The 56,333-nt window shown below is 69.1% G+C and carries 56 protein-coding genes (2 of these 56 cut by a window edge); 29 read left to right on the top strand and 27 right to left on the bottom strand.

The window, feature by feature from the left end:
• On the top strand, positions 1-74 hold the 3' portion of the coding sequence (locus ABFX45_RS14515; protein WP_346130286.1) for an FAD-dependent oxidoreductase. 1,405 nt of this gene lie to the left of the window's left edge; only the last 74 of its 1,479 coding nucleotides appear in the window; its start codon lies beyond the left edge, outside the window; the stop codon is at positions 72-74.
• A gap of 12 nt (positions 75-86) precedes the next feature.
• On the opposite strand, the gene paaZ is transcribed toward ABFX45_RS14515, so the two are convergent.
• Both paaZ and ABFX45_RS14505 read right to left on the bottom strand, forming a co-directional pair.
• Positions 87-2,108, bottom strand: a complete 2,022-nt coding sequence (paaZ, locus tag ABFX45_RS14510) for a phenylacetic acid degradation bifunctional protein PaaZ (RefSeq protein ID WP_346130284.1) — start codon at positions 2,106-2,108, stop codon at positions 87-89.
• Positions 2,109-2,169: 61 nt separating this feature from the next.
• Positions 2,170-3,066 carry a LysR family transcriptional regulator gene (locus tag ABFX45_RS14505; protein ID WP_346130282.1) on the bottom strand — a complete coding sequence of 299 codons (897 nt, stop codon included), beginning with the start codon at positions 3,064-3,066 and terminating at the stop codon, positions 2,170-2,172.
• 71 nt (positions 3,067-3,137) lie between these two features.
• Here ABFX45_RS14505 and ABFX45_RS14500 point away from each other — a divergent pair, with 71 nt between their 5' ends.
• Both ABFX45_RS14500 and ABFX45_RS14495 read left to right on the top strand, forming a co-directional pair.
• On the top strand, positions 3,138-3,809 hold the full coding sequence (locus tag ABFX45_RS14500; protein WP_346130280.1) for a nitroreductase family protein: 672 nt from the start codon (positions 3,138-3,140) through the stop codon (positions 3,807-3,809).
• A gap of 346 nt (positions 3,810-4,155) precedes the next feature.
• Positions 4,156-5,019 (top strand): AraC family transcriptional regulator, encoded by an 864-nt coding sequence (locus ABFX45_RS14495; RefSeq protein WP_346130278.1) that lies wholly within the window; start codon positions 4,156-4,158, stop codon positions 5,017-5,019.
• Here the strand turns inward: ABFX45_RS14495 and ABFX45_RS14490 are convergent.
• Genes ABFX45_RS14490 through ABFX45_RS14480 form a run of 3 tightly spaced genes read right to left on the bottom strand, consistent with a single transcriptional unit; the run spans position 4,997 to position 8,680 of the window.
• Complete coding sequence (locus tag ABFX45_RS14490; RefSeq protein WP_109635806.1) at positions 4,997-6,178, bottom strand: hypothetical protein; 1,182 nt, start codon at positions 6,176-6,178, stop codon at positions 4,997-4,999. The two genes, ABFX45_RS14495 and ABFX45_RS14490, sit on opposite strands and share 23 nt — an antisense overlap.
• A 3-nt stretch (positions 6,179-6,181) precedes the next feature.
• Entirely contained in the window at positions 6,182-6,997 is an 816-nt protein-coding gene (locus tag ABFX45_RS14485; protein ID WP_346130275.1) for an SDR family NAD(P)-dependent oxidoreductase, read from the bottom strand.
• A 30-nt stretch (positions 6,998-7,027) separates the two neighbouring features.
• Positions 7,028-8,680, bottom strand: coding sequence for an AMP-binding protein (locus ABFX45_RS14480; RefSeq protein ID WP_346130273.1), 1,653 nt, complete (start codon positions 8,678-8,680; stop codon positions 7,028-7,030).
• A gap of 93 nt (positions 8,681-8,773) precedes the next feature.
• On the opposite strand from ABFX45_RS14480, the gene ABFX45_RS14475 reads away from it, so the two are divergent.
• On the top strand, positions 8,774-9,535 hold the full coding sequence (locus ABFX45_RS14475) for a helix-turn-helix transcriptional regulator (protein ID WP_346130271.1): 762 nt from the start codon (positions 8,774-8,776) through the stop codon (positions 9,533-9,535).
• Positions 9,536-9,958 carry a nitroreductase family deazaflavin-dependent oxidoreductase gene (locus tag ABFX45_RS14470; RefSeq protein ID WP_346130269.1) on the top strand — a complete coding sequence of 141 codons (423 nt, stop codon included), beginning with the start codon at positions 9,536-9,538 and terminating at the stop codon, positions 9,956-9,958. It begins immediately after the preceding gene.
• On the opposite strand, the gene ABFX45_RS14465 is transcribed toward ABFX45_RS14470, so the two are convergent.
• Together ABFX45_RS14465 and ABFX45_RS14460 are read right to left on the bottom strand one after the other, a co-directional pair.
• On the bottom strand, positions 9,914-10,477 hold the full coding sequence (locus tag ABFX45_RS14465; RefSeq protein WP_346130267.1) for a hypothetical protein: 564 nt from the start codon (positions 10,475-10,477) through the stop codon (positions 9,914-9,916). The two genes, ABFX45_RS14470 and ABFX45_RS14465, sit on opposite strands and share 45 nt — an antisense overlap.
• Positions 10,474-11,037 (bottom strand): TetR/AcrR family transcriptional regulator, encoded by a 564-nt coding sequence (locus ABFX45_RS14460; protein WP_346130265.1) that lies wholly within the window; start codon positions 11,035-11,037, stop codon positions 10,474-10,476. Before ABFX45_RS14460 ends, ABFX45_RS14465 begins: the two co-directional genes overlap by 4 nt.
• Before the next feature lie 143 nt (positions 11,038-11,180).
• Here ABFX45_RS14460 and ABFX45_RS14455 point away from each other — a divergent pair, with 143 nt between their 5' ends.
• Positions 11,181-12,623: a trypsin-like serine protease gene (locus ABFX45_RS14455; RefSeq protein WP_233439436.1), complete on the top strand. Its 1,443-nt coding sequence runs from the start codon at positions 11,181-11,183 to the stop codon at positions 12,621-12,623.
• Positions 12,624-12,628: 5 nt separating this feature from the next.
• Here the strand turns inward: ABFX45_RS14455 and ABFX45_RS14450 are convergent, their stop codons facing one another.
• The gene (locus tag ABFX45_RS14450; RefSeq protein ID WP_346130262.1) at positions 12,629-13,819 is read right to left on the bottom strand and encodes an MFS transporter; all 1,191 of its coding nucleotides are present in this window, start codon (positions 13,817-13,819) and stop codon (positions 12,629-12,631) included.
• A 174-nt stretch (positions 13,820-13,993) separates the two neighbouring features.
• Here ABFX45_RS14450 and ABFX45_RS14445 point away from each other — a divergent pair, with 174 nt between their 5' ends.
• Positions 13,994-14,911 (top strand): hypothetical protein, encoded by a 918-nt coding sequence (locus ABFX45_RS14445; protein WP_146231504.1) that lies wholly within the window; start codon positions 13,994-13,996, stop codon positions 14,909-14,911.
• 141 nt (positions 14,912-15,052) lie between these two features.
• Positions 15,053-16,273: a family 16 glycosylhydrolase gene (locus tag ABFX45_RS14440; protein ID WP_428834148.1), complete on the top strand. Its 1,221-nt coding sequence runs from the start codon at positions 15,053-15,055 to the stop codon at positions 16,271-16,273.
• A gap of 95 nt (positions 16,274-16,368) precedes the next feature.
• Here ABFX45_RS14440 and ABFX45_RS14435 read toward each other — a convergent pair whose 3' ends face one another.
• Positions 16,369-17,226: an ornithine cyclodeaminase family protein gene (locus ABFX45_RS14435; RefSeq protein ID WP_109635782.1), complete on the bottom strand. Its 858-nt coding sequence runs from the start codon at positions 17,224-17,226 to the stop codon at positions 16,369-16,371.
• A 33-nt stretch (positions 17,227-17,259) separates the two neighbouring features.
• On the opposite strand from ABFX45_RS14435, the gene ABFX45_RS14430 reads away from it, so the two are divergent.
• Positions 17,260-17,898, top strand: coding sequence for a hypothetical protein (locus ABFX45_RS14430; protein ID WP_112226031.1), 639 nt, complete (start codon positions 17,260-17,262; stop codon positions 17,896-17,898).
• Here ABFX45_RS14430 and ABFX45_RS14425 read toward each other — a convergent pair whose 3' ends face one another.
• Together ABFX45_RS14425 and ABFX45_RS14420 are read right to left on the bottom strand one after the other, a co-directional pair.
• Complete coding sequence (locus tag ABFX45_RS14425; RefSeq protein WP_109635778.1) at positions 17,899-18,057, bottom strand: DUF397 domain-containing protein; 159 nt, start codon at positions 18,055-18,057, stop codon at positions 17,899-17,901.
• 10 nt (positions 18,058-18,067) lie between these two features.
• On the bottom strand, positions 18,068-18,898 hold the full coding sequence (locus ABFX45_RS14420; protein WP_346130259.1) for a helix-turn-helix domain-containing protein: 831 nt from the start codon (positions 18,896-18,898) through the stop codon (positions 18,068-18,070).
• Between the two features lie 118 nt (positions 18,899-19,016).
• Between ABFX45_RS14420 and ABFX45_RS14415 the strand changes: the two genes are divergently transcribed.
• Complete coding sequence (locus tag ABFX45_RS14415; protein WP_109635772.1) at positions 19,017-19,214, top strand: HC3 family zinc finger protein; 198 nt, start codon at positions 19,017-19,019, stop codon at positions 19,212-19,214.
• On the top strand, positions 19,196-19,444 hold the full coding sequence (locus ABFX45_RS14410) for a hypothetical protein (RefSeq protein WP_109635770.1): 249 nt from the start codon (positions 19,196-19,198) through the stop codon (positions 19,442-19,444). The genes ABFX45_RS14415 and ABFX45_RS14410 overlap by 19 nt, the downstream gene beginning before the upstream one ends.
• 279 nt (positions 19,445-19,723) lie before the next feature.
• On the opposite strand, the gene ABFX45_RS14405 is transcribed toward ABFX45_RS14410, so the two are convergent.
• A complete protein-coding gene (locus tag ABFX45_RS14405) occupies positions 19,724-20,572 on the bottom strand; it encodes a DODA-type extradiol aromatic ring-opening family dioxygenase (RefSeq protein WP_346130256.1) in 849 nt (282 codons plus the stop codon).
• A gap of 23 nt (positions 20,573-20,595) precedes the next feature.
• Between ABFX45_RS14405 and ABFX45_RS14400 the strand changes: the two genes are divergently transcribed.
• Together ABFX45_RS14400 and ABFX45_RS14395 are read left to right on the top strand one after the other, a co-directional pair.
• Entirely contained in the window at positions 20,596-23,703 is a 3,108-nt protein-coding gene (locus tag ABFX45_RS14400; protein ID WP_346130254.1) for a phosphodiester glycosidase family protein, read from the top strand.
• Positions 23,704-23,741: 38 nt separating this feature from the next.
• A complete protein-coding gene (locus ABFX45_RS14395) occupies positions 23,742-25,403 on the top strand; it encodes a DEAD/DEAH box helicase (protein WP_109635762.1) in 1,662 nt (553 codons plus the stop codon).
• Here the strand turns inward: ABFX45_RS14395 and ABFX45_RS14390 are convergent.
• The 5 genes from ABFX45_RS14390 to ABFX45_RS14370 form a co-directional block, all read right to left on the bottom strand.
• On the bottom strand, positions 25,372-26,226 hold the full coding sequence (locus ABFX45_RS14390; RefSeq protein WP_346130251.1) for a methyltransferase domain-containing protein: 855 nt from the start codon (positions 26,224-26,226) through the stop codon (positions 25,372-25,374). The genes ABFX45_RS14395 and ABFX45_RS14390 overlap by 32 nt on opposite strands.
• 146 nt (positions 26,227-26,372) lie before the next feature.
• Complete coding sequence (locus ABFX45_RS14385) at positions 26,373-29,774, bottom strand: S8 family serine peptidase (RefSeq protein WP_346130249.1); 3,402 nt, start codon at positions 29,772-29,774, stop codon at positions 26,373-26,375.
• A gap of 67 nt (positions 29,775-29,841) precedes the next feature.
• Entirely contained in the window at positions 29,842-30,240 is a 399-nt protein-coding gene (locus ABFX45_RS14380; RefSeq protein WP_346130247.1) for a VOC family protein, read from the bottom strand.
• A gap of 2 nt (positions 30,241-30,242) precedes the next feature.
• Positions 30,243-31,037, bottom strand: a complete 795-nt coding sequence (locus ABFX45_RS14375; RefSeq protein ID WP_109635751.1) for a helix-turn-helix domain-containing protein — start codon at positions 31,035-31,037, stop codon at positions 30,243-30,245.
• 114 nt (positions 31,038-31,151) lie between these two features.
• Positions 31,152-32,126: an ROK family transcriptional regulator gene (locus ABFX45_RS14370; protein WP_346130245.1), complete on the bottom strand. Its 975-nt coding sequence runs from the start codon at positions 32,124-32,126 to the stop codon at positions 31,152-31,154.
• A 36-nt stretch (positions 32,127-32,162) separates the two neighbouring features.
• Here ABFX45_RS14370 and ABFX45_RS14365 point away from each other — a divergent pair, with 36 nt between their 5' ends.
• The 9 genes from ABFX45_RS14365 to ABFX45_RS14325 all read left to right on the top strand — a co-directional run bounded on the left by ABFX45_RS14365 (position 32,163) and on the right by ABFX45_RS14325 (position 42,670).
• Positions 32,163-33,170, top strand: a complete 1,008-nt coding sequence (locus tag ABFX45_RS14365; RefSeq protein WP_346130243.1) for a Gfo/Idh/MocA family protein — start codon at positions 32,163-32,165, stop codon at positions 33,168-33,170.
• A complete protein-coding gene (locus ABFX45_RS14360) occupies positions 33,167-33,637 on the top strand; it encodes a heme-degrading domain-containing protein (protein WP_112226041.1) in 471 nt (156 codons plus the stop codon). Before ABFX45_RS14365 ends, ABFX45_RS14360 begins: the two co-directional genes overlap by 4 nt.
• A gap of 403 nt (positions 33,638-34,040) precedes the next feature.
• Positions 34,041-35,447, top strand: coding sequence for a family 2B encapsulin nanocompartment shell protein (locus ABFX45_RS14355; RefSeq protein ID WP_346130241.1), 1,407 nt, complete (start codon positions 34,041-34,043; stop codon positions 35,445-35,447).
• 3 nt (positions 35,448-35,450) lie between these two features.
• Positions 35,451-36,530 carry a terpene synthase family protein gene (locus tag ABFX45_RS14350; RefSeq protein WP_112226043.1) on the top strand — a complete coding sequence of 360 codons (1,080 nt, stop codon included), beginning with the start codon at positions 35,451-35,453 and terminating at the stop codon, positions 36,528-36,530.
• Positions 36,523-37,530, top strand: coding sequence for a terpene synthase family protein (locus tag ABFX45_RS14345; RefSeq protein WP_346130238.1), 1,008 nt, complete (start codon positions 36,523-36,525; stop codon positions 37,528-37,530). The genes ABFX45_RS14350 and ABFX45_RS14345 overlap by 8 nt, the downstream gene beginning before the upstream one ends.
• 36 nt (positions 37,531-37,566) lie before the next feature.
• On the top strand, positions 37,567-38,967 hold the full coding sequence (locus ABFX45_RS14340; protein ID WP_346130236.1) for a family 2B encapsulin nanocompartment shell protein: 1,401 nt from the start codon (positions 37,567-37,569) through the stop codon (positions 38,965-38,967).
• A gap of 26 nt (positions 38,968-38,993) precedes the next feature.
• Positions 38,994-40,028 (top strand): family 2 encapsulin nanocompartment cargo protein polyprenyl transferase, encoded by a 1,035-nt coding sequence (locus ABFX45_RS14335; RefSeq protein WP_346130234.1) that lies wholly within the window; start codon positions 38,994-38,996, stop codon positions 40,026-40,028.
• A 10-nt stretch (positions 40,029-40,038) separates the two neighbouring features.
• Positions 40,039-40,980 (top strand): 4-hydroxy-3-methylbut-2-enyl diphosphate reductase, encoded by a 942-nt coding sequence (locus ABFX45_RS14330; protein WP_346130233.1) that lies wholly within the window; start codon positions 40,039-40,041, stop codon positions 40,978-40,980.
• The gene (locus ABFX45_RS14325) at positions 40,970-42,670 is read left to right on the top strand and encodes a 1-deoxy-D-xylulose-5-phosphate synthase (RefSeq protein WP_109635731.1); all 1,701 of its coding nucleotides are present in this window, start codon (positions 40,970-40,972) and stop codon (positions 42,668-42,670) included. Before ABFX45_RS14330 ends, ABFX45_RS14325 begins: the two co-directional genes overlap by 11 nt.
• Here the strand turns inward: ABFX45_RS14325 and ABFX45_RS14320 are convergent.
• Together ABFX45_RS14320 and ABFX45_RS14315 are read right to left on the bottom strand one after the other, a co-directional pair.
• A complete protein-coding gene (locus tag ABFX45_RS14320; RefSeq protein WP_170154884.1) occupies positions 42,633-43,730 on the bottom strand; it encodes an acyltransferase family protein in 1,098 nt (365 codons plus the stop codon). The two genes, ABFX45_RS14325 and ABFX45_RS14320, sit on opposite strands and share 38 nt — an antisense overlap.
• A 60-nt stretch (positions 43,731-43,790) precedes the next feature.
• On the bottom strand, positions 43,791-44,912 hold the full coding sequence (locus tag ABFX45_RS14315; RefSeq protein WP_233439434.1) for a citrate synthase: 1,122 nt from the start codon (positions 44,910-44,912) through the stop codon (positions 43,791-43,793).
• 42 nt (positions 44,913-44,954) lie between these two features.
• Between ABFX45_RS14315 and ABFX45_RS14310 the strand changes: the two genes are divergently transcribed.
• Positions 44,955-46,079, top strand: a complete 1,125-nt coding sequence (locus ABFX45_RS14310; protein ID WP_109635723.1) for a citrate/2-methylcitrate synthase — start codon at positions 44,955-44,957, stop codon at positions 46,077-46,079.
• Here the strand turns inward: ABFX45_RS14310 and ABFX45_RS14305 are convergent.
• Positions 46,072-46,221, bottom strand: coding sequence for a hypothetical protein (locus tag ABFX45_RS14305; RefSeq protein WP_170154883.1), 150 nt, complete (start codon positions 46,219-46,221; stop codon positions 46,072-46,074). The genes ABFX45_RS14310 and ABFX45_RS14305 overlap by 8 nt on opposite strands.
• 71 nt (positions 46,222-46,292) lie before the next feature.
• Between ABFX45_RS14305 and ABFX45_RS14300 the strand changes: the two genes are divergently transcribed.
• Entirely contained in the window at positions 46,293-47,237 is a 945-nt protein-coding gene (locus tag ABFX45_RS14300) for a GlxA family transcriptional regulator (RefSeq protein WP_346130229.1), read from the top strand.
• Here the strand turns inward: ABFX45_RS14300 and ABFX45_RS14295 are convergent.
• A complete protein-coding gene (locus tag ABFX45_RS14295) occupies positions 47,142-47,675 on the bottom strand; it encodes a MarR family winged helix-turn-helix transcriptional regulator (RefSeq protein ID WP_109635718.1) in 534 nt (177 codons plus the stop codon). The two genes, ABFX45_RS14300 and ABFX45_RS14295, sit on opposite strands and share 96 nt — an antisense overlap.
• 94 nt (positions 47,676-47,769) lie before the next feature.
• On the opposite strand from ABFX45_RS14295, the gene ABFX45_RS14290 reads away from it, so the two are divergent.
• A complete protein-coding gene (locus ABFX45_RS14290) occupies positions 47,770-48,327 on the top strand; it encodes a YceI family protein (RefSeq protein ID WP_109635716.1) in 558 nt (185 codons plus the stop codon).
• Here ABFX45_RS14290 and ABFX45_RS14285 read toward each other — a convergent pair.
• A complete protein-coding gene (locus ABFX45_RS14285) occupies positions 48,314-49,117 on the bottom strand; it encodes a universal stress protein (RefSeq protein ID WP_109635713.1) in 804 nt (267 codons plus the stop codon). The genes ABFX45_RS14290 and ABFX45_RS14285 overlap by 14 nt on opposite strands.
• 83 nt (positions 49,118-49,200) lie before the next feature.
• On the opposite strand from ABFX45_RS14285, the gene ABFX45_RS14280 reads away from it, so the two are divergent.
• Complete coding sequence (locus ABFX45_RS14280) at positions 49,201-49,851, top strand: response regulator transcription factor (protein ID WP_109636458.1); 651 nt, start codon at positions 49,201-49,203, stop codon at positions 49,849-49,851.
• Positions 49,852-49,896: 45 nt separating this feature from the next.
• Here ABFX45_RS14280 and ABFX45_RS14275 read toward each other — a convergent pair whose 3' ends face one another.
• Positions 49,897-51,468 (bottom strand): GAF domain-containing sensor histidine kinase, encoded by a 1,572-nt coding sequence (locus tag ABFX45_RS14275; RefSeq protein ID WP_346130630.1) that lies wholly within the window; start codon positions 51,466-51,468, stop codon positions 49,897-49,899.
• A 158-nt stretch (positions 51,469-51,626) separates the two neighbouring features.
• On the opposite strand from ABFX45_RS14275, the gene ABFX45_RS14270 reads away from it, so the two are divergent.
• Positions 51,627-52,277: a hypothetical protein gene (locus tag ABFX45_RS14270; protein WP_109635711.1), complete on the top strand. Its 651-nt coding sequence runs from the start codon at positions 51,627-51,629 to the stop codon at positions 52,275-52,277.
• Between the two features lie 67 nt (positions 52,278-52,344).
• On the opposite strand, the gene ABFX45_RS14265 is transcribed toward ABFX45_RS14270, so the two are convergent.
• The 3 genes from ABFX45_RS14265 to ABFX45_RS14255 form a co-directional block, all read right to left on the bottom strand.
• Entirely contained in the window at positions 52,345-53,019 is a 675-nt protein-coding gene (locus ABFX45_RS14265; protein ID WP_346130223.1) for a 3-keto-alpha-glucoside-1,2-lyase-like domain-containing protein, read from the bottom strand.
• Positions 53,020-53,143: 124 nt separating this feature from the next.
• Positions 53,144-54,301 (bottom strand): hypothetical protein, encoded by a 1,158-nt coding sequence (locus ABFX45_RS14260; protein WP_112226055.1) that lies wholly within the window; start codon positions 54,299-54,301, stop codon positions 53,144-53,146.
• An 82-nt stretch (positions 54,302-54,383) separates the two neighbouring features.
• The gene (locus tag ABFX45_RS14255) at positions 54,384-55,007 is read right to left on the bottom strand and encodes a CGNR zinc finger domain-containing protein (protein ID WP_346130220.1); all 624 of its coding nucleotides are present in this window, start codon (positions 55,005-55,007) and stop codon (positions 54,384-54,386) included.
• A 21-nt stretch (positions 55,008-55,028) separates the two neighbouring features.
• Here ABFX45_RS14255 and ABFX45_RS14250 point away from each other — a divergent pair, with 21 nt between their 5' ends.
• Both ABFX45_RS14250 and ABFX45_RS14245 read left to right on the top strand, forming a co-directional pair.
• A complete protein-coding gene (locus ABFX45_RS14250) occupies positions 55,029-55,463 on the top strand; it encodes a nuclear transport factor 2 family protein (protein WP_346130218.1) in 435 nt (144 codons plus the stop codon).
• 4 nt (positions 55,464-55,467) lie between these two features.
• Positions 55,468-56,148, top strand: a complete 681-nt coding sequence (locus ABFX45_RS14245; RefSeq protein WP_346130216.1) for an MOSC domain-containing protein — start codon at positions 55,468-55,470, stop codon at positions 56,146-56,148.
• 30 nt (positions 56,149-56,178) lie between these two features.
• On the opposite strand, the gene ABFX45_RS14240 is transcribed toward ABFX45_RS14245, so the two are convergent.
• Positions 56,179-56,333 carry the end of a VOC family protein gene (locus ABFX45_RS14240; RefSeq protein ID WP_346130214.1) on the bottom strand. Its footprint extends 226 nt past the window's final position, so only the last 155 of its 381 coding nucleotides appear in the window; its start codon lies off the right edge, out of view; it ends in the stop codon at positions 56,179-56,181.

Genomic DNA, 56,333 nt, shown 5'->3' with positions numbered 1-56,333 from the left:
CGCGGTTCGACATCGACGGCGAGGTGCTGGAGGGACCGGCGACCCGGCCCCTCCCGAAGCGTGAACCGCGTTAGTGCGGCACGGCACTAGCTCTTGGCGACGAGCGTGAGCACGTCGTAGCGGGCGACCGACTCGCCCTTCTGGTTCGCCACGTCGGCGTCCCAGCGCACCTCGCCGTACTCCTGGTCCTCGCGCGGGGTGATCTGCTTGACCGTCAACGTCACCGTCAGCGTGTCACCGGGGAACGTCGGCGTGAGGAACCGCAGGTTCTCCAGCCCGTAGTTGGCGAGCACCGGACCGGGCTCCGGCGAGACGAACAAGCCAGCCGCGAACGAGACCACGAGGTAGCCGTGCGCGACCCGTCCGCCGAAGAACGGGTTCGCGGCAGCGGCTTCCTCGTCCATGTGCGCGTAGAAGGTGTCGCCGGTGAACTCGGCGAAGTGCTCGATGTCCTCCATCGTCACCTCACGCGGCCCGGCCACGACCGTGTCGCCCAGCCGCAGCTCTGCCAGCGTCTTGCGGAACGGGTGCACGGAGTGCTCGTGGCGCGGCGCCCCGGTCACCCAGCGGTTCGTGACAGCGGCCAGCGTCCGCGGGCTCCCCTGCACAGCGGTGCGCTGCATGTGGTGCAGCACGCCACGCATGCCGCCCATCTCCTCGCCACCACCGGCACGCCCGGGCCCGCCGTGCACCAGCATCGGCAACGGCGACCCGTGCCCGGTCGACTCACCCGCGTCGTCCCGGTCCAGCACCAGCAACCGCCCGTGCCAAGGCGCCACACCGATCACGACGTCACGCACGAAGTCGCTGTCCGCCGACACGATCGACCCGACCAGCGAGCCGGAACCGCGCGCCGCCAGCTCGACAGCGTCGTCCACCGACGAGTACGGCATCAGCGTCGACACCGGCCCGAACGCCTCGACCTCGTGCGGCTGCACCGCGTCGGCCGCGGCCTTCAGCAGCATCGGCGACATGAACGCGCCACGCTCGGCGTCAGCGTCCACAAGCGACAAAGGCCCGTCGCCGTAGACCACCGAAGCGTTCTCCTGCAACGCCTTCAGCGACCGCCGAACCTCCTCGCGCTGCTCCAGCCCGGCCAGTGCGCCCATCTTCACCGACTTGTCGGCGGGGTTGCCGATCACGACCTCGGCCAGCCGGGCAGCCGTCGCCTCAGCCACCTCGTCCATCAGCGAGGCAGGCACCAGCGCCCGCCGGATCGCCGTGCACTTCTGGCCGGCCTTCGTCGTCATCTCCGTCACCAGCTGGCCCACGAACAGGTCGAACTCCGGCGTACCGGCGACCGCGTCCGGCCCCAGGATCGAGCAGTTCAGCGAGTCGGCCTCGGCGTTGAAGCGCACGGACGACCGGATCACGGCCTGGTGCGTGCGCAGGTGCTGGGCGGTCGACGCGGACCCGGTGAAACCGACCAGGTCCTGCGGGGTCAGGTGGTCGAGCAGGTCGCCGGCGGACCCGCAGACGAGCTGCAGCGAGCCCTCGGGCAGCAGACCGGAGGCGAGCATCAGCTCGACCAGCTTCTCGGTCACGTACGCGGTCTGGGACGCGGGCTTGATCAGCGACGGCACCCCGGCGATGAAGGCGGGCGCGAACTTCTCCAGCGGGCCCCACATGGGGAAGTTGAAGGCGTTGATCTGCACGGCCACACCGCGCAGAGGTGTGCAGATGTGCTGGCCGACGAACGTGCCACCACGCCCCAGCGGCTCCACGGCGCCGTCCACGAACACGCGGTCGTTCGGCAGCTCGCGCTTGGCCTTGGACGCGTACCCGAGCAGCACGCCGAAGCCGCCGTCGATGTCGATCCAGGAGTCGGACTTGGTCGCACCCGTGCGCGCGGACAGCGCGTACAGCTCGGCCTTGTGCTCCTTCAGGTACAGACCGAGAGCCTTCAGCAGCTGCGCGCGCTGGTGGAACGTGAGCTCGCGCAACGCGGGCCCGCCGACCTCGCGGCCGTACCGCAGGGCAGCGCCCATGTCGATGCCCGCGGACGAGATCCTGGCGATCTCCTCCCCCGTCACGGCGTCGTGCAACGGGGCGCCCTCGGCGTCCGGCGTGTGCCACCGACCCGACACGTAACTGCGCAGCAAGCTCATCGAGCCAACCCTTCTCCGCGAGGGCCGATGGATCCTCATCGACCCGTCTACCGGCAACGTATCAGGGGGTGAACAGGGCCGTGCAGTGCTCGGCGAACGCTTGCGCCCTGCGGGTCAGCGGCCCTCCGCCGGCCCAGCCCAGCACGACCGGGGTGGTGGGCACGGCGTCGCGCAGCGGCAGGGCGACCACCTCGAGGCCTTCGTAGGAAGCCGAGAGCGCGGGCTGCTGGACGGTCATCGAGTAGCCGATGCCGCGGGCCACGAGCGACCGGGCGAGCTCGAAGCTGCGGGCGCGGTGCGTCACCACCAGGTCGACACCTGCGGCGGCGAACACGGCGCGGAAGTAGCGCTCGCTCGGAGGCACGTCGAGCAGGACGAACGGGTCGTCCGCGAGTTCGCGCAACGCGACCGCGCGGCGCCGGCGCAACCGGTGGCCGGACGGCAGCAGCACCTTCGGCGGCTGGTCGTACAACGTGCTGGTGTCGATTCCCGGCTGCAGGTCCTGGTCGTACAGAAAGGCGATCTCGCAGCGTCCCGCCAGTAGGTCCTCCTGCACCTCCGGCAGGCTGCCCTCGACGAACCGGACGGAGACCTCCGGGTGCGCGCGTTCGAACGTGGCGATCGCCGCGGGCAGGTGGAACGGCGCGATCGGCGTGTAGCAGCCGACCGTCAGCACGCCGCTGACCTGCTGGCTGAGTCCCCGCGCCTCGGCTCCGAGGTCGCTCATGGCGCCGATCACCCGGCGGGCGTCCGCGAGCACCCGCGTGCCCGCCGCCGTCAACGCGGCGCCCCGGCGTGGCGACCTGACGACCAGCCGGAGGTCCAGCGCTCGTTCGAGTTCGCTGAGTGCCAGCGAGATGGCCGACTGGGAGACGTGACAGCGTGCGGCGGCGGTGGTCAGCGAGCCGGTCTCGGCCACCGCGATCAGGTACTCGAGCTGCCGCAGCGTCACGTTCATCAGTTGAGCTTATAGCTGGCACAAGAAACTTGAGCTGGTCAGAAGAGTGGGCAGGGCGCATCGTACGAACTGTGAACCGACCGCACCGCCACCCGTTCATCCCGTACGCACCGCCACGGCTGCCGATCGAAGAGGGACTCGACCGCGGCATGGCCTTCTACCGGCTGCTCGACGGTCGCCGGTCCGTGCGGTGGTTCTCGCCAGAACCGGTTCCCGCCGAAGCGATCGAACTGGCGGTCAGTGCCGCCAACACGGCCCCGAGTGGCGCGCACCAGCAGCCCTGGCGGTTCGTCGCCACCCGGAACGATGACCTCAAGAGGCGTGTCCGTGAGGCGGCGGAAGAAGAGGAACGCCGCTTCTACCACGAGCGCGACCTGCCGGAGTGGCACGCGGCGCTGGCACCGCTGGAGACCGACGCGACCAAGGAGTTCCTGCAAACAGCGCCGTGGCTCGTGGTGGCGTTCGCGCAGAAGCAGCAGAACGGCAAGAAGACGTACTACACCAACGAAAGCGTCGGCATCGCGTGCGGCTTCTTCATCGCGGCGCTGCACACGATGGGCCTGGCGACGCTGACGCACACACCGAACCCGATGACGTTCCTCAGCGACCTGCTGGGACGTCCCGGCGAACGGCCGTACATCCTGTTCCCCGTCGGCTACCCCGCCGACGACTGCGAGGTTCCCGACCTGCGCCGCAAGCCGCTGTCCGCGGCGCTCACCGTCGTCGGCGGGCCGCGCCACTAGAGAGATCGACATGAAGCTGGGCGCCGCCGTTCCGGTCCTCGACGAGTGGCGGTTCCTGCCCGCTGTCACCGGCCAGCTGCTCAAGGTCGTCGACCTCTCCGTCGACCAGACCGGCCTGTGCGAGAGCCGGGTTGACGACCAACCCGGTCAGGCGGCTCCGACCAGCGACAGGACGGCGAGCAAACGCGACCGTCTCACGTGCTTTCCTCTCTCGCCAGGTCTGGAGGAACGACACGCTCGTCCGCCCCGGAAAAGCTGGAAATGGGCGGCACGCAGCCGATGTCGAACCACTATCCGGAGACCGCGGACTTGCCTGATCGTCCCGCAACCGGGAACCATCGGCAGGGTGGAGGAACTGCGCGCGTTGCTCACCAAGCACGCCCGGCCCGACCTGACCACGTCGATCGAGGACGTCCTGGTCTCCAGGACGACCACGAGCGGTCCGCCCGCGCCCGCGATGACCGGCACGATCCTCGCGTTCGTGGCTCAGGGCCGCAAACGCATCGCGCTGGGCGACCGCGTTTACGACTACCGGGCCGGCCAGTACCTGGTGGCCTCGATCGACATGCCGATCACCGGCAACTACGTCGGCATCAGCCCACAGGAGCCCGCGCTCGGAATCGGTCTGGTCCTGCGCCCGGAGAACGTCGCCGAGCTGTTGCTGCGACAGGACCTGCCGAAGACCCCGGGCACGCCGGAGGGCCTGGCCGTCAGCGACGCCACCCCGGAGCTGATCGACGCCGTGACGAGGCTCGCGAGACTGCTCGACCACCCGAGGGACGCCAGAGCGCTCGCCCCGCTGATCAAGCAGGAGATCCTCTGGCGCGTCATGACCGGCGAGCAGGGCGCCGTCGTCCGCCAGCTCGGGACCAGGGACAGCAGCCTCAGCCACATCGCCAAAGCGGTCAGATGGATCCGCGAGAACTACGCCGAGTCGTTCAAGGTCGGGAACGTCGCGCGGATCGCCGGCATGAGCGAGTCGGCGTTCTACCGCAACTTCCAGGCCGTCACGGCGATGAGCCCGATCCAGTTCCAGAAGCAGATCCGGTTGCAGGAGGCACGGCTGCTGCTCACGACCACCAGGGACGTCACGGGCGTGAGCCACCGCGTCGGCTACGACAGCCCGTCGCAGTTCAGCCGGGAGTACCGCCGTCAGTTCGGCGCGCCGCCCAGCCGTGACGCCGCCCTCAGGCTTGAACCCGCTCTCTGACGGCCAGGTAGACCGCGCGCACCTCCAGCGTCCGCTCGACCTTCTCGAGCACGGGCGCGAAGAACTGGCGCCGGTGCTCGGCGTCGCTCATCGAGATCACCGAGAAGTACATGCTGCCGAACGCCGCGAACAACGTGGCGTTGCGCAGCATCGCCGACGGCACACCGGGGATCATCGACGGCTCCGGCGGCGCCCCGATCCACTGCGTGGCGATGTCGGGCGTGACGACGATCAGTCCCAGCAGGACGAAGAACGCGAACAGCGCGAGCCCGACCACCGCCGCCTGCACCAGCTGCCGGATCGCGAGCATCACCAGGAGGTTGCGCAGCTGCCGTCCGTTCAACCGCTTGGGCTGCAACGGTTCGGCGATCTCGACGCCGGCCAGCGGCGTGCCCTTGCACGCCACCGTGAGGATCTCCGGCCGCAGGTCCTGCTCCACCCGGCCGATCTCGTCGCGCAGGCGCGCGGCCGCGGCCAGCACGGTGATCGCGGCGAACAGCAGCACGATCAGGCTGACCCGCGGCCACTTCAACCGGTTCATCGCCTGCCACAGCTCACCGGTGAAGAACAGGAAGAGCGTCACGAACAGCATGGGCGGCAACGCGCGGCCGAGCAGATGCACGCTGTTGCGCAGGTCGGCGATCACGTGCCGGATGGCGGCCTTCAGCAGTGCGCCCAAGCCGTAGGTGGTGGCCAGCATCGTGGCCAGGAAGGCCAGTCCGAAGAAGGTGACGAACCACAGCGGCACGACCCACCACTCGTAGTCCGGCCCCTCCGCTCCCGGCGTGGTGATCTTGTCGTTGACCACGTACTGCAGCAGGGGCACGATCACCGGCATCGCCGCGTATGCGATCAGCAACACCACGGTCGTGCGCGGGGAGAAGCTCGGCAGCCGCCGCACGAACAGCGACAGCAGGATCCACGCGGCCACCATCACCGCGACGATCACCCCGAGCAGCACCCACTTCGGCAGTCCGGCGGACTGCTGGAGCACGAGCCACGCGAGGCTGCCGACCGCGACGAACGTCAGTGCCGGCAGCATCCGGGGCAGCACGTGCGACCGGAAGCCGTACCCCTCGATCATGGTCGGCGCACCCTGACGGACGAACCACTGTTCGGTCCGCCGCACCAACATCTCCGAAGCCACGGCGTGGATCATGCCTCAACGGTCGAAGAGCCGCGCCATCACGCTGAAGTAACGGGTCGGGGCGATGCGGGCGAGCGCGTCGAACACGTACGCGTCCGGCCCGACCAGGATCCGCGCCTTACCGCGTTCGACACCGCGGTGGATGATCTCGGCCGCCTTGTCGGGGGTGGTCAGCGCGATCTTGTCGAAGTCCGCCGCCATCTGGTCGAGCGACCGGCCGCGGCCGTCGGGATCGGTGTGGATGCGGGCGTTGCGGATGATGTTGGTCTTGATGCCGCCGGGGTGGACGGTGACCGCCGAGACGCCGGTGCCGCGCAGTTCCTGCCGCAACGAGTCGGTGAACCCGCGGACGGCGAACTTCGCCGCGCAGTAGGCGCTGTTCTTCGGCATGCCGACGAGCCCGTACACGCTGGAGGTGTTCACGATGACGCCGTAGTTCTGCTCGACGAGCTGAGGCAGGAACGCGCGCGTCCCGTTCACCACGCCCCAGTAGTTGATGTCGAACAGCCACGAGTCGTCCTCGGGCACGGAGTTCAGCACGGTCGTCGACGTGGCGACACCCGCGTTGTTGAACACCGCCGCGAGCGGCAGGTCCAGCCAGGCCCGCACCTCCCCGGCGAACGCCCGCACGTCGTCCGCGTCCCGCACGTCGAGCACGCGGCTGAGCACCGGGCCCTGCAACGAGGCGGCGGTCTTCTCCAGGCCCGCCTCGTCGACGTCGGCGATGACCACCGGGGAACCGTGCCGGGACAGCCGCTGCGCGAGGCTGCGGCCGATGCCGGAGGCGGCACCGGTGATCACCGCCGGGCGACCCGCGATCTTTCGCACCATGCGACCAGTAGATCACCATGGGCAAGCCGCCTACTGGCGCAGTTCGGGGAACTCCTCGTCCCGCCACTCACCGCCCTCGACCCCGGCTTCCTCGCGCGTGCGCAGGTCGACGCGGCGGATCTTGCCGGACACCGTCTTGGGCAGCTCGGCGAACTCCAGCCGCCGGATCCGCTGGAACGGCGCCAGGTTCTCGCGCGCGTGCCGCAGGATCTGCAGCGCGGTCTCCCGGTTCGGCTCCCAGCCCGCACTCAGCGCCACGTACGCCTTGGGCACGGCGAGCCGCAGCGGATCCGGCGCCGGGACGACCGCGGCCTCGGTGACCGCCGGGTGCTCGATCAGCACGCTTTCCAGCTCGAACGGCGAGATCTTGTAGTCCGACGCCTTGAACACGTCGTCCGTCCGTCCGATGTAGAACAGGTAGCCGTCCTCGTCGCGGCTCGCGATGTCACCCGTGTGGTAGTAACCGCCGGCCATCGCCTCGGCGTTGCGCTCCTCGTCGCCGTGATAGCCGACCATCAGCGACATCGGCCGTTGCGCGAGGTCGATGCAGATCTCGCCTTCCTCAGCCGGTTCACCGCTGATCGGATCGACGAGCACGACCGGAACGCCCTGCAGCGGCCGTCCCATCGAGCCGGGTTTCACCGGCGCGCCGGGAACGTTGCCCACCGACAGCGTGGTCTCGGTCTGGCCGAAGCCGTCCCGCAGCGTGAGGCCCCACTGCTGCCGGACCTGGTCGATCACCTCGGGGTTGAGCGGCTCACCGGCCGCGACGACCTCCCGCAACGAGCCAGGTCCGCCGCTCAGGTCGGCCTTGATCAGCATTCGCCACACGGTCGGCGGCGCGCAGAACGTGGTGACGCCCTTGTCCCTGATCTGGCCGAGCAACGCGGCCGCGTCGAAGCGGCCGTAGTTGTGGACGAAGATCGTCGCTTCGGCGATCCACGGGGCGAAGAAGCAGCTCCAGGCGTGCTTGGCCCAGCCGGGCGAGCTGATGTTGAGGTGCACGTCGCCCGGTTCGACGCCGATCCAGCGCATGGTCGTGAGGTGCCCGACCGGGTACGAGGTCTGGGTGTGCTCGACGAGCTTGGGGCGGCTGGTCGTGCCGGACGTGAAGTACAGCAGCAGGCGGTCGTCCGCCCTCGTCTGCGGGTGCGGCAACGGGTTGTCCGGCGCCTCAGCGGTTTCCGCGTAGTCCAGCCAGCCCGCCGCGGCGCCGCCGACCGCGATCAGGACGGGACCGTCCTCGAACTTGTCCGCGTCCTCCACACGCGCGATGACGTGCCGGACGTTGCCGCGCTTCAACCGGTCCGCGAGGTCGGCGGGCCCCAGCGCCGTGGTCGTCGGCATGATCACCGCGCCGAGCTTCATCACCGCGAGCATCGACTCCCACAGCTCGACCTGGTTGCCGAGCATGATCATCACGCTGGCGCCCTTGCCGACGCCGTGCCACGCGAGCCAGCGCGCGACCCGGTTCGACCGGCGTCGCAGCTCGTCGTAGGAGTAGGCGCGCTCGGACCCGTCCTCTTCGACGATGTGCAACGCCGTCGTCGTGTTGCCCTCGGCGATGACGTCGAACCAGTCGTGCGCCCAGTTGAAGCTGCTGCCGAAGCTCGGCCAGCTGAAGGACGCCGGGTCGGTGAGCATCAGGTCGCGGGCCGCGCGGTAGGTGTCATGACTGGACATTCCCAGAGCGTGCGGAGACGCGAGGCCGGCGGTATACCCCCGTACGGGGGTGCACCCCTTTTCGAGGGTGCCCGTGTCGGCGAAACTGCCAGCGTGCTGCCAGACCGCTTCCAGGCGCTGCTGCCGCAACGCCTGGACATGCTCCGCCGTGCCACCGGGTTGCCCGTCGTGTTCGGCGGGGCCGTCACGCCCGGTCGTGAGCTGTTGCTCAGCAGCTTCTACGGCACGCGCGGCACGGCGTTGCACGGGTTGCGCGTCGGCACCGGCCGGGGGCTGGGCGGCACGGCGATCGCGATGGGCACCGCAGTGCGCGTCAACGACTACGCCTCGACCCGCGCGATCACCCACGAGTTCGACCAGATGGTGGTCGTCGAGGAAGGCCTGACCTCGGTGTTCGCCTACCCGGTCGCGGTCCGCGGCACGGTGCACGGCGTGCTCTACGGCGCCGTGCGCGGGCAGGCGACCGTCGGTGACCGGGCGATCAGGATCGCCGGCGCCATGGCGCAAGGCATCGCAGGGGACCTGGACATGCCATCTCTTCACACCCAAGCCGCCCTGCGCGAGCTCGCCGAGGTCGCCAAGCTCGTCGGGGATCCCGTTCTGCGCGAACGGTTGCGCAAGGTCCACCAGGATCTCGGCGGTGCGGCCCCCGTTGCCGTCCCGACGGGACTGACCCCGCGCGAACTCGATACGCTTCGGCTGGCCGCGGTCGGAGCGTCCAACCGGGACATCGCCGCCGAGCTCGGGTTGAGCACCGAAACCGTCAAGGCCTACCTCCGCGGTGCCATGCGCAAGCTGGGGGTGCACAACAGAACCGCCGCTGTCCACGCGGCGAGGTCGACGGGAGCGCTCTGAATGTCGTGGTTCGAGAAAGCCGTGATCGGCACGGACCGCCTGCTGTACAAGCTGACCGGCGGCAAGGTCATGACCGTCTCGTTCAGCAAGCAGAGCGGGCTGACGTTGATCACCGTCGGAGCGAGGTCCGGTGAGCGGCGCGAGAACCAGGTCCAGTACGTGGCCGACGGCGGCAGCATGCTGGTGGTCGGCTCGAACTGGGGCAAACCGAACCACCCGGCGTGGACCGCGAACCTGCTGAAGAACCCGGACATCCAGGTGAACGTGCGCGGCGATGTCCGTGACGTGCGGGCGACGCTGCTCGGAGGGGACGAGCGCGAGGCCGCCTGGAGCAAGCTCGTGGCGGCCTGGCCCTCGTTCCAGGACTACGTCGAGCGGTCAGGAGGCCGCGAGCTGAGGGTCTTTCGCCTCACGCCGCGCTGAGTCCCACGCGAGCCACACACAGCCGACGATCATGAGCACGCCGTGCGCGATCCGGGCCGAGGGCGGCGTGAAGAACTGCGGCAGGAACAACGCGAACCCCGCCGCGAACAGGATCGAGGGCAGCGTGCGGAGCTTGAGCGCGACCATGACCGCCGCGACGCCCATGGTCACGAGCCCGATCGCGAAAGTCGTTGCGGCGACCGGGTTGTAGCGCACGGCCTCGGCCAGTTCGAGGAGGTTCGGCTGCGCGGCGATCTCGTGCAGGCCGAAGGTCTCCGCGCCGTAGTACGGCAACGTGAGCCCGGCGCCCACCCAGAACGTGATCGCGGCGGTGCGGTGGATCTCCAGCAGCGCGATCGGCACGAGAATGAACCCGATCATGGCGAACAGGTGCGAGGCGAGCCACGCACCGGATCCCATCGCGGTGGCGGCGCCCGCGGCTGTCGTCTCGTCCTCCCACGGTCTGAACACCGGGTACAGCAGGAAGAGCAGGCCGGCGGCGGTGAGCGTCATCTTCATCGTGTCCCCCTGAGATCGTTGAGATACATCCGGATGAGCTGGTCGTAGGTGTCGTCGAGGCCTTCTGGCAGTCCGAACCCGCCGGTGGACTCGATCGACGCGAAGCCGTGCACGATCACCCGCAGCCGCCGCGTCGCGTGGATGGCGGCCGAGCCCTCGATGCCGTACCCGCGCAACGTCGCGAGCTGGATCTCCATGAGCTTCATCCCGGCCGCTCGCTGCAGTTCGTCGCGCAACGGGTCCATCGGCATGGCCGCATACCGCTTCGGGTGTTCGTTGACGTAGGCGCGATACGCGTGCATCAGCGCTGCCACGGCCTCGTCGCCCGCAAGACCGAGCACGGCTCTGGTGAACCGTTCGGCCATGTCCTCCAGCAGCCGCACGCCGACGTGACCACGCAGGTCCGCGAGGCTCGCGACGTGCTTGTACAGCGAGGGCGTGGCGACACCGGTGCGGGCGGCGACGGCGGCGAGCGTCAGTCCTTCGACACCCTGCTCGTCGACCAGTTCCAGTGCCGCGTCCACGACCTTCGAGGTGGTGAGACGGGGGCGAACGGCCATAGCCCAAAAGCTAATGTCATTAGCCAGAGGTGTCAAGGCAAGCGCGGTGATCGAAATTTTTGTGAAGATCTTGCGCATACCGCCACGTTCGGCCGCAGGAAAGGTTGAATGGTCAAGTCACTCCCGCAAGCAAGGAGAACCCATTGCGGTTAGCCAGAAACCTGGGGGTGGTTGCCGCAGGCCTGATGGTCGCGGCGACCATCACAGCGGTACCGGCCACGGCCGGACCGTCGTTCCACACCGAGATCGACCCGAGCTCCGTGAAGGAGTCGATCGAGTACCTGGTGAAGACCTACGGCGTCAGCGAGCAGGAAGCGCTGCGCCGGCTCGAGCTCCAGAACGACGCGGCCAAGCTCGAAGAGATGCTGAAGCGCGACGCCTCTGGTGAGTACGCCGGCATGTGGCTGGACCAGGAAGGCGGTGGCAAGCTCGTCGTGGCGATGACGAAGCCTTCCGCCGCCCAGCGGCACGTCGTCACCATGCCCGACCGCGCCAACGTCAAGATCCGCACGGTGAAGAACTCGCTGTCCGCGCTGCGATCGGCTCACGACCGCATCAGCAAGCAGGTCGGCGCCGGTCCGGACGCGGTCCACCTGCCCGCGATCAGCGAGACCGAGAACCGCGTGGTGGTCTGGGAACGCGCGTGGCTCAAGGAGAAGAAGGCCGGGGTCGCCACCGAGGCACAGGCGACGGAGCGCGCCTTCGACGCCGAGCCGGGCATGGTCTCGACCCGCACCCTGCCGAAGCCGACCCCGTACGCGGTCGACTGGGGCTTCTGCCACCCGTTGTACTGCACGAACTACGGCCCCATGCGGGGTGGTCTGCGGCTCGACATGAGGCGCGACAACGGCACCGTCGGCGGCTGCACCAGCGGCTTCAACCTGCGGACGACCGGCGGCGCGTTCCCGGGCGTGCCGTGGGTGCTGACCGCGGGACACTGCATGGCCACCAAGACGAACAACGTGCCGACGCAGCACAACGGTGAGCCTGTGGTGAACCAGCACGGCATCGAGAAGAACGCGTACCCGTACGACTACGCCGCCGTGCGGTACGTCGACGCGGCCGCCGCCAACAAGTGGCTGGAGAGCCAGACCAACCGCAACGTGGTGCTCAAGTACTGCCGCAACGGCGGTACGGACAGCAACGCGGACACCCCGTGCGGTCCGCAGGCGACCTCGCAGAACCAGGAGATCACCAAGGTCACCCCGCTGGCCGAGATCAAGGCGGGCATGATCGTGTGCGCCTCCGGCTCGGGTTCGAGCGCGGTGAACTACCCGGACTCCGTGGACAGCGGTGCCGGTGCGGGTTACCTGGTCGGCACGAGGTGCGGCCGGGTCCTCTCGACCGACGTCGGCATCAACACCGACGTCTGCGCCAGGGCCGGTGACAGCGGTGGCCCGCTGTTCAGCCAGGTCGACAAGGCAGCGCTGGGTATCCTCAACGGCAGCCAGCAGGCGCGCAGCGGCGCCTGCCAGATGGGTGAGCTGAACAACTACTCACCGATCTCGACGATCCTCGAGGACCTCAGCGCCCGCCAGGCGAGCGGTGGTTCGGTCTTCAACGTGATCACCACGCCGCAGGGCTGACGCCCTCAGGTTCCGGAAGGCCCGATCCGGGTCTTCCGGAACCGCAGCGCCACGACGTGGCGTGCCAGCGCCGCCATCGCCATCAGGGCGACGAGACCGCACACGCCCCGCCAGCCGAACCCGGTGTACGCCCGCACGCCCAGCCACGAGCCGGCCGCTCCGCCGAGATACGCACACGTCATGTAGGCGGTGTTGAGACGGCCGCGATGGGTGTCACTAAGCGCGTACATGCGGATCGAGTTCGCCACCATCCCGCACTGCATCGCGACGTCGAGGACGAGCGTGCCGAGCACCAGCGCGACCAGGCCGCCGATCCCACCCGCCACCCCGAACGCCAGCACCACGGCCGACCCGATGACCGCGAGCATGCACACGAGGTTCACCGGATCCGGTCCGCGCCGGTCCACGACTCGCCCCGCGATCGGCGTCGCGATCATCGTGGCCGCGTTGACCAGTGCCAGCAGCCCGACCGCCTGCGCGCCGTAGCCGTACACCGGCCCGGTGACCAGCAGCGCGACACTCCCCCACACCGTGCTGAACGCACCGAAGATCATGGCCTGGTACCAGCACGAACGCCGCAGCTCGGGCTCACTTCGCAGCAGCCGCAGCGGTTCCAGCAACAGGTCCGGATAGGACTGTCGCGTGTGAGGTTCGGTGCGAGGCAACGCCCGCCACAGCGCCACCGCCATCACGAACGCGAGCCCCGACGCCACCAGGTACGGCGCCCGCCAGTCCAGCCACTCGCCGAGCACCCCGCTGAACGTGCGGGCGAGCAGCATCCCGCCGACCGAGCCGGCGAGCATGGTCCCGCTCGCCGCACCGCGCCGGTCGGGAGCGACCATCCCGGCGACCATCGGCCCGATGATCGGTGCGATCACCGTGGCCGCGCCGACCGCGACCCCGGCGGCGAACAGCGGCCCGAACGAGGGCGCGAACCCCGCCGTCGCGAGGCCCAGCCCGGTGACGGTGAACAACGTGGCGATCAGCGGCCGGTACGGGATCCGGTCACCCAGCGGCACCAGCAGGAAGATCCCGCCCGCGTACCCGATCTGGGCCGCGGTGACCACCAGAGCCGCCTGGCCCGGGGCAATCCGCAGTCCCTGGGCCACCAGCGGGGTGACCGCCTGCGGGAAGTAGACGTTGCCGACCGCGACACCGCAGGCGACGGTCAGCAACCAGAGCATCCCCCGAGTCATGGGCGTGACGCTTGCGGCCGCCACCACCTGGCGCAATCGAATTTCCCTACCGATTGCAGGCCGTTCGACTCATTGGCTGCAGGTCAGCTGACAAGTACCGTGACCGCGTGCGGCGTCGGGGCGACCGGCGGAGTGCCGGTCGAAGCCGGGATCTTCACCACCCGGAGGCAAGGCATGCGAGTAGCCAGACGCTGGGCGACGGCCGCCACCGTCGCCGTCGGCACAGCGCTGTTGGTTCCCACGACCGCGAGCGCGCACGCACCATCAGGCGCGATCTTCACGACGCTGCCGGACGGCAGCGAGGTCAACTTCAACCACTTCCCCACCAAGCAGGACGTGTACCTGGACGGCGGCCCCGGTCCCGGCGCGCCGCAGACGGCGGCCGGGCTCGACGACGGCACGTACGTGTTCCAGGTGACCGACCCCAGCGGCAAGGTGCTGCTGTCCACCGATCCGGCGCGCTGCCGCCAGTTCACCGTTGCGGACGGTGTCATCAGCGGCGTCGTCGACACCGACTGCGAGCACGTGACCGGGTCCGATGTGGACCACGACGCCACCACCGTCCAGCTCTTCCCGTACCTCGACACGCCCAACAACGGTGGCGTGTACAAGGTCTGGGTCACCACGGTCGAGGACTTCCTCGCCGGCTGCGCGCAGTTCGGCGTCGCGAACGGGCTGAACGTCGTCGACTGCGGCAACGCCGGCGGCAACCGGCACGGGTTCGTGCCCGCGCACAGCAAGACCGACAACTTCAAGGTCGGCGACCGGGTGATCGTCGAGATCGACACCCGCTTCTACCGCTGGGACGGCGCGGGCCCGCTGGACGGCTATGCCGTGACGTGGACGGACACCAACGGCGCGTCGAACAAGAAGTGGTCCTACTACGCACCTGAGCTGTACGTGATGCACGAGGCGCACGTGGAGGCCGTCGAGGCCGGTGTCCACCAGATCTCGGTGGCGAACCAGCCCGGCTGCACCGTGCTGCGCGTCGACGTGCAGAACCAGCGCCTGAACGGACCGGGCACGGTCAGCGTGCGCGTGTCCAACATCGGACACGAAAAGACGATCTTCGTCGACGTCCGCTGCGGTTGATCCCGATCAGGTGGGAGCGCTCGATGGGAGCGCTCTCACCTGATGAATAACTGAAAAGGTTTACACGTTGACCGAGAGTCACGGTGTGACAACACTTCCGAACCACTGGGCGCACAACTAAATCCAGGAAAGGTCGGTTCGATGCAGCGACGCATCGGGACGGCCCTCGCTGCTGCCTTGATGGTTGCCGCGGGGATCACCGTCGCCACCACCACCCAAGCTCCCCCTGCCAATGCGGCGGTGATCTGGGCCGACGAGTTCAACGCCCCCGCCGGCACCGGTGTCGACGGTGGCAAGTGGCAGATGGAAGTGGGCAACAACAACGGCAACAACCGTGAGTCTCAGTGGTACCAGGCGGGCACCTCGAACGCGGTGCACGACGGTGCCGGCAATCTCGTGATCACCGCCAAGCGCGAGAACCCCGGCAACTACCAGTGCTGGTACGGAAGGTGTGAGTACACCTCCGCCCGCATCAACACCGCCGGCAAGTTCACCCAGACCTACGGCCGGTTCGAAGCGCGCATGAAGATGCCGCGCGGCAAGGGCATCTGGCCGGCCTTCTGGATGCTGGGTGCGGACATCAACACGGGCAACCCGTGGCCGGGTTCCGGCGAGATCGACATCATGGAGTTCCTGGGACACCAGCAGAACACCGTGTACGGCACGATCCACGGCCCTGGCTACTCCGGTTCCGGCGGCCTGCTGCACCAGTACAACGGCCCGAACTTCTCCGACGGCTTCCACAACTTCACCGTCGACTGGCGTCCGGGTGAGATCGTGTGGTCCGTCGACGGTCAGGTCTACGGCCGCAAGACGCCCGCCGACCTCGGTGGCCGGACGTGGGTGTTCAACAAGCCGTTCTTCATCATCATCAACCTCGCGGTCGGTGGTGAGTGGCCGGGTTACCCGGACGGCAGCACGACGTTCCCGCAGCAGCTCGTGGTCGACTGGGTCCGCGTCTCCACCGACAGCCCGCCACCCAGCGGTGGCACGGAGATCCGCGGCATCGGCGGCAAGTGCGTCGACGTGCCCTGGGCGAACACCGCCAACGGCACGCCCATCCAGATCACCGGCTGCAACGGCAACGCGGCGCAGAAGTGGAGCCGCCCGGGCGACGGCACCATCCGCGCGCTGGGCAAGTGCCTCGACGTCAACGGCGGCGGTGTCGCGAACGGCACCGTGGTCCAACTGTGGGACTGCAACGGAACCCCTGCCCAGCAGTGGGCCGTGAGCGGTGCACAGGACATCGTGAACCCGCAAGCCAACAAGTGCCTGGACACCGTCGGAGGCTCCTCGGCCGACGGCACCAGACTCCACATCTGGGACTGCCTCGGCGTCGCCAGCCAGAAGTGGCAGGTATGAGGTTTCTCCCGGCCGGGTTGCGCATGGCCTGAGCGGGAGAACAACGGCGCTGGACGTGAACCCCTGCGGCGGAAGGGTTCATGTCCAGCGCTTCTTCACGCCAGGAGCCTGGCGACGGCCCAGTCCTGCACCGCGACACCGACCGACTTGAACACGGTCCGGCCCTCGCGCAACGGCGGATTCCCCAGCGCCGCACCGAGTTCGACGAGCGACTCCAGCCGGAGCACGCCCGAGTTGACCGCCTGGATGATCTCCCCCGCCTCGCTCAGCGCGGCCTCTACCTGGTCCACGACCACGACTCCGGCGGTCGCCAGCAGGTCCTCCGGCAGCTCCCGCATCACCGGCCGGTACGAGCCGATCGCGTTGACGTGCACCCGTTCCTTGAGCGCGTCACACGTGAACAGCGGCGCCGTCGACGCCGTCGCACAGCACACGACGTCCGCCCCCGACACGGCTTCCTCGGCGTCGGGCGCGAGATCCATGACCGTGTCCGGCAGCTCGTCCTTCAGGCTCTCCAGCAACGCCTCCGCCTTCTTGGCGTCCCGGTTGAACACGACGAGCTTCTTGAGCGGCCGCACCGCGTGCACAGCCCGCACCTGGTCCGCCGCCTGCGCCCCGGCCCCGAGCAACGCGAGGTGCGAGGCGTCCTCGTCGGCCAGCAGATCCGTCGCCACCCCGACCACCGCACCGGTCCTGAGGGTGGTCAGCGGCACCGCGTCCGTGACGAACTGCCCGTCCGGGTGCGAGTAGACGACCGTGCCGGTGATCACCGGGTCGCGCTCGGCCTCGATGCTGATCACCTTGACGGCCGTGGACGCCGTCGGCCGGTGGTGCGCCGCCATCACGAGCGACCGGCTGCCGCTGAACGCCTGCCGCGGCGGCAGCTCGAACTCCCCGGCGGTCAGCCCGATGAACGCTGCGCGGACGGCTTCGATCGCCGCGGGCATGGTCATGGTTCGGATGGTAACGACCCGGAGAATGGCGTCATGACCGAGACCTGGGACCCGTTCGGCACACTGCGCGACGCACTCTGGATCGGCGGGGCGCAATGGGCGGGAAAGTCCACCGTGGCACGCATTCTGGCCAGGCGGCACGGCATCACCGCGTACCACTACGACTACCACGACGCCCGCGCGCACAACGACCGCCGCATCGCCAGCGGTCAGTCGCTACCGGGTTCGCCGGACGACCTGTGGGTGCACGCGTCTCCTCAGGACATGGCGGCGAGCACGCTGGCAGGGTTCCCGGCCCGGTTCGAGTGGGCGCTCGACGACCTGCGCGCGCTCGTGTCCGGCCGGCCGATCCTCGCCGAGGGCTGGGGCCTGCGCCCCGAACTGGTGGCGCCACTCATCGACTCGCCGCGCCGGATGGTCGTGATGGTGCCGACTCCGGAGTTCCGCGAACACCAGGTCCGCGTGCTGCCCCGAGCCGGAGCGATCGGCGCCGAGGTCAGCGACCCCGCGAGGGGCCAGCGGAACCGCCTCGAACGCGACCGTCTCGTCGCCGAGGACGCGGTGCGCAACGCCCACGCACTCGGGATCCGCGTGATCGAGATCGACGGCAACCGTGACGCCGAAGCAGTCGCCGACCTCGTCACCGACCACTTCTCCCCCTACCTGGGGTAGTCAGCCACGCTTCACCGTGCTCAGGAACGAGTTCCACGCGGCGGCGCCCACCTCGATGTGAACGGCGGGCGCCTTGCTGTCCCGGACACCGATGCCGATGGCCACCTCCACACAAGAGCTTGCGTTCGCGCTGTGGGTGCTCTTGCGCCAGCCGGCCATAGGAATCTCCTCATGTCAGCAGCTGCTTGATCAGCTCCTTCGATTGTTCCTCATCCAGGGCGATCTCATCGAGTGCCTCCACCACGCGCTCGTACGACTTCACGGCGTACGGCGTCTCGATGATGAGGCTCGAGTTCTCGCTCTCCAGGAAGACGACCGGCTCGTACTTGTCGAACGTCAACATGTCGAACGCCCCTGCGAGCCCGGCATGAGCACCGGTGGAGAGCGGGACGATCCGGATCTCGATGTACGACCGCGCGGCCATCTTCAGCAGATGTTCCAGCTGCGCCTCCATCGCCTCGTGACCGCCGATCGGTGACAACAGCACCGATTCATGGATGTAGAAGACGCACTTCAGGCCCTTGCGCAGCACCATCTGCCGCTCAGTGCGGGCGTGCACGCGCTCCTCGATCTCGTCCTCGGGCACGTTCGCACCCGCCGCAATGACGGCCCGCGCGTACTCCGGCAGCTGGATCAGGCCGTGCACCAGCGAAACCTGCCAGCTGATCAGCTTCTTCGCGGTGCGCTCGTGCTCGATCAACGTGCGCGGCCGGATCGGCGTGCACGCCCCGTGCTCCTGCCACCAGCCCTTGAGGTTGGCCTCGTTGAAGAGCGACAGCAGGTGGTCGCGTTCCTCAGGCGGTGTCCGGCAGGTGCCCAGCAACAGCGCGAGCTCCAGCTCGGTGGCGCCGCCCTTGCCGTTCACCAGGTCGGAGAGCTTGGCCTCGTTCCAGCCGACCAGCTCGGCGACCGCACGCGAAGTCATGCCCGTGGCGGCAATGGCCGCGCGCAGCCCGTCACCGAACTCCCGGCCCCTTGCAGTGGAGAATCTTTTCGGCATGGCGAGGACGTTAGACCCATTCCCAGGCGGTTCAGAACGTTTGATCGCAACATAACCCAAAAGGGCGTTAGCTTGGAGGACCTCCAAGTTCCACAATAATTCCGTGAAGTTTCGTTGGATGCCCCACGAGGGGCGGCGCCACGCCATCCCCGACGAGCCGGCCAGGGGGCGGCTCGTCGAGACACTATGCGGCAATCCCTTTGTACCGCAAGAGTTCAGCCTGTGGCGCGACAAGATCTGCTGGCCGACCTGCTGGGACTGCGACGGCGTCTGGCGCGAGAACGAGGGGATCCTGCCATGGCCGCGGAAATCCTGACCGAAGACCTTCTGCGGATATCCCTTCAACGGCTCTCGCGTGAGGTGGTGAAGAGTTATCCACAGTTCGGGGAGATGCTCGCACAAAATATGTTGCGCACGTGCGGCCTGATTCCCGACGTCGAGCGCGCGGAGCACTATCGGGAACTCGGCACGCTGCTCATCGACCTCGGCAGGCTGTACCTCGCCGAGGCCGATGTGCTGTCGACGGTCGAGATGCCGCCGACTTGAGGGGCGGTCAGTCGAGCTGGTTGCGCGCCAGTGCCTCACGGAAGCCGTCGACGATCGTGCAGAAGGGAAGACCCGCTGGACACCCTGGCCCCTTCTCCGCGTGGAGCAACTTCTCCTCACCAGGAGCCGTCCCGCCAGGTTCAGCCCCAGCACGCCGGCACCGTACGTCGTGCCCGCACCGCACTGCCGAGAGAGAACCCTTCTTGCGCCTCATTCGTTCGTCCGGCAGTGCGGGAGCGCCCGGAACATCCGGTTCTCCTGGGCCGAAACGTCCAAGGCCTATCGCGCGGACATCACGACCGCGCGGCCGTTCGTGTCGAACTCGTGCGCCAAGGTCGTCAGGGCCTCACCACCGGCGGCCCACGCCGCTGTCCAGGTGAGGCACTCCGCCGCACCGTTGCCACCGCGCTCGACCAGGTCAGTGCCGATCTCGTCGAGCCAGTCCCACGACGTCCCGCCGACACCGGCCAGGAAGGCCTCGTCCCACGTGCGCACCAGCTCGCGGATCGTGCCTTCGGAGCGAGCCCGCTCGTTGACCGACTTGATCCACGCCTGGCGCTCCTCCTCCGTGAGCACCACGCCGGTCTCGGGCTCGCGGAAACCCGGGAGGTCGTGCGCCAGACCGCCCGACCCCACGTACAGCACGCGCTTGTCCGCGAAGAACTCGCCGACGCGGCGTCCCAGCGACGCCGCGCGGCGGAAGGACGCGTGCGGTGGCGACGCGCAGTTGATGAAGACCGGCAGCACGGGCCGGGCGTCGATGGCGCCCAGCAGGTCGCGGGTCGTGTGGCCGAACGCGTGGTCCAGGGCGGCCTCGTACGCGGTCGCGATGTCGAAGTCGTGGGCCACGAGGTTCGCCACCAGGGCGCGGCCCAGGTCGGACGGCACGTCGTAGGTGCCGACGGGGCCCGCGACGTCGCCCTGGGCGGTGGCCGCCAGCACCACCGCGAAGGTGGGGACGACCGCGCGGAAGGCCCGGCGGTGGTCCGTGCCGAAGAAGACGACGAGTTCCGGGTCGAAGGCCGCGACGGCCTCGCGGGCGGTTCCGATCGCCCCGCGGACCGGGCCGTGCGGCGCGCTGGGCAGGGTGATCAGGTGCGAGGCGCAGACCGTTAGGCGATTCTTCACCGGGCCAGTCTAGGATCCGGGGCGTGACGAGACGTGCACTCGCGGTGATCATCACCGCGGCGCTCCTTGCGCCCGTTTCCCCTGCTCACGCCGACATCACCAGACGCATCGAGACCGAGCGGACGGAGAGACCCGTCGCTCCCGGCGTCGCACTCAGCTCCTTCGACTGGTACGAGCCCGGCGGCTGGATCCGCGGTGACGCGCTCGCCGTCGACCTCACCAAGGCCGAAGTCGGGTACGTCGACCCCGGCAGCGTCACCCAGGCCGCTCCCCTCTCCCAGCAGGCGTCGAGAGCCGTCGCGGCGATCAACGGCGACTTCTTCGACATCAACAACTCCAACGCACCCCAAGGTGTTGGCATCAAGGACGGCCAGCTCAGGAAGTCCGGGCAGGGCCGCGCGGTGGGCATCGACGCGGCCGGCATCGGCAGCGTGATGGAGACCTTCTTCGAGGGCACGCTCAACGGCACGCACAAGCTGACGCAGCTCAACAACGCGAAGATCGACGTGGACGGGATCGGCGTCTTCAACCCGTTGTGGGGCACCTACAGCAGGGCGCGCGCTGTGCAAGGTGCCACCAACACGGCAGAAGTGATCGTCCGCGACGACGTCGTCGAGACCATCGGCGAACCCGGCGACAAACCAGTCCAGGGTTACGCGCTGGTGGGCAGGGACAAGGGCGCGGACGTCCTCAGGCAGCTCAAGCCCGGCGACCGGGTCCACGTCGCCTACCAGAGCCGCACCAGCAACGGCAGCGTGCCGACGACAGCCATCGGCGGTCGGCACCTGCTCGTCGAGAACGGCAGGAACGTCGCACCCGACGACCCGCTGCACCCGCGCACCGCGGTCGGGTTCTCCGCCGACGGCAAGAAGATGGTGATGCTCACCGTCGACGGGCGGCAGAGCCCGTACCTGCCCGGCCTGAACCTCAGGGACCTCGCCGACGCCATGATCGAGCTCGGTGCGCACAACGCCCTCAACCTCGACGGCGGCGGCTCGTCGACCATGCTCGCCCGCGAACCCGGCACCACCGAGCTCAAGGTGGTCAACACGCCCTCGGACGGCGGTGAGCGCCCGATCCCCAACGGTCTCGCCCTCTACGCGCCGCAAGGCTCCGGCAGGCTCGTCGGGTTCAACGTCGACACGCACGACAAACGCGTCTTCCCCGGCATGACCCGCCGCATGACCGTGCACGGCTACGACGAGACGTTCGGGCCGGCCACCAACAACGAGCACGTGACGCGCGCGACCGGCGGCTGGGCCATCGGCGACACCTTCCACGCGGCACCGCAGCCGGGACCCGCGTCGTTCACGGCCTTCCGCGGCAGCACGGCCAAGACCGAGAAACTGACCGTCCTGGGCAAGCTCTCCAGGATCGCCCCGGCAAGCTCGCGGATCAGCCTCGGCATGAACGAGCAGAAGCCGTTGCAGATCAACGGTTTCGACGCCAGGAGCTTCAGCGCGAAGATCGAACGGGCCGACCTGGACCTCAGCTACGACCGCCAGATCGTGGAGGTCACGGCAGACCTGCAGATCAGAGCGCTCAGACCCGGTGCGACCACGATCAAGGCCAGAGCACAGGGCGAGGAAACCCAGGTAGCGGTCACGGTCGGCGTGCAGGACGAGCCGATCGCCACCTTTGAGAACGATGCTCCACAGTGGACCTTCGGATCGGCCCGCGCGACCGGTTCCGTGTCCGCCGAACCGAACGGCCACACCGGAACGGGCCTGAAGCTGAGCTACGACTTCACCCGGTCGACCGGCACCCGCACCGCCTACGCCGTCCCGCCGAAGCCGTTGCAGGTCAACGGACAGCCCCTCTCCCTCGCCGCCTGGGTGCACGGCAGCGGCAAGGGCGAGTGGACCGCGTTCACCGTGAAGGACGCGAGCGGCCAGTCGAGATCGCTCTACGGCCCGTACATCACCTGGAACGGCTGGAAACAGCTCGAGGTCGCGGTCCCGCCCGAGCTGAAGTTCCCCGTCGAGGTCACCAGGTTCACCGCGATCGAGACGAAGGCCGACCGCTCGTACCAGGGCGAAGTGATCGTCGACGACATCACCGCACGGGTCCCGCCACCGGTGGCACTCCCGCCCGCACCAGAGCTGCGCGATGACGTGATCGGCCAGGCGAGCGGATGGAAGTTCGCGGTCATGTCCGACGCCCAGTTCGTGGCGAGGAACCCGGACAGCGACCTGGTCAGGTCCGCCCGGCGCACGCTCAGGGAGATCAAGGCTTCCGGCGCCGAGTTCGTAGTGATCAACGGCGACCTGGTCGACGAGGCCTCCCCGGAGGACCTCAAGCTGGCACGACGGGTGCTGACCGAGGAGCTCGGCGACTTCCCCTGGTACTACGTGCCGGGCAACCACGAGATCATGGGGCCGGGCACGATCGACAACTTCCGCCGCGAGTTCGGTGCCACCCACCGCACCTTCGACCACAAGGGCACCCGTTTCGTGCTGCTCGACTCGTCGACGGAAACGCTGCGAGGCGGCGGCTTCGAGCAGATGGAGATGCTCAGGAACGCACTCCGGACAGCCGAGGGCCAGGCCGTCGTGATGATGCACCACCCGCCGCGCGACCCCTCGCCCGCGCGCACGAGCCAGCTCGCCGACCGGATGGAGGCCGCCTACTTCGAGCGGCTGCTGTCCGAACGGGACAAGCCCACGGCGTTCATCGGCGGGCACGTCGGCGGCTTCTTCGCGTCCACAGTGGACGGCGTGCCGCACGTGGTCAACGGCAACTCCGGCAAGGCACCGGCCGAGCAGGGTGGGTTCACCGGCTGGACCCTGGTCGGCGTCACCAAGAACAACATCAAGGCGGAGATCCGGCCGCACGTGGACTCGCTGCACGTCCAAGCTCCGGCGAACCTGAGGTTCGGCAGTCCGGAAAAGGTTGCGGCGACGTTGAAACAAGGTGCGCGGACGCTGCCGGTGAAGTACCCGATGAGCGCGGTGTGGGCGGGATCACCCGGCCTGCACGTGGGCGATTCGTCCGGTGTCCGGCCGTGGCACGTGGCGTGGCTCGACCCGGTTGCAGGCCTGCTGACCGCGATCAGGCCTGGTCAAATCACGATCTCGGTCGCGGTGAACGGAGTGACGCGCAGCACCGGAGTACGCGTCAGCCCGGTCTGAGTGAGTGCGATGTCGGGCGGTGAGGGAAGATACTGCCCATGACCACCGCCGACAACGGTTTCGCCGACCTGGGGCTGCGGCCCGACATCCTCACCGCACTCACCACGCTGGGCTACGAGGAGCCGACGCCGATCCAGAGCGAAGCGATCCCGCCGCTGCTCGCGGGCAACGACCTGCTCGGGCAGGCCGCCACGGGCACGGGCAAGACGGCGGCGTTCGCGCTCCCGCTGCTCGAACGCATCGCCGACCGGATCGGCAAGGGCGAGAAGCCTCTCGCCCTCGTGCTCGCGCCGACCCGTGAACTGGCGGTGCAGGTGTGCGAGGCCGTGCACCGCTACGGCCGGCACATGGGCGCGCGCGTGCTGCCGATCTACGGCGGCCAGCCCATCGGCCGCCAGCTGCGCGAGCTGTCCCGCGGCGTCGACGTGGTGGTCGCGACCCCGGGCCGCGCGATCGACCACCTGCAGCGCGGCACGCTGCAGCTCGGCGACCTGCAGATCGTCGTCCTCGACGAGGCCGACGAGATGCTCGACATGGGCTTCGCGGAGGACATCGACGCGATCCTCGCCGAGGCTCCCGCCGACCGGCAGACCGTGCTGTTCTCGGCCACGATGCCGCCGCGCATCGACCGCATGGCCAAGAGCCACCTGCGCGAGCCGGTGCTGATCCAGATCGAGCGCGAGAAGACCGAGCCGGGCGAGGCCCCGCGCGTCCGGCAGACCGCGTACCTGGTGCGTCGTGACCACAAGCCCGCCGCGCTCGGCCGCGTGCTGGACGTCGAGGCGCCCACCGCCGCCGTCGTCTTCTGCCGCACCCGCGACGAGGTCGACCAGCTCACCGAGACGCTGAACGGCCGCGGCTACCGCGCCGAGTCCCTGCACGGCGGCATCAGCCAGGAGCAGCGCGACCGCGTGATGGCCCGTCTGCGCGGCGGCACCGCCGACCTGCTGGTCGCCACCGACGTCGCCGCCCGCGGCCTCGACATCGAGCAGCTCACGCACGTCGTCAACTACAACGTGCCGTCCGCCCCCGAGGCGTACACGCACCGCATCGGCCGCGTGGGCCGCGCCGGCCGCGAGGGCGTCGCGATCACCCTGGTCGAGCCGCGCGAGAACTCGATGCTCAAGACGATCGAGCGCGTCACCAAGACCAAGATCCCGATGGAGAAGGTCCCGACGGTCGCCGACCTGAGGGCACGGCAGCTGGAGCTGACCCGCTCGTCGCTCCAGGAGTCGCTGATGGAGGACGACCTCTCCCGGTTCCGCGTCGTCGTCGAGACCCTGGCCGACGAGTTCGACGTCATGGACATCGCGCTCGCCGCCGTGAAGCTCGCCCACGAGGCCTCGGGTGCCGCCGCCGACGAGGAGGAGATCCCCGAGGTCCGCCCGCGCGAGGACCGTCCCCGCCGCGACGGTGCCCCCGCCGGCCCGCGCCGTGAGCGCCGTGGCCCGTCCGAGGGCATGACGAGGCTGTTCCTGGGCGCGGGCCGCTCGTCCGGCATCCGCCCTCAGGACATCGTCGGCGCCATCACCGGCGAGACGAAGCTGAAGGGCCGCGAGATCGGCGCGATCGAGATCGCGGACCGCTTCTCGCTGGTCGAGGTGCCGGGCGCGGCCGCGAACGACGTGATCGAGTCGCTGCGGGACGCGACCATCAAAGGCAAGCGCGTCACGGTCCGCCGGGAGCGTCAGCCCCGCTAGTGCGGTGAGTTCGGATCCGGGCCCCGGCTGCACAGCCGGGGCCCGCTTTCGTCCCCACCTGGCTTCGAACCGTCGGGCGCCAGGGCTTGCGCGCCTCGATCAGGAACCGCGTCGAGGTGCAGGCGAACTCCCCGTGCTCCTGGATGTGCTCGTGCATGTCCAAAAGCCGGTCCCGATACTTCTCCACCGTGAACCCCGGCACGGTCCACAGCACCTTGCGCAGGAAGTGGACGACCGCGCCGACGTCGAAGAACGCCACGCGCAGCGCCACGGACTCCAGCTGCAGCACCTCCAGCCCTGCCGCCTCTGCCTCGGCACGCGCCCGCTCGGTGGCGCGAGCGTCGCCGACCGGCTGCGGCCCCATCATGAACTCGGTGAGCCCGCGGTTCGTGCCCTCGCCGATCTGCTGCGAGAAGCAGGTCCCGCCGGGCTTGAGCACCCGCGCGATCTCCGCCCACGGCGTCACGACCGGGTGCCGGCTGATGACCAGTTCGAACATCTCGTCGTGGAACGGCAGCGGGCCCTCGTCCGGCGCCTGGACGACGAACGCCTCCGGCAGGTTCCGGGCCGCCACGCGGGCGTTGGGCGGCCACGACTCGGTGGCGGCCAGCAGCGGCGGCTTCACGGGTGCGGAGGCGGTGACCTCGCCGCCGCCGGTCTGCAGGTCCAGCGCCGACGACACGGCCGCCAGCCTCGACGCGATCTGCGACGCGTAGCCCCACGGCGGGCGTTCCTCCGTGGCGCGGCCGTCGAACCAGGAGAAGTCCCAGCCCTCCAGCGGTACCGCGTCCCCCTCTGCCACCAGGTCTTCGAAGGTCCCCATGGCTCGACATGCCACCACAAGCGCTGAGAACGGGCCACCGAAAATGGCGGCACCTGCCTCGGGCCGCGAGACGCCGCGTCCTTCTTCGTCTCGCGCACAGCAAGGCAGGTGCCGCAGGGAGTTACAACGACCGGATGGCCGCCGGGTTACGCCCGCAGGCGGTAAGCCCGCACGACCGTTTGGTCGACCGTGTTGCCGTCGGTGTCCTCAGCCACCACGCGTAGCGACACGTAACCCCCAGGAGCCCCACCAGGGGGCACGATGGACTTCACCGGGACCCAGTTGACACCGTCGTCAAACGACGCGTAGGCGCGAAGTTCACGAATGGTGGCCTTGCCGGCCCCGGATTGACGCGACGCGGTGAACTTCACCGGCATCGGCGCACCGGCCTTCCAGCTGTTGCGCAGGTCGACGGGCAGCGTGTGGTCGACCTCCAGCAACGGCAGCCTGCCGCTCGCAGCACCGGAGAACTCCCAGGTCGTCCGCACGTTCTTCGACAACGCCGGCGTGTCGCGAGCCGCGTTTAGCGTCAGCTGGTAGCGACCGTCCTTCGCCGCGGCGGGAAGTGAGCCTTGCCGGTAGTCGACGATGCCCACCACCTCGTTGTTGTGCCGCAGTTCCACCGAGCCGTAGCCGCTGTTCCGCCAGTTCTCCACCCACGTGGAGCCACCGAACGGGGAGATCCGCACGCTGATCATGTCGCCGGCCCTGTCGACGCCGCCGCCCAGCGACCAGGTCACGGCCGACGGACGGCCGAAGCGGGGTGAGGCGACCGCGCGGTGGTTGGACCGCTCGTACTTCTCGCCCGGTGCGTAGGTGACCGCCTTGAGGTCCGCCCAGGACGTGGCGCCTTCGAAGCCCTCGTGGAACCAGCCGACGCCGTTGCCCGCCGAGTAGTACTCGGTGCGCTGCACCGGACCCATGAGGTCCTCGTCCAGGGCGCCGATGCTCAGCTTGGGCTCACCGTTCACCACCGGGTAGTTCCGTTGGCCGACATAGCCGTCCGGACCCGACGTGTGGTAGCGCGCCTTGACCTCGGCGAGCTCGGAGTGGCGGATCTGCCGCGTTCCGGCCGGCAACGCACCCTTGTCCTGCAGGTACAGGGTGTAGGACACCGGCGACCCCGCGATGGCGCGCAACGTCAGCCGCGACGGCGTGACCGTCACGTGGTGTTCCGCCACCGCGATCACCGGGATCACCGACCGCTCGTTGGCCGGGAACGGCACAGGGCCTGCCCACAACACGGCGACCGCGCCCGCCTGCTGCATCTCACGAGCGACGTCGAGCGGGCTCTCCTCACCGGACGTGCGCACCAGCGCCAGCTTGCCTCGCACGTCGGTGCCACGTTCAGCCACGTCGAGCGCGTGATCGCCCGGCTTCAGGTACGTGCTGCTTTCCCAGTACAGCACCGGGAACCCGCCCACGACCGAGATCAGCGGCTGCCCGCCCTTGAGGCTCGACTCGTAGGTCAGCTCCGGCAGCGCCGCGCCGAACGACAGGCCGTACAACGGCACCCGGCCGTCGATGATGCTGGCGACACCGTTGATCCGGCCCGGCTTCCACGGCACGCGCAGGTCGGCGTGGCGGTACCACACCTCGGACTTGTCATCGGGCAGCTGGACGCTGATCTGCTTGCCCTGCCTGGCGTCCAGCGTCACCGTCGTGTCCGCGGTCACCGACACGCGACCGGCCACCTCGGTCGCCGACACCGGGGTGAACCAGGCGTAGTTCGCCGTCTTCTCGTCGATCCGGCCGAGCACCGCGTAGTCCCCCACGCCGATGCGCGCCGTGCCGACACCGTCGGTGATCTCCATGATCGATGCTTCCTGCGTGGCCATGTTGACCAGCACCACGAACTCGTCGGGGACCGGCTTGCCGTCGCGGCCGGTCATCGACAGCGTCAACGTGCGGCGCTCCTCCTGCACGTACGCACCGACCGAAGTGGTCAGCGAGACGCCGCCGCCGGAAGCCTTGATGTGCCCGAAGAACGTGCCGTTGCCCTTGCGCGGGTCCAGCACCACGTCGACCACCGCCGTGCCACCGGCGGGAACCGTCACCGCGGCCGGAACCGTGAAGTCGGCGCCGAGATCGTGCTGCAGCGCCAGGGACACAGATTCCGAACCCGAGTTCGAGTAGGTGATCGTCTTCGTGAACGTCTTGGTGTGCGGCCACTCCAGCAACCCGAACGACAGGCTGCCGACGTCCGCGCGCACCTGCTGCGACACCGCGCGGCCCACGTCCAGCAGGCCGCTGCCGGCCTTCGCGGGCGTGTCCGCGACGGGCTTCACCGTCGCCATCAGGTGCGCCTTGAGCTCGGCTGCGGTCCAGGAGGGGTTGCGCTGAGCCAGGATCGCCGCGGCGCCGGCGACGTGCGGCGCCGCCATCGACGTGCCGGTCAGTTTCGCGTGCAGGTCGTCGACGTAGTACTCCCACAGCGTTCCCGCCGCCCGCGCGGCCACGATGTCCGTACCCGGTGCCGCGATATCCGGCTTGACCGCGAAGTCCTTGTGCCGAGGCCCCTGCGACGACCACTCGTTCACCGTGCCGGACTTGGTCAGGTTCGCCACAGCCAGCACCGCGTCGGCGGCCGCCGGTCCGCCGACCTTGACGCGGTCACCCGAGTTGCCCGCCGCCGCCACGAACAGGACACCGGTCTCGGCCGTGAGCTCGTTCGCCTTGACCGACATCGGGTCGGTGCCGTCGGACGCCATCTGGCTGCCGAGGCTCATGTTGACGACCTTGGCCCCGGCCTCGCGCGCGGCCCAGTCCATGCCGGCCAGGATGGCGCTTTCCTCGCACCAGTCGGCCTCGCAGACCCGGCCGACCGCGAGCTTCGCGCCCTTCGCCACACCGGAGTACTTGTCACTGCGCCCGGCGATCGTCGCGGCGACGTGCGTGCCGTGGCCGATGTCGTCCTGGATGCCGGCGGGCGTGAAGTCCTTCGAGACCGCCACGACGCCCGCGAGCTCGGGGTGGTTCTGGTCGTAGCCGGTGTCGAGCACGGCGACGGTCACGCCGGTGCCGTCGAACCCGGACTGCCAGGCTGCGGGCGCGCCGACCATCGGCACGCTCTGGTCCAGCGAGATCTTCGCCTTGCCGTTCAGCCAGAGCTTTCCGGCACTGCGCGCGGTGGCCCGCTGCTTCCACCGTTGCTCGGCTTCCTTCTTCGGCACCGCCGCTGCCGCGCGCAACCGGTTGTCCAGCACCGGGATCCGGTCGATCTTGTCGTCGGTGTAGCCGAACGAGTGCAGCGCCGTGACGTCGAAGAAGCGCTTGTCCACGCGATCCTGCCCAACCGCGTCGACGGCGTCCGCCGGCACCACGTACTGGTGGCCGTCCCGCACGTACTGGGCGAACCGCATGCCGGGCCGCCCCTCGACCCCGAGCAGTTCTCCCCGCTCGTTCACGACCACCTTGTCACCGCTGATCAGCGTGATGGTGCTGGTCGTCCCCAGTTGAGCTCTGGGCGGTTCCGCCTGTGCCGTCGCCACCGGGCTGAGCAGCCCGGCGGCGAGGACGGCGATCATCAAACAGCGCGCTCGGCGCACCTGTCCTCCCCTGGATGTGAACCTCTCACCCCAGGAGACTCAAGACGTTCGGAAAAGGTTGCTCGGATCACGCACCGCGGTACGTGCCGAAGCTCCAGCGGTTGCCCTCGGGATCGGCGACGGTGAAGCCGCGCGACCCGTAGTCCTCGTCGCGCAGCCCGCGGATCTCCGTCGCCCCGCGCGCCATGCACCGCGCGTGGATCTCGTCGGGCCGGTCGGTCACCACGTAGACGGACCCGGCGCCGGCCGCGGTCGCCTCGACCTCACCGGCCGAACGCACGGTGGAGCCGAGCATCACTCCGCCGCCCTCCGGCCAGACCATCTCGCAGTGCACGACCTCGCCCTCGGCTTCACCGGGCACGACGAGGTGCTCGGAGAACCCGAACGCCTCCACGAGGAAGCGGATCGCGGCGGGGGCGTCCTGATAGGACAACGTGGGCCAACAGGTAGGTGAAAGTGTGGTCATGGCTACCACTCTGCGACGCCGGACGCCTCACCGCCTTGTACGAATGGAAGCTCTGCCGCCATCCACTCGGTCGGGGTGGCTCCGCACAACGCCCGCCAGTCCCGGTTGAAGTGCGCCTGGTCGGTGTAGCCGCAGGCAGCGGCCACCTCGGTCAGCGTCGGTCGCCGCTGCCCGCGCAGCATCCGGTTCGCCCGCTCGAACCGCATGACGCGGCCCATGACCTTGGGTGTCAGCCCGTACTCCGCAGCGAACCGCGCACTCAGGTGCTGCCTGCTCCACCCGACCTCGGCGGCGATCTCCCCGACCGTCGCCCCCGCCGCGAGCCGCTGCCACGCCCACGCGACCTCGACCTGCTGCTTCACGGGCCGCAGCAACCGTCCCAGCACGAGGTCGAGCTGAGCGAACCGGTCCCGCCACGTCGTCGCGGTCTGCAGCCGTTCGCGCAGCTCACCGGCCGGCGCGTCCAGCGTGTCCAGCCCCACGGTGGTCGCCGCCAGCTCGCCGGCGGGCAGTCCGAAGAACGCCCGCGCGCCCAACGGCGTGAGGTCGCACTGGACGCCGTGCTGGAAGCCGTCGTGGGTGATGATCACGGCCTCGTCGTGCAGGCCGCCGCACAGCGTGGCGAACCTGCCCTGGTCGAGGTCGACCGTGCCGTCCACGGTGACGACGAGGGTCAGCGAACGCGACGGCAGGCCGCGGTGGATGCCGGGTTCCGACCGCAGCCGATACCCGGAGTACCGCGTCACGAACGGCCGCAGCCTCGGGTGCGGCGCACCGACGACGTGCTCGACGTCCACGTCCTCGATGCTAGTGCCGTTGCAGTCAGTTCTGCCCCCGTGTTCGGCGGTCAGACGGCCGCATCGTGGTGCCGCTGAGCGTCGAACACGCGGCGAAGGCTGGCTGTCGCGGCACTAGAACAACTCGCCGAGCACTAGCAGCCCAGCGCCCACCGGCACCAGATCGGCGCCGTACGACGTGACGCTCACGTCCAGCCCGGGCATCGCGCGCAGGTACAGCTCAGGGGACTCCAGCACCTTCCGTCCACTCAGGACGATCTGGTCCAGGTCCAGCAGCTGCACCAGGTTCTGCACGGCGGCCGCGAGCACCCGAGCCGCCTGCTCACCGCTCGCAACGGCGTGCACGGCCTCAACGCACCCGCGCCGCCCGCACACGCACAGCGGCCCGTCCAGCTGGATCGTGGTGTGCCCGAGCTCGCCCGCGCCCGACCGCGCGCCCCGGTGCACCTCTCCGCCGAGCAGCAGCCCGACACCCAGACCGGTGCCGACGAGCACGAGAGCGGCGTCCTCCATCGGTCTCCGCCAGGCCTCGGCCAGCACCGCGGCGTTGGTGTCCTTGTCCACGACGACCGGCAGCCCGAGTCGTTCCTCCGCCAGCTCCCGCAACGGAACACCGGACCAGCCGGGCAGACCGTTCGGGGCCACGACCCCGTCGCGGGAGTTCAGCGGACCGGCGATCCCGATGCCGAGCCCGAGCACCTTCTCATCGGCCGAGATCAGCGACGCCAACACCTCCAGCACGTCGGAAGGCGTGAACATCGGCGCCAGCGGCACGACGGACGCCGACACGACCTCACCGGTCAGGTCGAGCCGCACCACCCGCAGCTCGTCCCGGTCGACGTACGCCCCGTACGCGAACGCCCCGCCGGCGGCCAGCTGGAGCGACATCCGCGGCTTGCCACGGCCGCCGTCGCGGACCGCACCGGTCTCCTCCAGCAGCCCGGCCGAGATGAGCCGCGCCACGATCTTCGACACCGCCTGCGGGGTCAGCCCAGCTTCGGCGGCGATGGAAGCCCTGCTCAGGGCACCTGACCGAACGAGGCGGAGCACCGTCCGGTCGTTGTGCGAACGCAGTGAGGTGAGGTCCACATAGCAATTATGCAACAGCGTTGTTTTAATCGGGGCATGACACGAGTCGGACTGCTGGGCTACGGCATCGCGGGACGGGTCTTCCACGCCCCGCTCATCTCCTCGACCGAGGGCATGGATCTCGTCGCCATCGTCACGGCGAACCCGGAGCGGCAGGCGCACGCCCGTACCGCGTACCCGGACGCCAAGATCGTGACCGCCGACGAGCTGTTCGAGCTGGACCTCGACCTGATCGTCGTCGGCACCCCGAACCGCACGCACGTCGAGTACGCGCGGCGAGCCATCGCCAAGGGTGTCGCGGTCGTCGTCGACAAGCCGTTCGCGCCCACCAGCGCCGAGGCGAACGATCTCGTGACCGCGGCCAGGGCGAAGGGCGTGCCGCTCACGGTCTTCCAGAACCGCCGCTGGGACAGCGACTTCCTCACCGTCCGCAAGATCATCGGCCAGCTGGGCGAAGTTCGGCGGTTCGAGTCTCGATACGAGCGCTGGGTGCCGGAGATCTGGGACAACTGGCGCGAGTCCGGCGCGCCGGAGGAGGCCGGTGGCCTGCTCTACGACCTCGGTGCGCACCTCGTCGACCAGGCGGTGCAGCTCTTCGGCCCGGTCTCGAACGTCTACGCGGAGCTGGACTTGCGCAGGCCCGGCGTGCAGGTGGACGACGACGTGTTCGTGGCGCTGACGCACGACAACGGCGTCCGGTCCCACCTGTGGGCCAGCGCGCACGCCGCCCACCACGGGCCGCGGTTCCGCGTGCTCGGCAGCGAGGGCGCGTTCGTGATCAGCGGCCTGGACGAGCAGGAGGACGCGCTCGACGCCGGTCGCCGCCCGACCGACGCCAACTGGGGTTACGAGACCCGCAGCGGCCAGCTCGGCGTCCTCGGCCAGACGGTCGAGGTGCCCGTCGAGCTCGGCGCGTACGAACACTTCTACGCCGAGCTGCAGGCCGGCCGCATCCCCGTCGACCCCGCGGGGAGCGTGTACGCGCTCGAGGTCATCGAGGCCGCCTTCACCTCCGCGCGCGAGAACCGGGTGGTGACCCTGTGACCACGAGCGAAGAGCTCCTCGCCCAGGAGCGGCGCCTGCAGTTCACCCGCTTCGGCAACGACGTCGCGATCGACCTCGGCCTGCACCTGCTGGCCGCGGCCCGTGAACAGGGCCTGCCGATCGCGATCTCGGTGCAGCGCAACGGGCACAAGCTCTTCCACGCCTCGCTGCCCGGCACCGCGCCGAACAACGACAGGTGGCTGGAGCGCAAGGCCCGCGTGGTCGACCTGTTCGGCCACAGCTCGTTCTACGTGGGCACCTCGTTCCGTGAGAAGGGCACGACGTTCGAGGCGGAGTCGCGGCTCGACCCGGACCTGTACGCGGCGCACGGCGGCGTCTTCCCGGTCATCGTCCGCGGCACCGGCCCGGTCGGCACCGTCGGCGTGTCCGGGCTGCCGCAGGCCGAGGACCACGCGTTCGTCGTCACTCAGTTGGAATCGTTTCTGAACTCGCGCGACGCGCAATAGCACGAATAGTCCTTGGTACAAAATCCCGACACCAGTCCGGAGTGGCACCAAGAGGCGCAATGTTGTATTGGTACACATCACTTCGAGTGGCTTCACATCCACTCGGGGTGGTGTTGTATAGCATCCGAACATGCCTCACCCGTGCGAACAAAAGGGTGATCCTACTGGGCCAAACGAGTGCCCTATTCCACCCATTTACGAATAGAGACGGAGTCACCCTTCTGCCGATGCGAAGGCAGTTGCGCGGGCCATCAGTTGTACGCTCCGTAGCATCTACAGGCGTAAGGCACCCACCCGAATGTCGCCTTGTTGGCCCCTTCACAGCTCTCAATTGCGCGAACTAACGTCCGTTCCGGCGTATCGGATTGGTCCATTAGCGCATTGAGATAGGTGGGTGTGGGTTGTGACTGTGACGGATTCTGACCTCAATGAGGGCCGTCAGCAGCTGAGTTTGGGTACGGCCGCCGCTCGTAATCTGGCCACGACCACCAAGTCCGTCCCGCAGATGCAGGGAATCACTTCCCGCTGGCTGCTCAAGGTGCTGCCCTGGGTCCAGGCCGCAGGTGGCGCTTATCGCGTCAACCGCCGTCTCACCTACACGTTGGGCGATGGTCGCGTCTCGTTCACGAACATCGGCGCGGACATCCGCGTCGTACCGGCCGAGCTCACCGAGCTGTCGCTGCTGAAGGGCTTCGACGACGAGGCGGTCCTCGCCGCGCTCGCAGGCCGCTTCCAGCAGCAGGAGTTCGGCATCGGCGACCTCATCGTCGAGAAGGGCCGTCCGAAGGACACCGTCGTGCTGATCGCGCACGGCAAGGTCGACAAGATCGGCACCGGTGAGTACGGCGGCGAGACCGTGCTCGGCAACCTGGCCGACGGCGAGTACTTCGGCGAGACCGTGCTGGCCGGGCCGCAGGGCGAGTGGGAGTACACCGCCAGGGCCGTCACCCCGGTCACCGTCCTCACGCTGTCCTGGGACGACTTCCAGGCCCTCAACGGCGAGGCCGGCGGCCTGCGCGCCCACATCCAGCAGGCCTACAACAGCCGCAACAAGCCGCAGAACGACTTCGGCGAGGCCGCGATCGACATGGCCGCCGGCCACGACGGCGAGCCGGTGCTGCCCGGCACCTTCGTCGACTACGAACTCTCGCCGCGCGAGTACGAGCTGAGCGTCGCGCAGACGGTGCTGCAGGCCCACACCCGTGTCGCGGACCTCTACAACAACCCGATGGACCAGGTCGAGCAGCAGTTGCGGCTCACGATCGAGGCCCTGCGCGAACGCCAGGAGCACGAGATCGTCAACAACCGGTCGTTCGGCCTGCTGCACAACGCGGACCTCAAGCAGCGCATCCACACCCGCACCGGCCCGCCCACGCCCGACGACTTCGACGAGCTCCTGTCGATCGTGTGGAAGGACCCCGGCTACTTCCTCGCCCACCCGCGCACGATCGCGGCGTTCGGCCGCGAGCTGAACAAGCGCGGCGTATACCCGCAGCACATCGACTTCCACGGCCAGCAGGTGCCGGCGTGGCGCGGCATCCCGGTGCTGCCGTGCAACAAGATCCCGATCTCGGACACCCGCACGTCGTCGGTGATGCTGATCCGCACCGGCGAGCAGAACCAGGGCGTCATCGGCCTGCACCAGACCGGCATCCCGGACGAGTACCAGCCGGGCCTCTCGGTGCGGTTCATGGGCATCAACGACCAGGCGATCATCAACTACCTGGTCAGCGCCTACTACTCGGCCGCGATCATGGTGCCCGACGCGATCGGTGTCCTCGAGCACGTCGAGCTCGGTCGCGAGGGCTAGACGTTGGCGTCCTTCACCATGCCGGAGTTCTACGTGCCGCACCCGGCACGGATGAACCCCCACCTCGAACGTGCCCGCGTCCACTCGACACAGTGGGCGCGGGACATGGGGATGCTCGACACCGGGGTGTGGACTCCGGAGATCCTCGCGGGCGACGACTACGGGTTCATGTGCGCGTGGACCCACCCGGACGCGCCCGCGGAGATCCTCGACCTCATCACGGACTGGTACGTCTGGGTGTTCTACTTCGACGACGAGTTCTTTGCGGAGTTCAAACAGAACACGGACGTTGCGGGAGCCAAGGCGTACCTCGACCGGCTGCCCGCGTTCATGCCCATCAACGGCACCGACCCGTCGCCGGAGCCGCGGAACCCGACCGAGCGCGGGCTCGTCGACCTCTGGCAGCGGACCATCCCGCTGATGTCGGAGGACTGGCGGCGCCGGTTCACCACGAGCACCCACAACCTGCTGCTCGAGTGCATGTGGGAAATCAAGAACATGGCGACCGGCACCGTCGCCAACCCCATCGAGTACATCGAGATGCGCCGCAAGGTCGGCGGCGCGCCCTGGTCTGCGAACCTCGTGGAGGTCTCGGAAGCCGCCGAGGTGCCCGCGTCGATCGCGGGCACGCGGCCGTTGCGGGTGCTCTCCGACACGTTCTCCGACGCCATCCATCTGCGCAACGACATCTTCTCGTACGAGCGGGAGGTACAGCGCGAGGGCGAGAACTCCAACGGCGTCCTCGTGTTCGAGAAGTTCTTCGGCCACGACACGCAGACCGCGGTCGAGGCGGTGAACACCCTGCTGACCTCGCGGCTGCACCAGTTCGAGAACACGGTCTTCACGGAGCTGCCGCTGCTGTTCTCCGAGCACGGCGTCGACCCGCTGGAGCAGGCTCGGGTGCTCAAGTACGTGAAGGGCCTGCAGGACTGGCAGTCCGGCGGGCACGAGTGGCACCTGCACGCCGGCCGCTACACCAAGACCGACTCGGGTGCCGGCAACAGCGCGTTCTTCCGCACGATCCTGCGCGGGCCGACCGGCCTGGGCACGTCCGCCGCGTGGCTGGGGGTGGCTCGTGGTTGAGGTTCCTGTGTTCGACATGCCTTTCGCGGCACGGCTTTCGCCGCACGTCGACCGCGTCCGCGAGCACACCAGGGCGTGGGTGCGGGACATGGGGATGCTGAACGGCGCGCCGTGGACCGAGGCGTTCTACGACGCGGCGGACTACGGCGGTTTCGCGCCGCTGACGCATCCGACGGCGTCACTGGACGACCTGAAGCACATCAGCGACTGGCACACGTGGGGCTTCTACGTGAGCGACGCGTTCCGGGACGGCTTCCTCCGCACGCGCAACGTCGTGGGCGGCAAGGCTTTCGCCGCCCGGCTCAAGTCGGTGCTGACCGGGTCCGCTCCGGCGCTGCACCCCGCGGAGAAAGGCCTGGCCGACCTGGTCTCCCGGTCCACTTTGGACGCGGAGGACCAGGAGCACCTCGCCGAGTACCTGGACGCCCTGCTGTGGGAGCTGCACAACACCGCCCAGGGCAGGGTGCCCGACCCGATCGACCTCGTGGAGATGCGGCGCCGGTCGATCGCCACGGACCTGTCCGCGAAGCTGGCGCGCAAGTCGGTCGGCGCCGAGCTGCCCGCGGAGTTGTTGCGCAACAGCACGATGCGGGCGCTCGTCGACTCGTTCGGTGACGTTCCGGCGCTGCGCCAGGAGATCGTCGGGTTCGGCCACACCTACGCCACCGGTGCCAGCACCACCAGCGCGGTGCTGGCCGTGCAGCAGTTCTTCGAGTGTGAACTGCAGCAGGCGGCCGACGTGGTCGCCGACCTGATCGCCGCGCGGCTGCGGCAGATCTGCTCGATCATCGGCGACCTGCCGTCCATCGCGGCCGAGTACGACCTCGGCACGGAGGCGCAGGCCGCACTGCAGCGGTACGTCGAGGCGCTCAAGTCGTGGCTCGCCGGTGAGCTGCTCTGGACGCAGAGATCCCGCAGGTTCAGCTTCTCCCCCACTCCCACCCGAAGGTCGTTCCACTCCCCCACCGGGCTCGGCACCGCCGCAGCCCTCGTTCGCTAGTTCCACTTCCGCTGAAGCAGATTGGCGTGATTCGCAGTGACTGTTACCGATCCGGGTCTTGGGGTCGAGGACCAGCAGCTGAGCCTTTCCACCGCCGCAGCCCGCAACCTCGCGACGACCACCAAGTCCGCGCCGCAGATGCAGGGCATCTCGCCCCGGTGGTTGCTGCGCATGCTGCCGTGGGTCGAGACCAAGGGCGGCGCGTTCCGGGTCAACCGGCGCCTGAGCTACGCCGTCGGTGATGGTCGTGTCACGTTCACGAGCGTCGGTTCCGAGGTGCGGGTCGTGCCGCAGGAGCTGTGCGAGTTCCCGTTGCTGCGCGGGTTCGACGACGAGGCCGCGCTCACCGCGCTCGCCAACCGCTTCGAGCAGCGCGAGTACGAGCCGGGCGACGTGATCGCGGAACGCGGCGACCCCGCCGACTCGATCGTCGTCATCGCGCACGGCAAGGTCACCAAGACCGGTCGCGGCGAGTACGGCGACGAGGTGGCGCTGGGCACCATCGCGGACGGTGAGCACTTCGGTGACAACGAGATCCTCGCCGGGGTCGAGGGAACGTGGGAGTTCACCGCACGTGCGTTGACGCCGACGACCGTCGTGGTGCTGTCACGGGCGACGTTCAACCAGCTCAACGGGCAGATCGAGCCCTTGCGCGAGCACATCGCGCAGCAGCTGGCGAGCCCGGCCGGAGCGGCGAACAAGCACGGTGAGGCGGAGATCCGTCTCGCGTCCGGCCACGACGGCGAACCCGTGCTGCCCGGCACGTTCGTGGACTACGAGCTGCGGCCGCGCGAGTACGAGCTCTCGGTGGCGCAGACGATCCTGCGCGTCCACACGCGCGTCGCCGACCTCTACAGCCAGCCGATGGACCAGGTCGAGCACCAGTTGCGGCTGACGATCGAAGCGCTGCGCGAGCGGCAGGAGTTCGAGCTCGTCAACAACAAGGAGTTCGGCCTCCTCGCCAACGCCGACCTCAAGCAGCGGGTCAGCACCGGCTCCGGCCCGGTCACGCCGGACGACATGGACGAGCTGATCTCGCGGCGGCGCAACACCCGGCTGATCCTGGCGCACCCCAAGGCGATCGGGGCGTTCGGCCGGCAGCTGTCGGCGCGCGGGCTCTATGCGCCGACGGTCGAGGTCGAGGGCAAGCAGCTGCAGTCGTGGCGCGGCATCCCGATCGCGCCGTGCGACAAGATCCCGGTCAACAAGAACGGCACCACGTCGATCCTCGCGATGCGGCTGGGCGAGGAGAAGCAGGGCGTCGTCGGCCTGCGCCAGACCGGCATCCCGGACGAGTACGAGCCCGGCCTGAACGTGCGGTTCATGGGCATCGACGAGCACGCGATGCTCAAGTACCTGGTGTCGACGTACTACTCGGCCGCCGTGCTGGTGCCGGACGCCCTGGGCGTGCTGGAGAACGTGGAGATCGGTCTCTAGTCATGACCGCCGAGTTCTTTGGGGAAATGACCGAACCTCTCGCGGCCGGAAGACCAGCCGGCGAGGTGCTCGCGTGGAGCCGGGGCCTCGTGCTCCCGGCTCTGCGCAAGGCCGTCGAACAGCTGCCCCCGTCGATGCGCACGATCGCGGAATACCACCACGGGTGGCGCGACGAGTACGGCAACCCGGTGCTGGAGAACGGCGGCAAGGCCATCCGCCCGGCGTTGGTGCTGCTGGCGGCCGAGGCCGTCGGAGGCGACGCCTCCCGCGCCGTCCCTGCGGCGGTGGCGGTGGAGTTGATCCACAACTTCTCGCTGCTGCACGACGACGTGATGGACAGCGACACGACCCGCCGCCACCGTGCCACGGCGTGGACCGTGTTCGGTGTCAACGCGGCGATACTCGCCGGCGACGCGCTGCAGGCGCTGGCGGTGGACGTGCTCGCGGCGTCCGGGCATCCGCGCACTCTGGAGGCGATCCGGACGCTGGGTGACGCCGTGGCGGCGTTGCTCGACGGCCAGGCGTTCGATCTCGACTTCGAGACGCGTGCCGACGTAGCGGTGTCCGAAGTGGAGCAGATGGCGCGGGGCAAGACGGGCGCTCTGCTCGGTGCCTCAACGGCTTTGGGCGCGTTGTACGGCGGCGGCACGGACGAGCAGGTCGAAGCGATGCGCGGCTACGGCGCCGAACTGGGTCTCGCGTTCCAGCACGTGGACGACCTGCTCGGCATCTGGGGCGACCCGGCGGTGACCGGCAAGGCCGCGCACTCGGACCTGGCCAACCGCAAGAAGTCCCTGCCCGTCGTGCACGCGCTGACCGCCGGAGTTCCGGCGTCGGCGGAGCTGGCGACGCTCTACTTCGGCTCGCAGGAGATGAACGCCGAGACGCTGGCGCGGGCGGCTTCCCTGGTCGACGCGGCCGGTGGCCGGGCGTGGAGCCAGCAGCAGGCCGACGAGCTGCACACGCGGGCACTGCTCCATCTCGGCGAGGCCTCCCCGACCGCACGTGCGGCGGTGGAGCTCGGCACCCTCGCTCAACTGGTCACCCACCGAGACCACTGAAGGGCACTCGATGACGGAACACCCGCCGCGTTCGGTGCTGCTCGCCTCACCCCGGTCGTTCTGCGCCGGGGTGGAGCGCGCCATCGAGATCGTGGAACGGTTGCTCGACCAGCGCGGCGGCCCCATCTACGTGCGCAAGCAGATCGTGCACAACGTCCACGTGGTGCGGTCGCTGGAGGCTCGCGGCGCCGTGTTCGTGGACGAGCTCTCCGAGGTGCCCGTTGGTGCCACGGTCGTGTTCTCCGCACACGGGGTGTCGCCTGCCGTGCGTTCTGAGGCTGTGTCCCGGTCTCTGGACGTGCTGGACGCGACGTGCCCGCTGGTGACCAAGGTGCACTCGGAGGCCAGGCGCTTCGCCGAGCGCGGCGACACGATCATCCTGATCGGACACTCCGGGCACGAGGAAGTCGAAGGGACGCTGGGAGAAGCGCCCGACCAGACGGTGCTGGTGGAAACCGTCGAGGACGTCGAGGCGCTGGACGTCTCGGGCCCTGTCTCGTATCTGACGCAGACGACGCTCGCCGTGGACGAGACGGCGGACGTGATCGAGGCTCTGCACCGCAAGTTCCCGCAGCTGCGTGGGCCCGGCTCTGATGACATCTGTTACGCGACGACGAACCGTCAAGTCGCGATCCGGGACGTGGCCGCGCGGTCGGACCTGGTTCTGGTGGTGGGTTCGAAGAACTCCTCCAACTCGGTGCGGATGGTGGAGCTGGCGGCCCGCGGTGGCACGCCGGCTCACCTGATCGACGACGCCTCGGAGATCGACCCGGCCTGGCTCGCCGGGGTGTCGACGGTGGGGTTGTCGGCTGGTGCCTCGGCACCGCCGGAGCTGGTGGACGAGGTGGTTTCCGCGTTGCGGTCCTTGGGTTCCGTCACGGTCGCCACCCACACGACGGCGACCGAGACGATCTCGTTCACGTTGCCGCTGGCGGTGCGCCGTGCTGGCTGACATCACCTCGCCCGCTGACGTCCGGGCGCTCCCGTCCTCCGCGCTGTGCCCGCTGGCGTCGGAGATCCGGTCGTTCCTGATCTCCAGGGTGCACCGGACCGGCGGGCACCTCGGCCCGAACCTGGGTGCCGTCGAGCTGACGATCGCGGTGCACCGGGTGTTCTCCTCGCCCGTCGACGTGGTGCTGTTCGACACCGGGCACCAGTCGTACGTGCACAAGATGCTGACCGGGCGTTGCACCGACTTCGACTCGTTGCGGCAGGCCGGTGGCCTGTCCGGCTATCCGTCCGCGGCCGAGTCGGCGCACGACGTGATCGAGAACTCGCACGCGTCGACCGCACTGTCCTATGCGGACGGTCTGGCCAAGGCCTTCGAGCTGTCAGGCACCGATCGCCGGGTCGTCGCGATCGTCGGTGACGGCGCGCTGACCGGAGGGATGTGCTGGGAGGCGTTGAACAACATCGGCGGCTCCTCCCGGCCGGTCGTGGTGCTGTTGAACGACAACGGCCGCTCCTACGACCCGACCGCGGGCGGGTTCGCGGCCTCGTTGGCAGCCGGAACCGCGCGCGGGCTGTTCGAGGCGCTGGGCCTCGCCTACATCGGCGAGGTCGACGGCCACGACGTGCACGCCGTCGAGAACGCCCTGTGGGAGGCCAAGACACTGGGCCGGCCGGTCGTCGTGCACTGCAAGACCGTGAAGGGCAAGGGTTACGAGGCCGCTGAAACCGACGAGGCCGACCGCATGCACGCGGTGGGCGCTTCCGGAGCTACTGGCGGCCGCACCTGGACCGACGCGTTCTCCGACGAGATCGTGGCGATCGGCGCGGAACGTCCGGACGTCGTCTGCCTGACCGCGGCGATGCTGGAGCCGGTGGGGCTGCGGCCGTTCGCGTCGAAGTTCCCTTCGCGGGTCTTCGACGTGGGCATCGCCGAGCAGCACGCCGTGACGTCCGCCGCCGGCATGGCCATGGGCGGGCTGCATCCGGTCGTGGCCGTCTACGCGACCTTCCTGTCGAGGGCGTTCGACCAGCTGCTGATGGACGTGGCGCTGCACCGGTTGCCCGTGACGTTCGTGCTGGACCGTGCCGGTGTGACCGGCCCGGACGGCGCGTCGCACCACGGCATGTGGGACGCGTCGGTGCTGCCCGTCGTGCCCGGCCTGCGGCTGGCCGCCCCGCGCGATCCCTCTTCGCTGGCCGCGTTGCTGCGCGAGGCCGTCGAGGTGTCCGACTGCCCGACGGTCGTGCGCTATCCCAAGGCTTCGGCCGGGCCCGATGTACCGGCGTTGCGCCGGGTGAGCCATTTCGACGTACTGCGCGAGGTTCCCGACGCCGACGTGCTGCTGGTCGCGGTCGGCCCGTTGGCTGGTCCGTGCCTGGCGGCGGCTGTCGAGCTGGCGTCGCACGGCGTCCGGGTCAACGTGGTCGACCCGCGGTGGATCGCTCCCCTGGATCCGCACCTCGTCAAGTACTGCGGCCGGCACCGCCTGGTGCTCGCGGTGGAGGACACGACCTCGACCGGTGCGCTGGGCGCGCGGCTGGGCCAGGCGTTACCGGGGCATTGCGTCGCGACGTTCGCCCTGCCGCCCCGCTTCCTGCCACACGACTCACGCGCCCGCATCCTGCGTGCTCACGGCCTGGACGCGGCCGGCATCACGACGAGCGTGCTGAAGCGCCTCGGCGTGAAGTGACGACCCACCCGATCGCGAACGACAACGCGATCGCCCCGGCACCGACCGCCGGTGCCTTGACCTCGGCCGGCAGTTCGAGCGGCCGCATGGCAGTGGCGAGACTCAGCAGAATCGGGCCCTGCACGACGAACGCGACGTAGGCGGACCGCGCCAGCCCTTCGGCGAGAGGCTTCTGGCCGGTCAGCCTGCGTTGCGCCAGCCCGATGAGCCACAAACTGCCCGCGACGACCAGCACTCCTTCTGCCAGCGCGAGCATCAGCGCCTGCCACCGCCAGCCGCCGAGGAACGGTTCGGCGTTCTTGGCGAGGTCCAGAACACCCAGCAGCGCCGCCGCTATCGGCAGCACCGCGATCGTGCCGATGACGACGTTGCGGCACGCCCGGTAGATCTCGTCCGGCACCCGCTCTGCCAGCTTGCGCCCACCGATCGCGCCGAGCAGGAACATGCCGAGGCACTGCGGCCACCACCACAGGTGCAGATCGCCGACCTGCCCGCTCCTGGCCGGAAAGACCAGCCGTGTCAGGAACGTCGTGCCCGCCACCATCACCGTCATGCCGACGACGGTCCTGGTGGTGATGGCGCGTTCCCTGACCGGCGGCCCCAACGCCAGCACCGTCGAGAACACCAGCAACACACCCACGAACCACAGCGACCCGCTGTCCAGGAACGGATCCCTGTGCGTGAACGCGTGCCACCACGACACCGGCTGCCCGGCACCGTTGTAGGCGATCCAGACGAACGTCGGCCACACGACCACGGCGCTGACCACCCAGGGCGTCCCGAGCCTGACCAGCCGCTCGGTGATGAACCTCCTGGTGCCCTTGCGCTCGATCGAGCCGGGCGTGAAGATCCCGGCCATGAAGTAGAACGTGCCCATGAAGAACAACCCGGACGGCCCGATCAACGCCGCCAGCGCGGTCTCCACGCCGGGGTGGAACGTGACCTCGTTGACCTCGTCGTACGGCCAGCCGCCGATCGCGGCGTAGCCCAGCAGCGCGTGGCCGCCGATGACCCACGCCACGAGGATCACCTTCAGGTTGTCCACAGCGGACAATCTCACGCTTTCCATGGTCCGCTTCGGCGTGTGCTGACGCCAGCGACCGTTCGCGCAACCGGATCGCTACGGACGGTCGCCCGTGTACACGCCCAGCGTGCGGAACCTCAGGCCCGGCTCCAGGTACTCCTCCATCGCGTGCGCGATCCACCCCACGATCCGGGCGATCGCGAAGATCGCCTCTCCCGCGTCCGGCGGCATCTTGAACATCAGCCCGAGCTGGGCCAGCGCCAGGTCGATGTTCGGGAACGTCTGCTGCTGCGTGGCGATGATCTTGTCCGCCACCAGGTCGCCGTGGCTGCGCAGCAGCGCGAGCAGGTGGTCGGCGCGCGGGTCGCGCCGCTCGTAGACCCGATGCCCGAAGCCGGGAATCGGGTGACCGGACCGCAGGTGTTCGGCGACCGCGCCCATCGGATCGCCCTCGGCCTGGGCGAGGAACCGGTGCGCGATCGTCGTGGCGGCGCCGTGCTTCTGCCCCTCCATCGCGCCCAGACCGGCCGACACCACCGCGTACGGGTGGGCGTGGGCCGAGGCGGCCACGCGGGCGGCCATCGTCGAGATGGCCAGGTCGTGGTCGGCCAGCAGGATCAGGGCGGCGTTGAGCAGGTCGGGTTGCGCGGGCTCCGGCGAGAGGCGGGCCCACAGGCGTTCGGCGATGTCGGTGCCCTGCGGCTTGCCGAGCAGGGGGAGGGACTCGACGACGTCGGCGATCATGGCCTTGGCTGTGGAGACGGCTCGGTCGAGGTCGAAGCGCAGGGGGTCGCCGGCGCTCGCGAGGGCCACGGCCACGCGGATGCGGTCGGTCAGGGTGGCGCTTCCGGGGAGGGCCATCCAGATTTCCTGGCCCTCCGGGAACTGCATGCCGACGGTGTCGATCGACGTCCAGAGCCAGTGGGCCACGTCTTCGAAGCGCTTGGTGCTGGAGAGCTCGGGGACCGAGCGGCCGCGGTAGTAGAGGCGGTCGTTCTCCAGCAGGGAGATGCGGGTGCGGATGCGATCGGTCACAGCAGCCACTGCTCCGCGCGCACCAGTACGTTGAGCCAGGGCCTCCACCTCGGCGACGCCGAACATGCTCTGGCGGTTGACCTTCTGGCTGGTCAGCAGGCCGCGGCTGACGTAGGCGTACACCGTCGCCGGTTTGACGCCCAGGCGGCGGGCGGCTTGATTGGTCGTCAACATTGATTCCATCAACATTGACTATACAAGACATGTTGACGGAGCCTGTTGTACATGTTGATTGATGCACCCAAAGGGCTTAAAGACGTCGTCGTCACCACGACCCTGATCGGGGACGTGAACGGGGCCGCGGGCTACTACCACTACCGCGAGCACGACGCGATCGAGCTGGCCAGGACGCGGTCGTTCGAGGACGTGTGGTTCCTCTTCGTCGAGGGTCGACTGCCCACTGCCGACGAGTCCGCGCTCTTCGGTGCGCAGACCGCACAACTCCGGGAGTTGCCGAAGACCGTCAGCGAGGTGCTGCCGGCGATCGCACGGTCGGGGTGCACGGCGCTGGCGGGACTCAGGACGGCGCTGTCGATGCTGCCGAGCCAGCCGATGTGGGACGCGCCGATGAGCAGCAGAAAGGCGGACGCGCTCAGGATCAGCGCGATGACGCCGACGATCCTTGCGGCACTGCACCGGCTCAAGCTGGGACTTGATCCGGTCAACCCCAGGGTTGATTTGTCAACGTCAGCGAACTGGTTGTACATGTTGACTGGACTGGAGCCGTCAACGTGGACGAGCCGTGCTGTCGAGCAGTACTTGATCGCCACGATCGACCACGGGTTCAACGCGTCGACGTTCACCGCGCGCGTTGTCGCCAGTGCGGGTGCGGACGTCGTGTCGGCGGTGACGGCGGCGATCGGGACGTTCTCCGGACCGCTGCACGGCGGCGCCCCCGATCGGGCGCTGGAGGCGCTCGACCTCATCGGGACGCCGGACAACATCGACGCCTGGGTCCGCGACCGCATCGAACAGGGCGACCGGATCATGGGGTTCGGCCACGCCGTCTACAAGACGGAGGACCCGCGGGCGCGCCTGCTCAAGGAGATCGCGCTCCAGCACCCGAACGAGCTCACCACCTTCGCCGTCACCGTGGAGCGCCGGGTCACCGAGCTGCTGCAGGAGCTCAAGCCCGGCCGGCAGCTGTACGCGAACGTGGAGTTCTACGCCGGCGTGGTGATGGAGCTGTGCGGCATTCCGCGCGAGATGTTCACGCCGACGTTCGCGTGCAGCCGGGTGATCGGGTGGTGTGCCAACGCGCTCGAACAGTCTGAGGACACGAAGATCATCCGCCCGGTCGCCCGGTACACGGGTCCAGCACCCCGAATCGGGTCAACGCGGATCAAGTGAGGTAACGCAGGTCGTCGTACACGCGGATGCGGTCGCGGTCGGTGACGTCGGTCGAGCCCGCCAGGCCCGCGTTGCGGTCGCGGTGCCGGTCGAGCCAGACGGAGACAACTGCCAGAACCAAGAGGATCGCCACGAGAGTCATGGCACTAAGTTTGTGAGCTACCAGATCCTGCCAACAGTGGCAGATCTGACGTGGCACGCTAAAATCCTGCCATGCTGCAATCGGTGGCGGTTCCGCTGATCGACGGCGTTGCGCCGTTCGAGTTCGGCCTGCTCTGCGAGGTGTTCGGCATCGACCGGACCGAGGAGGGCGTGCCGCCCATCGACTTCCGGGTGTGCGGCGAGTTCCCGAACGAGCCGGTACCGACGAGCATCCGCGGGGTCTCCATCACGCCGGAGCACGGGTTCGACGCGCTGCAGAGCGTCGACCTCGTCGCGCTCCCCGCCGCACGCGTTCGCGAGCACTACCCGGAGAAGCTGGTCAAAGCGCTGAGAGAGACCGACGCGACGCTGCTCAGCGTCTGCAGCGGGGCGTTCATCCTCGGCGCGGCCGGACTGCTCGACGACCGGCACTGCACCACGCACTGGCGTGAGGCGCGGCTGTTCCGCGAGCGATTCCCCAAGGCACAGCTCAACCCGGACGTGCTGTTCGTGGACGACGGCAACATCATCACCAGCGCCGGCACGGCCGCGGGCATCGACGCCTGCCTGCACCTCGTCCGGCGAGAGCTCGGCACCAAGGTCGCCAACACGATCGCGCGCAGGATGGTCGTGGCACCGCAGCGCGACGGTGGTCAGCGGCAGTTCGTGGAGCTCCCGATCCCGGAGTGCAGCACCGACAGCCTCGAACCGGTGCTGGAGCGGGTGCTCGACACGATCGCGGAGAACCACACGGTGGCGTCCATGGCGAAGCTCGCCGTCATGTCCGAGCGGACGTTCGCGCGCAAGTTCGTCGCGGAGACCGGCACCACCCCGAACAAGTGGCTGTCGCTCCAGCGGGTGTTGCACGCGCGCAGGCTTCTCGAAGAGACCGATCTGGACGTCGACGCGGTCGCCGCCAGGTCAGGCTTCGGAACGGCCGCTCTCCTCCGGCACCACTTCCATCGGGTCGTCGGCGTCGCACCGAGCGATTACCGCCGCACATTCGCCTGTCGTTAGGCGGGTGAAGATCTTCTCGGAGATCTCGCGCAAACTCTCGACCTCGGCGTCGGTGAGCTGGTCGAACACCAGTGCCCGCACGGTCTCGGCGTGCGCGGGCGCGGCCGCCTCGATCGCGGACCGGCCCTGGTCGGTCAGCACGACGAACGACCCGCGCCCGTCACTGCTGCAGTTCTCCCTGCGCACCAGGCCGCGCTTCTCCATCCGGGCCACGTGATGTGAGATGCGACTCTTCTCCCAGTGCAAGAACCGTGCGAGCTCCAGCACGCGCACGCGCCCGTCCGGCGTGTCGGTGAGCTGCACCAGCACGGCGAAGTCGGCCATCGAGATCTCGGAGTCGACCGACATCTGCCTGTTCAAGTGCGCGTTGAGCTCACCCTGCATGCGGACGTAGGCACGCCACGCCCGCTGCTGTTCGGGCTCCAGCCATCGTGTCACCGGTTCAGCATACGGGAATAGTTGACACATCATCCACGTTCGGGCAAGGTGGATGACACTTCAACCAAATGCCCCGACCGAAGGACTGAACACCATGACCACCGCCACCAACCTCTCCGAGCTGACCGGCGCCTACGTCATCGACGCCTCGCACTCCCGCATCGGTTTCGTCGCCCGCCACGCGATGGTCACCAAGGTGCGCGGCGCGTTCAACGAGTTCGACGGCAAGATCAACATCGACGGTGACAAGCCGGAGAACACCACCGCCGAGGTGACCCTGAAGGTCGCGAGCATCGACACCCGCAACGCGCAGCGCGACGGTCACCTGGCCACCAACGACTTCCTCGACGCCGAGACCTACCCGGAGATCAAGTTCGTCTCGACCTCCGCCAAGCAGGTCGACGACGACAACTTCGAGATCTCCGGTGACCTCACCATCAAGGGCATCACGAAGAACATCACCATCCCGTTCGCGTTCGAGGGCGTCGCCGTCGACCCGTACGGCCAGACCCGCGTGGGCTTCGAGGGCTCGCACACGATCAACCGCAAGGACTACGGCGTGACCTGGAACGCCCCGCTCGAGACCGGCGGCGTCCTGGTGGGCGAGAAGATCGTCCTCGAGTTCGAGATCTCCGCGGTCAAGCAGGCCTGACGACGGCCACCGGGCACGGGGCGTGGTAGATCAGGGCCTGCGAGGTGGACCCGAGCAGCATCCCGGCGAATCCGCCACGCCCCCGCGAACCCACCACCAGCAGTCCGGCCCGCTCCCCGAGCTCCAGCAGCGACGGGATCGGCCGCTCCCCCACCACGAGCTGTTCCACCGCGACGTCCGGGTACTTCTGCAGCCACCCGGACAGTCGCGCGTTCAGCGACGAGGACGGCTCGTCCACCTGAGCCAGCGCCGCCACCAGCGGCACGCCCATGGCCGCCGCCTCCTCGAACCCGAAGCCCAGCGCCGGGTCCGAGCCGGGCGAGAGATCGACGCCCACCACCACAGGCCCGTCGTGCTGCTGCCCGCGCACGACGACGACGGGGCACTCACCGTGCACCGACAGCGCCACGGCCGTTGAGCCCACCAACGCCCCGGTGAACCCGCCCAGCCCGTGCGACCCCACCACCACTTCCCGCGCGCGTGTCGACTCCGCGAGCAACACGGGCGTGGGGTGCTCCATGCGCAGGTCGTGCTCGACAGGCACATCGGGTGCCTCTGCACGTGCGACGGCAACGGCCTGAGAGAGCCACATCCGCCCCTGGTCGTACATCGCCGAGCGCAACTCACGCGCCGATGAGATGACCTCGGGATAGCCGCGCGTCGGCAGCGTGTACGCGTGCACCAGCCGCAACGGAGCATCGTGCCGCACGCACGCCCGAGCCGCCCACGCCACCGCGGCCAGCGCGGACGAGGAACCGTCGACACCGACGACCACAGGAAGACCGCTCATGATCCCAAAGTAGGCCCGATCGTCGTAGCGGGCCGCGTGCCGTTGGTCCCCTCCTGGCAGAGTCTTTGGGCTACCGTGACCGGATGGCGACGCGCGTTTTCCTCGTCGACGACCACGAGATCGTCCGCCGCGGCATCGCGGACCTGCTCGGTGAGGAGTCCGATCTGGAGGTGGTCGGTGACGCCGCGTCGGTCACGGAGGCGCTGGCCAAGGTGCCAGGAGCCCAGGCCGATGTGGCGGTGCTCGACATCCGGCTGCCCGACGGCAACGGCATCGAACTGTGCCGCGAGCTGCGCAGCCGGATCCCCGGCCTGCAGTGTCTGATGCTGACGAGCTTCGCGGACGACGAGGCCCTGTTCGACGCGATCATGGCGGGCGCGTCCGGGTTCGTGCTCAAGCAGATCCTGGGCGCCGACCTGGTCAACGCGGTTCGCACCGTCGCGGCTGGACAGTCCCTTCTCGACGCTCGCACGACCTCCGCCCTGCTGAACCGCATTCGCCGCGAACGCGAGGAGGGAGACCCGCTGCGCATGCTCAGCGAGCAGGAGCGCACGGTGCTCGACCTCATCGGCGAGGGCCTGACGAACCGGCAGATCGCCGAGCGGATGTTCCTCGCGGAGAAGACCGTCAAGAACTACGTGTCGCACCTGCTCGCGAAGCTCGGCATGCAGCGCCGCACCCAGGCCGCCGTGTTCGCCTCCCAGTTCCGCAAGGACGGCGAGAAACCCCGCTGACCCTTTCGAGTGAACTGGTCGGTGGACACCCGCCGGCCCACGCGTTCACGTGACCGGGAGCGGCACCCGCCAGACCACGCAGGCGCCACCGCCCTCGGTTCCCCGCACCGAGAGCGTGCCGCCGAACTTCTCGGCGCGGCGGGCCAGGTTGCGCAGGCCGCTGCGCGCGGTGTCGGGCGGGACGCCGATCCCGTTGTCCTGCACGGTGATCACGACGTCCTCACCGGCGTCGATGAGGACGGTCAGCTCCGTGGCGGATGCGTGCCGGACGGCGTTCGTGACGGCCTCGCGCACCACCGCCTCGACGTGTTCGGCGAGCTCTGGCGGCACGGAGTTGTCGACGGTGCCGGACATCCGCACCGCCGGTGACAGGTGGGTCGACTCGGTCAGGCCCGCCACGAGGTCCAGAAGCCTGCGGCGCAGGGAGGTGTTGTCGGTCGAGTGCAGGTCGAAGATGGACGTGCGGATCTCCCGCACGGTCTCGTCCAGCTGCTCCACCGCGGTCTGCAGGCGCGCGGCGACCTCGGGCTCGGTGATCCGCCGCATCGTGGCCTGCAGCGTCAGGCCCGTGACGAACAGCCGCTGGATGACGTGGTCGTGCAGGTCGCGTGCGATGCGGTCGCGGTCCTCCAGCACGTCGAGCAGCCGCTGCGAGCGTTGCTGCTCGGCGAACTCCAGCGCGACCGCCGCCTGGTCCGCGAAGGACGCCAGCACCGGCACCTGGTCGGGCAGGAACCGCGACTCGCCGGCCCTGCGCAACACGACGAGCGCGCCCGTGACGACCGGTCCCGACCGCAGCGGCACCGCCAGCACGGGGCCGAACGCCGAGCCCAGGTCGTCCACCAGCAGCGGGACGCCGGAGCGGATGACCTCGTCGACCGCGTAGTCGGAGGCGTTGAAGTCCTCGATCCTGATGCCCGCGCTCGCCGCGACCGTCAGCGGCTCGTGCCGGCCGTCGCCGAGCACGACGAGGGCGGCGTCGGCACCGGCCAGCTCGACGGTCCGCTGGGTGATCAGCCGCAGCGCGTACTCGCCGGACGCGCCGCCGAGCAGCTCGGAGTTGACCTCGCCGATCGCCTCCAGCCACCGCTCGCGCATCCGGGACCGCTCGAACAGCCTGGCGTTCTCGATCGCGATGCCCGCGGCCGCCGCCAGTGCCTGGAGCACCGCCTCGTCGTCGGCGGTGAACTCGGCCGCGTCGATCTTCTCGGTCATGTAGAGGTTGCCGAACACCTCGTCGCGCACGCGTACGGGCACGCCCAGGAAGCTGTGCATCGGCGGGTGGTTCGGCGGGAAGCCGACGGACATGTCGTGCTGGGACAGGTCGCGCAGCCGCAACGGCGTCGGATCCTTGATGAGCAGCCCGAGCAAGCCCTTTCCCTCCGGCAGGTGCCCCATGGTCGCGCTCGTTTCCTCGTCCACGCCCACGTAGACGAACTCGGCCAGGTCGTCGCGCGTGCCGAGGACCCCGAGCGCGCCGTAGCGGGCGCCGACGAGGTCGACGGCGGCCTGGACGATGCGCTGCAGCGTCGAGTCGAGCTCCAGCCCGGACGCGACCGCGAGGACGGCGCCGAGCAGCTCCTGCATGTGGTCACGGGTGGTGACGATCTCGTCCATGCGGTCTCGCACCTCGTCGAGCAGCTCGTCGAGGCCCCGGCGACCAGGCAGATCAGGCACGCCGACTAGATTCGCACACTTTTGAGCATCGCACGGCCCTACCAAAAGAGGACCTTCGACCGTGGACGGCCCCGCCGCCCCGGCCCGACAGTGTGAGCATGACGATCGCCGTGCCCGACTCACTCGGACTCGCGGGTGAGGACGTGCGCGGCGTCCTCGCCCTGGCGAGAGACTCGGCCGGAGGCGTCCGGTTCGAGGTCCGTCCCGAGCAGATCGAACTGCACACCGCGACCCCGCACAGCAGGGAAACGCGGATCAACTGCGGAGTCGCGCTGCTCAACGTCCGGCTGGCGTTGCAGGGCCACGGCATCCGTCCTCTGGTGACATTGCTGCCCGGCCCGAGCGCGAACGACGCGGCCGCGGCCGTGCGGCTCGGCGGCTACCAGGAGCCGGACCCAGGCGTGCTGAGCTTGCTGCACGCGTTGCGCACGAACCGTCGCACGTGGACGACGTTCCCCGGGGTGGCCCCCTGGCGCGGGCTGCTGTCGCGGGCGGCCGAGGTGGAACGCGCCTGGCTGCACGTGAACGGCGGCACCGAGCTGGTGCTGTGCACGTTCAACCAGGGTGCTGCGGCGGAAATCCGTGCGGGGCAAGCGATGCAGCGCGTGGTGCTCACCGCGGGGACGGTGGGGATCGCCGTCAGCCCCGCGCCGGACGCGATCAGCCTGCCCGCGTTGCGCGCGGACCTGCGCCCGTGCCTCGGCAACACGCTGGTGCCGCAGGTGGTTCTGCGGCTGGGCGCGGAGTAGGCCGTGCTCGTCCCGCGTCGCGCGGGGGTCGGCTGACACGCTGTGCGGGACGGGCACGGCCCAGCGCCTACGTGGTGATGAACTTCGCCGGGTCCGCGACCGGGGACTCGACGACGAGGTCCTTGTACTCGTCCTCGATGCCCTTGTTGTGGATCTGGATGGCGAGCGGCGCCTCCCGGCCGGCGGGTTCCTTCTTGTCCTCGAACTTCAGGACCTCCTGCGCCTTGCACTTGGTCGCGCCGTCGGGAAGCGGGCAGCACGCCATGCGCGCGATCCCGGTGTCACCGTTGGCGAGGATCTCGCACTGCGCCCACTTCTTGATGTCCCAACGGGGGTGCGGGTACCTGGTGAACAGGCCCTTGCCGCCGTTGTTGTGGCCCGGCCGGTAGTCCCACGCGCCACCGTTGGGCGGCTGGAACTGGATCGCGCCGAGGCCGTTCAACGGTGGTGTCTGGACCTTGCCCCAGATCAGCACGGTCGGCTGGTGGTCGCCGGAGACCTGGCGGACCTTGAAGATCCAGCGGAAGCTCTTGTACTGCCGCTTGTTGTAGTAGATCCAGCCGCGCGAGGCGTTCTTCTGGCTGTGGATCGCGCCGTTCCTCACGACGAACGCGTCCTTGGCGTGCGCGGTCCACCCGTCGAGGGTCTTGCCGTCGAAGACGGGCACCAGCACGGGATCCGCGGCTCGCGCGGGGGTCGTTCCAGCGACGAGCGCCAGAACGAGGGCAGCGAGTATCCACAATGGACGACGAAACATCTGTTACCGTCCTCGGCTCCGAGGTTTTCGGCAGCGACGGTCCACCCACGGTAGGGCGCGGTCATCGGAGCAGTCAACGGAAACGCGTGTTTCTGAAAACGGACAACCCCTACCGGGCCAGCACCGCCCTCCAGAGCAGCCGGGCGAGCTCCGGGTGGCAGATGTCGTTGTGCGCGCCCGCGATTCCGTCGATGCGGCGGATCACGGAGGTGCAGTCGACGTTGTGCACCTGCCCCTTGAGCAGTTCGCCGGGAGATCCGATGTTGTGGCCGTGGGCGTAGGTGCCCTGCACGCCGTGCGCGCCGATGCCCCCGTACTTCGGGTACTCGTCCAGGTCGACCTGCCGGCCCGAGCGTGCGGCCAGCGGGTAGAACCTGCCGATGGCGTGGTCGTGCGCGGACGTGGTGACGATGATCGGGCCCGGCACCCGGCCGAGCACGCCGCGGAAGTAGCCGGAGCCGGCCTGGCCGGGCAGCCGTTCCGCGAACGACCACAGCGACATCGCACCCTGCACCAGGGTGAGCGTCGCGGGCTGCACCACGTTGGCCATGGCGGTCGCGGTGATGCAGCCGAAGCTGTGGCCCATCAGGTGGATGCGCGCGTGCGGAGCAGCCTGGGCGACGTCGCGGGCGATCCGCGCCGCGCCGCTCTCGCCGAACACCTTGGCACGCCGCTTCATCTTCCAGAACGTCAGGATCCGCAACGGCGACAGGATCCCGCCCAGCGCCGGGTCCTCGAGGCACGCCCGGTAGAGCTGCTCGGCGTCGAACGCCATCCCGTCCTCGCCCGGCAGGTCGGGAACCGAGCTCTCCAGGTAGTCGTAGGCCTGCTTGACCGTCGCGGACATCCGGCAGGGGTGCTGCCGCGCGGCTTCGACGATCGTCCGCACCGCGGCGGTGCGCCCGGCGCCTCCCCCGAGGCGCTGAGCCTGGGCCTTGATGAACTCGTCGGACCGGACGTCCTCGTCGCCCCAAGCCTTCGAGGGCCAGTGCAGGCCCACGAGCAACGACTTGAAGCCGCCGGGAAGCCGGTGCGCCGCCTCACGTTCCGCACGGCAGTCGGCCATCGTCCTGATCCACTGCCCGTACTGCTGCCGGGCGGCGGGGACGTCGCCGTTCCACCCGTGGATGAAGAAGAACACGTCGGTGACGCCGCGGCGGGCGTCGTACAGGACGTCCGCGCTGTCGCGCCCCCGCTCGTTTCCGGTCTCGTCGAAGCAGACGAGGTGATAGCTGATGTCGTGGCCTGGCACGGATTCTCGGGACATCGCGGATCACCACCACACAAAAAGCGCGCCCTACTGTTCTCCGGTTATCGGAACGCGGGCGGCTCATGGTTAGCCTCTGCGATCAGGAAAACCCGTTCGGACCAGGCGATCCACCCCGATTGCGCCGGTAGTGTCGTGCCGCGCGGACCCGGTTGCCGCAGGACGGCGAACACCATTCCCGCCGCGAGTGGTCCTTCACGAAGTACAGCACGCAGCCCGGTGCATAACAGGCGCGCAACAGAACCCGGCCCTCGCCGGTGAACAGCTCCACCGCCTCCGCAGCGATCGAGGCACGCTCCCGGTCCGCGGGCGACCCTTCGCTTTCCTTGTCCCGCAACAGTTCTCCGTCGCGCACGGCCAGCTGTGGCCACTGCCGCGCACTCTTCGCAGCGCGGTTCACCTCCGCCACAGCACGCTCCAGGTCACGATTCTGCGCGACCGCACGCGTGTCCCCGGTGAGCACGCCGGCGAGGTCGCGGAGTGCCTGCCGCAGCGCCCGGAAGGCCTTCAGGTCGTCCTGATCCACGGGTACGCCCAGGAAGTCGCGCAGCGCACTGACGGTGGTCAGGTCGTCGTGCACCTGTGACCGGTTGGCCCAGATGGTGTTCATCAGCAGGACCGGACGGGGTTCGTCGGGCGTCAGCACATCTAACGGTAACACGGTCTTGCATCCGTTAGACTCACGTTCTAACGTTTGCAGCGTCACCCAACCGTTGGAAGGACTCCTGTGAACCTCGTCCCCCCGTTCGACGCCGACACCGCCCGGCTCAAGGTCCGGGCCGCCCAGGACGCCTGGAACACTCGCGACCCGCAGCGCGTCGCGAGCGCGTACACGCCGGATTCGGTGTGGCGCAACAGGTCCGAGTTCGTCCGCGGGACCGCTGAGATCGTCGCCTTCCTCACGAAGAAGTGGGAGCGCGAGCACGAGTACGTGCTGCGGAAGTCGCTCTGGGCCTACGGCGACAACCGCATCGCCGTGCGCTTCCAGTACGAGTGGCACGACGACGAGGGCCAGTGGTGGCGCAGCTACGGCAACGAGAACTGGGAGTTCGCCGTCAGTGGCCTCATGAGTCGGCGCGAGGCGAGCATCAACGACGTGCGGATCGCCGCCGAGGATCGCCGCATCGACCCCGACTCGACCTACGACATCCCGACGGAGTAGCGAGATGCACGTCGAAGCGTTGTGGCGCTACCCGGTGAAGTCGCTCGCCGGTGAGCCGCTCCAGGAAGCCGAGTTCACCGACAACGGCGTGGCAGGCGACCGGCTCGTGCACGTCCAGGGCCCGCGCGGAGTCCTGACCGGACGCACCCGGTACGGGCTGCTGACCATCCCGGCGACGACCGGCCCGGACGGCCCGCTCGTCGACGGACATCCTTGGGACAGCTGGGAGGCTCACGCACTGGTCCTCCCCCACGGCGGCCGGCTGACCCGCTACACCGGCCCGGAGCGGTTCGACGTGCTGAACGTCCTCGTGGCCACGGACGGCCAGGTCGCGGCGGCGGGGATCGACGTGCGGCGGCTGCGGCCCAACATCCTCATCGGCGGGGTCGAGCCCGGCGAGGAGGAGACCTGGCCCGGCCACGCGCTGGTGGTCGGTGACGTCGTGATCGGGATGTTCAAGCAGCGCAGCCGGTGCGTCGTGACGACGATCGACCCGGACACCGGTGCGCAGGACCTGGACGTGCACCGGCGGATCCGGCACGAGTTCGGTGGCGTGCTGTGCCTGGACAGCTGGGTGATCCAGGCGGGCACCGTCAGCGTCGGGGACGCCGTGGAGCTGGTACCGACCGACGAGGTACCCGCCCGTGTCGGCGGGTGGATCGTCGGCCGGCCCTACGCCGTCTGAACGGATCCGCGGGCGGGTCCTCGACGAGGTTCACGGCCAGGGTCGTGCCAGCTTCCGAAACGTCTCGGGGTCGCTGTGCACGGGCACCACGCAGAGCAGGTGACCGCCGGGTGCGCGCAGGGTGTGGCACTCGAGCCAGCGGGAGACCGGCTCCGCGCCCAGTGCGGTCAGACGTGCGACCTCCG

Origin of the sequence: Lentzea roselyniae, assembly GCF_039537795.1 — a bacterium.
Classification (GTDB): domain Bacteria; phylum Actinomycetota; class Actinomycetes; order Mycobacteriales; family Pseudonocardiaceae; genus Lentzea; species Lentzea atacamensis.
The sequence above is the reverse complement of the archived record's forward strand: the minus strand, read 5'-3'. Positions and strand labels throughout refer to the sequence as shown.

Coding starts and splice junctions, on each gene's coding strand:
- ABFX45_RS14440 (WP_428834148.1), top strand. CDS start 15,053: ATGCAGCGACGCATCGGGACGGCCCTCGCTGCTGCCTTGATGGTTGCC.
- ABFX45_RS14435 (WP_109635782.1), bottom strand. CDS start 17,226: ATGACCATGCCCGCGGCGATCGAAGCCGTCCGCGCAGCGTTCATCGGG.
- ABFX45_RS14300 (WP_346130229.1), top strand. CDS start 46,293: ATGCTGCAATCGGTGGCGGTTCCGCTGATCGACGGCGTTGCGCCGTTC.
- ABFX45_RS14305 (WP_170154883.1), bottom strand. CDS start 46,221: ATGACTCTCGTGGCGATCCTCTTGGTTCTGGCAGTTGTCTCCGTCTGG.
- ABFX45_RS14395 (WP_109635762.1), top strand. CDS start 23,742: ATGACCACCGCCGACAACGGTTTCGCCGACCTGGGGCTGCGGCCCGAC.
- ABFX45_RS14445 (WP_146231504.1), top strand. CDS start 13,994: ATGCGAGTAGCCAGACGCTGGGCGACGGCCGCCACCGTCGCCGTCGGC.
- ABFX45_RS14505 (WP_346130282.1), bottom strand. CDS start 3,066: ATGAACGTGACGCTGCGGCAGCTCGAGTACCTGATCGCGGTGGCCGAG.
- ABFX45_RS14380 (WP_346130247.1), bottom strand. CDS start 30,240: ATGACCACACTTTCACCTACCTGTTGGCCCACGTTGTCCTATCAGGAC.
- ABFX45_RS14450 (WP_346130262.1), bottom strand. CDS start 13,819: ATGACTCGGGGGATGCTCTGGTTGCTGACCGTCGCCTGCGGTGTCGCG.
- ABFX45_RS14285 (WP_109635713.1), bottom strand. CDS start 49,117: ATGAGCGGTCTTCCTGTGGTCGTCGGTGTCGACGGTTCCTCGTCCGCG.
- ABFX45_RS14490 (WP_109635806.1), bottom strand. CDS start 6,178: ATGATCCACGCCGTGGCTTCGGAGATGTTGGTGCGGCGGACCGAACAG.
- ABFX45_RS14390 (WP_346130251.1), bottom strand. CDS start 26,226: ATGGGGACCTTCGAAGACCTGGTGGCAGAGGGGGACGCGGTACCGCTG.
- ABFX45_RS14470 (WP_346130269.1), top strand. CDS start 9,536: ATGTCGTGGTTCGAGAAAGCCGTGATCGGCACGGACCGCCTGCTGTAC.
- ABFX45_RS14430 (WP_112226031.1), top strand. CDS start 17,260: ATGACCGAGACCTGGGACCCGTTCGGCACACTGCGCGACGCACTCTGG.
- ABFX45_RS14485 (WP_346130275.1), bottom strand. CDS start 6,997: ATGGTGCGAAAGATCGCGGGTCGCCCGGCGGTGATCACCGGTGCCGCC.
- ABFX45_RS14465 (WP_346130267.1), bottom strand. CDS start 10,477: ATGAAGATGACGCTCACCGCCGCCGGCCTGCTCTTCCTGCTGTACCCG.
- ABFX45_RS14270 (WP_109635711.1), top strand. CDS start 51,627: ATGACGATCGCCGTGCCCGACTCACTCGGACTCGCGGGTGAGGACGTG.
- paaZ (WP_346130284.1), bottom strand. CDS start 2,108: ATGAGCTTGCTGCGCAGTTACGTGTCGGGTCGGTGGCACACGCCGGAC.
- ABFX45_RS14420 (WP_346130259.1), bottom strand. CDS start 18,898: ATGCCGAAAAGATTCTCCACTGCAAGGGGCCGGGAGTTCGGTGACGGG.
- ABFX45_RS14275 (WP_346130630.1), bottom strand. CDS start 51,468: ATGGACGAGATCGTCACCACCCGTGACCACATGCAGGAGCTGCTCGGC.
- ABFX45_RS14290 (WP_109635716.1), top strand. CDS start 47,770: ATGACCACCGCCACCAACCTCTCCGAGCTGACCGGCGCCTACGTCATC.
- ABFX45_RS14260 (WP_112226055.1), bottom strand. CDS start 54,301: ATGTCCCGAGAATCCGTGCCAGGCCACGACATCAGCTATCACCTCGTC.
- ABFX45_RS14410 (WP_109635770.1), top strand. CDS start 19,196: ATGGCCGCGGAAATCCTGACCGAAGACCTTCTGCGGATATCCCTTCAA.
- ABFX45_RS14425 (WP_109635778.1), bottom strand. CDS start 18,057: ATGGCCGGCTGGCGCAAGAGCACCCACAGCGCGAACGCAAGCTCTTGT.
- ABFX45_RS14280 (WP_109636458.1), top strand. CDS start 49,201: ATGGCGACGCGCGTTTTCCTCGTCGACGACCACGAGATCGTCCGCCGC.
- ABFX45_RS14330 (WP_346130233.1), top strand. CDS start 40,039: ATGACGGAACACCCGCCGCGTTCGGTGCTGCTCGCCTCACCCCGGTCG.
- ABFX45_RS14460 (WP_346130265.1), bottom strand. CDS start 11,037: ATGGCCGTTCGCCCCCGTCTCACCACCTCGAAGGTCGTGGACGCGGCA.
- ABFX45_RS14480 (WP_346130273.1), bottom strand. CDS start 8,680: ATGTCCAGTCATGACACCTACCGCGCGGCCCGCGACCTGATGCTCACC.
- ABFX45_RS14365 (WP_346130243.1), top strand. CDS start 32,163: ATGACACGAGTCGGACTGCTGGGCTACGGCATCGCGGGACGGGTCTTC.
- ABFX45_RS14315 (WP_233439434.1), bottom strand. CDS start 44,912: ATGGAATCAATGTTGACGACCAATCAAGCCGCCCGCCGCCTGGGCGTC.
- ABFX45_RS14415 (WP_109635772.1), top strand. CDS start 19,017: ATGCCCCACGAGGGGCGGCGCCACGCCATCCCCGACGAGCCGGCCAGG.
- ABFX45_RS14335 (WP_346130234.1), top strand. CDS start 38,994: ATGACCGAACCTCTCGCGGCCGGAAGACCAGCCGGCGAGGTGCTCGCG.
- ABFX45_RS14245 (WP_346130216.1), top strand. CDS start 55,468: ATGCACGTCGAAGCGTTGTGGCGCTACCCGGTGAAGTCGCTCGCCGGT.
- ABFX45_RS14310 (WP_109635723.1), top strand. CDS start 44,955: ATGTTGATTGATGCACCCAAAGGGCTTAAAGACGTCGTCGTCACCACG.